General features: G+C 59.5%; 55 protein-coding genes and 2 pseudogenes (1 of these 57 running past the window's edge). 29 read left to right on the forward strand and 28 right to left on the reverse strand.

All coding sequences use genetic code 11. The annotated features are described in order from the left end of the window. Positions 1 to 179: 179 nt before the first annotated feature. Both AC07VU_RS22955 and AC07VU_RS22960 read right to left on the reverse strand, forming a co-directional pair. Entirely contained in the window at positions 180 to 1184 is a 1005-nt protein-coding gene (locus AC07VU_RS22955; protein WP_495030524.1) for a zinc-binding dehydrogenase, read from the reverse strand. Then, on the reverse strand, positions 1174 to 2106 hold the full coding sequence (locus tag AC07VU_RS22960) for a TIGR03571 family LLM class oxidoreductase (RefSeq protein ID WP_495030525.1): 933 nt from the start codon (positions 2104 to 2106) through the stop codon (positions 1174 to 1176). The genes AC07VU_RS22955 and AC07VU_RS22960 overlap by 11 nt, the downstream gene beginning before the upstream one ends. A gap of 243 nt (positions 2107 to 2349) precedes the next feature. Between AC07VU_RS22960 and mrdA the strand changes: the two genes are divergently transcribed. Next, entirely contained in the window at positions 2350 to 4242 is a 1893-nt protein-coding gene (gene mrdA / locus AC07VU_RS22965) for a penicillin-binding protein 2 (protein ID WP_495030526.1), read from the forward strand. Between the two features lies 1 nt (position 4243). On the opposite strand, the gene AC07VU_RS22970 is transcribed toward mrdA, so the two are convergent. Continuing rightward, positions 4244 to 5230 (reverse strand): LysR family transcriptional regulator, encoded by a 987-nt coding sequence (locus tag AC07VU_RS22970; protein WP_009044872.1) that lies wholly within the window; start codon positions 5228 to 5230, stop codon positions 4244 to 4246. A 155-nt stretch (positions 5231 to 5385) separates the two neighbouring features. On the opposite strand from AC07VU_RS22970, the gene AC07VU_RS22975 reads away from it, so the two are divergent. From AC07VU_RS22975 to AC07VU_RS22985, 3 genes are read left to right on the forward strand one after another with little or no spacing between them, the layout of a single operon-like run. Beyond that, on the forward strand, positions 5386 to 6687 hold the full coding sequence (locus AC07VU_RS22975) for an MFS transporter (protein ID WP_457274525.1): 1302 nt from the start codon (positions 5386 to 5388) through the stop codon (positions 6685 to 6687). Next, complete coding sequence (locus AC07VU_RS22980; RefSeq protein ID WP_009044870.1) at positions 6684 to 7439, forward strand: class II aldolase/adducin family protein; 756 nt, start codon at positions 6684 to 6686, stop codon at positions 7437 to 7439. The genes AC07VU_RS22975 and AC07VU_RS22980 overlap by 4 nt, the downstream gene beginning before the upstream one ends. Continuing rightward, on the forward strand, positions 7436 to 8365 hold the full coding sequence (locus AC07VU_RS22985) for a 2-hydroxyacid dehydrogenase (RefSeq protein ID WP_274304206.1): 930 nt from the start codon (positions 7436 to 7438) through the stop codon (positions 8363 to 8365). Before AC07VU_RS22980 ends, AC07VU_RS22985 begins: the two co-directional genes overlap by 4 nt. On the opposite strand, the gene AC07VU_RS22990 is transcribed toward AC07VU_RS22985, so the two are convergent. Then, the gene (locus AC07VU_RS22990) at positions 8359 to 9294 is read right to left on the reverse strand and encodes a LysR family transcriptional regulator (RefSeq protein WP_274304205.1); all 936 of its coding nucleotides are present in this window, start codon (positions 9292 to 9294) and stop codon (positions 8359 to 8361) included. The genes AC07VU_RS22985 and AC07VU_RS22990 overlap by 7 nt on opposite strands. Positions 9295 to 9475: 181 nt before the next feature. Between AC07VU_RS22990 and AC07VU_RS22995 the strand changes: the two genes are divergently transcribed. From AC07VU_RS22995 to AC07VU_RS23015, 5 genes are all read left to right on the forward strand, one after another. Beyond that, positions 9476 to 10780 (forward strand): MFS transporter, encoded by a 1305-nt coding sequence (locus AC07VU_RS22995; protein ID WP_495030527.1) that lies wholly within the window; start codon positions 9476 to 9478, stop codon positions 10778 to 10780. 169 nt (positions 10781 to 10949) lie between these two features. Then, complete coding sequence (locus AC07VU_RS23000; RefSeq protein WP_274304203.1) at positions 10950 to 12179, forward strand: Zn-dependent hydrolase; 1230 nt, start codon at positions 10950 to 10952, stop codon at positions 12177 to 12179. A 10-nt stretch (positions 12180 to 12189) separates the two neighbouring features. Further along, positions 12190 to 13215 (forward strand): histone deacetylase family protein, encoded by a 1026-nt coding sequence (locus AC07VU_RS23005; RefSeq protein ID WP_495030528.1) that lies wholly within the window; start codon positions 12190 to 12192, stop codon positions 13213 to 13215. A gap of 296 nt (positions 13216 to 13511) precedes the next feature. Beyond that, positions 13512 to 14198 (forward strand): cysteine hydrolase family protein, encoded by a 687-nt coding sequence (locus AC07VU_RS23010; RefSeq protein WP_495030529.1) that lies wholly within the window; start codon positions 13512 to 13514, stop codon positions 14196 to 14198. Positions 14199 to 14204: 6 nt separating this feature from the next. Beyond that, on the forward strand, positions 14205 to 15092 hold the full coding sequence (locus tag AC07VU_RS23015) for a LysR family transcriptional regulator (RefSeq protein ID WP_495030530.1): 888 nt from the start codon (positions 14205 to 14207) through the stop codon (positions 15090 to 15092). Between the two features lie 146 nt (positions 15093 to 15238). Here the strand turns inward: AC07VU_RS23015 and AC07VU_RS23020 are convergent, their stop codons facing one another. The 12 genes from AC07VU_RS23020 to AC07VU_RS23075 form a co-directional block, all read right to left on the reverse strand. Next, the gene (locus tag AC07VU_RS23020; protein ID WP_495030531.1) at positions 15239 to 17128 is read right to left on the reverse strand and encodes a hypothetical protein; all 1890 of its coding nucleotides are present in this window, start codon (positions 17126 to 17128) and stop codon (positions 15239 to 15241) included. Positions 17129 to 17247: 119 nt separating this feature from the next. Beyond that, entirely contained in the window at positions 17248 to 17985 is a 738-nt protein-coding gene (locus tag AC07VU_RS23025; protein WP_495030532.1) for a lytic transglycosylase domain-containing protein, read from the reverse strand. Then, positions 17982 to 19034, reverse strand: a complete 1053-nt coding sequence (locus AC07VU_RS23030; protein WP_495030533.1) for an EscU/YscU/HrcU family type III secretion system export apparatus switch protein — start codon at positions 19032 to 19034, stop codon at positions 17982 to 17984. Before AC07VU_RS23030 ends, AC07VU_RS23025 begins: the two co-directional genes overlap by 4 nt. Then, on the reverse strand, positions 19031 to 19819 hold the full coding sequence (sctT, locus tag AC07VU_RS23035) for a type III secretion system export apparatus subunit SctT (protein ID WP_150052445.1): 789 nt from the start codon (positions 19817 to 19819) through the stop codon (positions 19031 to 19033). Before sctT ends, AC07VU_RS23030 begins: the two co-directional genes overlap by 4 nt. 2 nt (positions 19820 to 19821) lie before the next feature. After that, complete coding sequence (sctS, locus tag AC07VU_RS23040) at positions 19822 to 20091, reverse strand: type III secretion system export apparatus subunit SctS (RefSeq protein ID WP_053280204.1); 270 nt, start codon at positions 20089 to 20091, stop codon at positions 19822 to 19824. An 11-nt stretch (positions 20092 to 20102) separates the two neighbouring features. After that, positions 20103 to 20753, reverse strand: coding sequence for a type III secretion system export apparatus subunit SctR (sctR, locus tag AC07VU_RS23045; RefSeq protein ID WP_053280203.1), 651 nt, complete (start codon positions 20751 to 20753; stop codon positions 20103 to 20105). Between the two features lie 84 nt (positions 20754 to 20837). After that, on the reverse strand, positions 20838 to 21797 hold the full coding sequence (gene sctQ / locus AC07VU_RS23050; RefSeq protein WP_495030534.1) for a type III secretion system cytoplasmic ring protein SctQ: 960 nt from the start codon (positions 21795 to 21797) through the stop codon (positions 20838 to 20840). Continuing rightward, the gene (locus AC07VU_RS23055) at positions 21794 to 22258 is read right to left on the reverse strand and encodes a hypothetical protein (RefSeq protein WP_495030535.1); all 465 of its coding nucleotides are present in this window, start codon (positions 22256 to 22258) and stop codon (positions 21794 to 21796) included. The genes sctQ and AC07VU_RS23055 overlap by 4 nt, the downstream gene beginning before the upstream one ends. 2 nt (positions 22259 to 22260) lie before the next feature. Next, positions 22261 to 22644, reverse strand: a complete 384-nt coding sequence (locus AC07VU_RS23060; RefSeq protein WP_102681242.1) for a hypothetical protein — start codon at positions 22642 to 22644, stop codon at positions 22261 to 22263. Then, on the reverse strand, positions 22623 to 23963 hold the full coding sequence (locus AC07VU_RS23065; protein ID WP_495030536.1) for an EscN/YscN/HrcN family type III secretion system ATPase: 1341 nt from the start codon (positions 23961 to 23963) through the stop codon (positions 22623 to 22625). Before AC07VU_RS23065 ends, AC07VU_RS23060 begins: the two co-directional genes overlap by 22 nt. A gap of 1 nt (position 23964) precedes the next feature. Further along, complete coding sequence (locus AC07VU_RS23070; protein ID WP_495030537.1) at positions 23965 to 26013, reverse strand: EscV/YscV/HrcV family type III secretion system export apparatus protein; 2049 nt, start codon at positions 26011 to 26013, stop codon at positions 23965 to 23967. Next, complete coding sequence (locus AC07VU_RS23075) at positions 26010 to 26378, reverse strand: type III secretion chaperone SycN (protein WP_087091824.1); 369 nt, start codon at positions 26376 to 26378, stop codon at positions 26010 to 26012. Before AC07VU_RS23075 ends, AC07VU_RS23070 begins: the two co-directional genes overlap by 4 nt. A gap of 211 nt (positions 26379 to 26589) precedes the next feature. On the opposite strand from AC07VU_RS23075, the gene AC07VU_RS23080 reads away from it, so the two are divergent. Continuing rightward, positions 26590 to 29346, forward strand: coding sequence for a two component system sensor kinase (locus tag AC07VU_RS23080; RefSeq protein WP_150052440.1), 2757 nt, complete (start codon positions 26590 to 26592; stop codon positions 29344 to 29346). Between the two features lie 15 nt (positions 29347 to 29361). Here AC07VU_RS23080 and AC07VU_RS23085 read toward each other — a convergent pair whose 3' ends face one another. Beyond that, the gene (locus AC07VU_RS23085; RefSeq protein WP_087091822.1) at positions 29362 to 30012 is read right to left on the reverse strand and encodes a two component system response regulator; all 651 of its coding nucleotides are present in this window, start codon (positions 30010 to 30012) and stop codon (positions 29362 to 29364) included. 121 nt (positions 30013 to 30133) lie between these two features. On the opposite strand from AC07VU_RS23085, the gene AC07VU_RS23090 reads away from it, so the two are divergent. From AC07VU_RS23090 to AC07VU_RS23115, 6 genes are all read left to right on the forward strand, one after another. Further along, positions 30134 to 30529, forward strand: coding sequence for a hypothetical protein (locus AC07VU_RS23090; protein WP_143481903.1), 396 nt, complete (start codon positions 30134 to 30136; stop codon positions 30527 to 30529). Further along, positions 30526 to 32016: an EscC/YscC/HrcC family type III secretion system outer membrane ring protein gene (locus tag AC07VU_RS23095; protein ID WP_495030538.1), complete on the forward strand. Its 1491-nt coding sequence runs from the start codon at positions 30526 to 30528 to the stop codon at positions 32014 to 32016. The genes AC07VU_RS23090 and AC07VU_RS23095 overlap by 4 nt, the downstream gene beginning before the upstream one ends. 10 nt (positions 32017 to 32026) lie before the next feature. Then, complete coding sequence (gene sctD, locus AC07VU_RS23100) at positions 32027 to 33244, forward strand: type III secretion system inner membrane ring subunit SctD (RefSeq protein ID WP_495030539.1); 1218 nt, start codon at positions 32027 to 32029, stop codon at positions 33242 to 33244. 26 nt (positions 33245 to 33270) lie between these two features. Beyond that, positions 33271 to 33519, forward strand: a complete 249-nt coding sequence (locus AC07VU_RS23105) for an EscE/YscE/SsaE family type III secretion system needle protein co-chaperone (RefSeq protein ID WP_495030540.1) — start codon at positions 33271 to 33273, stop codon at positions 33517 to 33519. 218 nt (positions 33520 to 33737) lie between these two features. Then, entirely contained in the window at positions 33738 to 35870 is a 2133-nt protein-coding gene (locus tag AC07VU_RS23110; RefSeq protein WP_495030541.1) for a TcdA/TcdB catalytic glycosyltransferase domain-containing protein, read from the forward strand. Between the two features lie 88 nt (positions 35871 to 35958). Continuing rightward, the gene (locus tag AC07VU_RS23115) at positions 35959 to 37182 is read left to right on the forward strand and encodes an anthrax toxin-like adenylyl cyclase domain-containing protein (protein WP_495030542.1); all 1224 of its coding nucleotides are present in this window, start codon (positions 35959 to 35961) and stop codon (positions 37180 to 37182) included. A gap of 40 nt (positions 37183 to 37222) precedes the next feature. On the opposite strand, the gene sctW is transcribed toward AC07VU_RS23115, so the two are convergent. From sctW to AC07VU_RS23155, 8 genes are read right to left on the reverse strand one after another with little or no spacing between them, the layout of a single operon-like run. Then, positions 37223 to 38320, reverse strand: coding sequence for a type III secretion system gatekeeper subunit SctW (gene sctW / locus AC07VU_RS23120; protein WP_087091816.1), 1098 nt, complete (start codon positions 38318 to 38320; stop codon positions 37223 to 37225). Further along, on the reverse strand, positions 38208 to 38978 hold the full coding sequence (locus tag AC07VU_RS23125; protein WP_495030543.1) for a hypothetical protein: 771 nt from the start codon (positions 38976 to 38978) through the stop codon (positions 38208 to 38210). The genes sctW and AC07VU_RS23125 overlap by 113 nt, the downstream gene beginning before the upstream one ends. After that, on the reverse strand, positions 38975 to 39565 hold the full coding sequence (locus tag AC07VU_RS23130) for a type III secretion system domain-containing protein (protein WP_495030544.1): 591 nt from the start codon (positions 39563 to 39565) through the stop codon (positions 38975 to 38977). The genes AC07VU_RS23125 and AC07VU_RS23130 overlap by 4 nt, the downstream gene beginning before the upstream one ends. Beyond that, on the reverse strand, positions 39562 to 40293 hold the full coding sequence (sctJ, locus tag AC07VU_RS23135) for a type III secretion system inner membrane ring lipoprotein SctJ (protein ID WP_087091813.1): 732 nt from the start codon (positions 40291 to 40293) through the stop codon (positions 39562 to 39564). Before sctJ ends, AC07VU_RS23130 begins: the two co-directional genes overlap by 4 nt. After that, positions 40290 to 40622 carry a type III secretion system inner rod subunit SctI gene (gene sctI / locus AC07VU_RS23140; protein ID WP_087091812.1) on the reverse strand — a complete coding sequence of 111 codons (333 nt, stop codon included), beginning with the start codon at positions 40620 to 40622 and terminating at the stop codon, positions 40290 to 40292. Before sctI ends, sctJ begins: the two co-directional genes overlap by 4 nt. A gap of 10 nt (positions 40623 to 40632) precedes the next feature. Beyond that, on the reverse strand, positions 40633 to 40941 hold the full coding sequence (locus AC07VU_RS23145; RefSeq protein WP_150052433.1) for an EscG/YscG/SsaH family type III secretion system needle protein co-chaperone: 309 nt from the start codon (positions 40939 to 40941) through the stop codon (positions 40633 to 40635). Continuing rightward, positions 40938 to 41153, reverse strand: coding sequence for a type III secretion system needle filament subunit SctF (sctF, locus tag AC07VU_RS23150; protein WP_053280186.1), 216 nt, complete (start codon positions 41151 to 41153; stop codon positions 40938 to 40940). Before sctF ends, AC07VU_RS23145 begins: the two co-directional genes overlap by 4 nt. 6 nt (positions 41154 to 41159) lie before the next feature. Then, a complete protein-coding gene (locus AC07VU_RS23155) occupies positions 41160 to 41888 on the reverse strand; it encodes a helix-turn-helix transcriptional regulator (protein WP_087091810.1) in 729 nt (242 codons plus the stop codon). Positions 41889 to 42249: 361 nt separating this feature from the next. On the opposite strand from AC07VU_RS23155, the gene AC07VU_RS23160 reads away from it, so the two are divergent. From AC07VU_RS23160 to sseE, 7 genes are all read left to right on the forward strand, one after another. Next, positions 42250 to 43035: a secretion protein EspA gene (locus tag AC07VU_RS23160; protein WP_158246004.1), complete on the forward strand. Its 786-nt coding sequence runs from the start codon at positions 42250 to 42252 to the stop codon at positions 43033 to 43035. Between the two features lie 119 nt (positions 43036 to 43154). Continuing rightward, a complete protein-coding gene (locus tag AC07VU_RS23165) occupies positions 43155 to 43514 on the forward strand; it encodes a hypothetical protein (RefSeq protein WP_087091808.1) in 360 nt (119 codons plus the stop codon). A gap of 19 nt (positions 43515 to 43533) precedes the next feature. Then, positions 43534 to 44085 (forward strand): type III secretion system translocon protein SseB, encoded by a 552-nt coding sequence (gene sseB / locus AC07VU_RS23170; RefSeq protein WP_081001567.1) that lies wholly within the window; start codon positions 43534 to 43536, stop codon positions 44083 to 44085. Positions 44086 to 44213: 128 nt separating this feature from the next. Next, positions 44214 to 44699 (forward strand): SycD/LcrH family type III secretion system chaperone, encoded by a 486-nt coding sequence (locus AC07VU_RS23175; RefSeq protein ID WP_087091807.1) that lies wholly within the window; start codon positions 44214 to 44216, stop codon positions 44697 to 44699. Between the two features lie 185 nt (positions 44700 to 44884). Next, on the forward strand, positions 44885 to 46183 hold the full coding sequence (gene sctE, locus AC07VU_RS23180; protein ID WP_495030545.1) for a type III secretion system translocon subunit SseC family protein: 1299 nt from the start codon (positions 44885 to 44887) through the stop codon (positions 46181 to 46183). Between the two features lie 16 nt (positions 46184 to 46199). After that, entirely contained in the window at positions 46200 to 46787 is a 588-nt protein-coding gene (gene sseD, locus AC07VU_RS23185; RefSeq protein ID WP_087091805.1) for a type III secretion system translocon protein SseD, read from the forward strand. 1 nt (position 46788) lies between these two features. Then, positions 46789 to 47211, forward strand: a complete 423-nt coding sequence (gene sseE, locus AC07VU_RS23190) for a type III secretion system effector protein SseE (RefSeq protein WP_087091804.1) — start codon at positions 46789 to 46791, stop codon at positions 47209 to 47211. Between the two features lie 427 nt (positions 47212 to 47638). Here sseE and AC07VU_RS23195 read toward each other — a convergent pair whose 3' ends face one another. Next, the gene (locus AC07VU_RS23195; RefSeq protein ID WP_495030546.1) at positions 47639 to 49327 is read right to left on the reverse strand and encodes an FAD-binding protein; all 1689 of its coding nucleotides are present in this window, start codon (positions 49325 to 49327) and stop codon (positions 47639 to 47641) included. Between the two features lie 390 nt (positions 49328 to 49717). On the opposite strand from AC07VU_RS23195, the gene AC07VU_RS23200 reads away from it, so the two are divergent. Beyond that, entirely contained in the window at positions 49718 to 50353 is a 636-nt protein-coding gene (locus AC07VU_RS23200; protein ID WP_495030547.1) for a lytic polysaccharide monooxygenase auxiliary activity family 9 protein, read from the forward strand. A 47-nt stretch (positions 50354 to 50400) separates the two neighbouring features. After that, on the forward strand, positions 50401 to 51867 hold the full coding sequence (locus AC07VU_RS23205) for a glycosyl hydrolase family 18 protein (RefSeq protein ID WP_124351885.1): 1467 nt from the start codon (positions 50401 to 50403) through the stop codon (positions 51865 to 51867). 128 nt (positions 51868 to 51995) lie between these two features. Here the strand turns inward: AC07VU_RS23205 and AC07VU_RS23210 are convergent. Together AC07VU_RS23210 and AC07VU_RS23215 are read right to left on the reverse strand one after the other, a co-directional pair. Continuing rightward, a pseudogene (locus AC07VU_RS23210) lies at positions 51996 to 52314 on the reverse strand (IS3 family transposase); the annotation flags it as partial. 171 nt (positions 52315 to 52485) lie between these two features. After that, entirely contained in the window at positions 52486 to 52743 is a 258-nt protein-coding gene (locus tag AC07VU_RS23215; RefSeq protein ID WP_087091798.1) for a hypothetical protein, read from the reverse strand. A gap of 515 nt (positions 52744 to 53258) precedes the next feature. Between AC07VU_RS23215 and AC07VU_RS23220 the strand changes: the two genes are divergently transcribed. From AC07VU_RS23220 to AC07VU_RS23235, 4 genes and pseudogenes are all read left to right on the forward strand, one after another. Beyond that, on the forward strand, positions 53259 to 54356 hold the full coding sequence (locus AC07VU_RS23220; protein ID WP_495030548.1) for a hypothetical protein: 1098 nt from the start codon (positions 53259 to 53261) through the stop codon (positions 54354 to 54356). After that, positions 54353 to 54643 (forward strand): hypothetical protein, encoded by a 291-nt coding sequence (locus AC07VU_RS23225; RefSeq protein WP_495030549.1) that lies wholly within the window; start codon positions 54353 to 54355, stop codon positions 54641 to 54643. The genes AC07VU_RS23220 and AC07VU_RS23225 overlap by 4 nt, the downstream gene beginning before the upstream one ends. Then, on the forward strand, positions 54640 to 55026 hold the full coding sequence (locus tag AC07VU_RS23230) for a hypothetical protein (RefSeq protein ID WP_087091796.1): 387 nt from the start codon (positions 54640 to 54642) through the stop codon (positions 55024 to 55026). Before AC07VU_RS23225 ends, AC07VU_RS23230 begins: the two co-directional genes overlap by 4 nt. Positions 55027 to 55047: 21 nt before the next feature. Then, positions 55048 to 55277: pseudogene (locus AC07VU_RS23235) on the forward strand (hypothetical protein); it runs 158 nt beyond the window's last position.

The following is a 55277-nucleotide window of genomic DNA, read 5'->3' on the forward strand; positions in this document are numbered from 1 at the left end:
GATGGTAGTGTGGGGTTTCCCCATGTGAGAGTAGGTCATCGTCAAGATTAAATTCCGAAACCCCAATTGCGAAAGCAGTTGGGGTTTTGTTTTTGCGCGCGGAAAAACCTTTCCAGTCAACGGAGAGCAGCGCCCCTCGACTCAAGAACTACCTCAAGCCGAAGGCACCTTGGCGGGTGTTAACGTCCCTGGCTGTTGTGCGTTAGCCGGGCTACCCACTTGCCATGCTGCTCGCCATTCTTCAATGCCTGCAGTTTCTCCGGCAACTGGTTGAAGTCGAACTCAATCAGCGGTGCAGGTTGCAGCAGACCCGATACAGCCCCGCTCATCAGTTGCTCGGCGTACTGACGTAGCTGTTGCCAGTCGGCCCGGCTGCCGTAAGCGTGAATACTGTTGAGGGCCACCTCGTGGAGTGAGATCGCGGTGCTGAACGCCGGCAATGGCGCTGCCTCCTGACGATCCTGAATACACACCAGATGCCCGTTGTAACCCAGCAGTGCTGCCAGGCTGCGCGCGTGAGCGCCGCTGACGGTATCGTACAGTGCATGCAGGCGACGTTCCCCCAACTGTGATTGCAGCTCGGTTTGCCAAGTGTCTGCCTGATAGTCGAAGACCCCGACCGCGCCTTGCGCCAGCAACCGCGCATGGTGCTGGGCAGACGCCGTCGCCCACACCCGCAAACCGCGTTGCACCGCCAATTGGACCAGCAACGAACCCACCGCGCCTCCGGCCCCCACCACCAGCACATCACTTGCCCCCACAACGGGGACCTTATCCAGCGCCTGCAAGGCGGTCAGGCCGGGGCAGGGCAGGCTGGCGGCAACTGCGTCATCCAGTGACTCAGGAACCGGCAGCGCCGCATCGGCATCGAGCAGGCAATACTCGGCGAAGCTGCCATCACGGCTCAACGACTGGTGATAAGCCACCCGCGTACCGATCTTCAGCGTCACCGCGGAACCCGCGGCCACCACCACGCCAACGCCATCGACACCAGGCACGCGGCCGGTATGCCAATCGGCATGTCCCCACTCGATGATCTTCCAGTCCACCGGGTTGAGGGCGATCGCGGTATTGGCGATCAGCACTTCATTCGCTCCCGGTTGCGGCAATGTCTTGCGGATCAGTTGAAGGCCTTCCAGGCCGGCTCCTGCGGTCCAGCCCCAGGCGTTGTATTCAGTTGGCATGGTGAAACCTCGGCAGTACGAATTCGGCAATTTCCTCGATGGCCTCGGCCACCGGGCGTTCACTGCGGCGCAGATGCAGGCCGACATGCTGCACGCCTGCCTCACGCAGGGCCTGCAGTTCCTCGATCAGTGCCAGGCGCCCACAGCGGCCACCAAAGCGCAGGCGCTGCATGGGTGCATGCGGGTCAGCGGCAAGGTCCAGGTGGACGAAACTGATATAGGGTTTGTCGCCACCGACCTCACGCCAGAGCGCGATGCGTCGGCGATGTTCGTCCGGGGTGCCCGGGTAGGCGAGCCAGCCGTCCATGTGTTCACCGATCCAGGCCGGCGATTGCTGGCCCAGCCCGGCCACCAGCAGCGGTGCGGCTTCAGGACGCTGTGGCAGCAGATGCGCACCCTCGGGTAAACGATCCTGCCCCTGGCTGTGCAACAGCTCGACAGCATCGCGAAAGAGTTCTGCGCGCTGGGCGTAATCGACACCGAACAGCGGATACTCCATCGGCCGGTCACCACTGGCGACCCCCAGCAGCAATCGACCATCGCTCAACTCGTCGATGCTGTTGGCGGCCTTGAGGGTCAGCCACGGCTGACGCAACGGCAGGACCACCGCGGCGGTTCCGAGCATGATGTTCTGCGTGATGCCAGCCAGATAGCCGAGGTAGGAAAAGGTTTCGAAGACCTGAGCGGCATCGCCGAAATTCGGGTCGTACACCGGTACGTCACGTACCCATAGCGCGCGAAAGCCGGCCTGGTCCGCCAGGCGGGCGAGGGTTGCGTGCTGCTTGAGGTCCGGCACGCCGAAGGGGCGATCTTCGGCCTGGCGCAGGCGTTGGCCATCGCTGGACCAGTCGTTATCGAGCGGCAGTTCCAGGCCGACGGAAAAGTTGTTCCTGCCAAGCAGGCGTTGAAAACGAGGATGCATGAAGGGCTCCAGCGTCTCGCCCGTGGCAAGACGGTCATAGGGATCACAGCGCAGCAGTATCCCCAGGCCCGGCCCACAGAAAAATGCATGAATCGGAACAACAATCTTGAGCGGGCATCACGAATCGGCCGAATTCTTCATGAAAGCGCCGGGACGGTTTTTGGTATGGTGCAGCTCGCTTTTCAAGGGACCGACATTCACCCGCACGGATCAGCGTTCACTATTCCACGAGAAGCTGTAGCAATGCCTGAACCGATACCGATCAAGGACCACGAAAAAGAGACGCGGCTGGTCAACAAAAGACTGTTGGCCTGCGCGCTCCTGGTGGTCGCCATCACCTGCACCCTGATCGGGCGCCTGTACTTCCTGCAGGTGGTCGAATTCGACTATCACTCGACCATCTCCGAAAACAATCGTGTGCACGTGCTGCCCATCACCCCGACTCGCGGCCTGATCTACGACCGCAACGGCGTGCTGCTGGCCGACAACCGCCCCAGCTTCAACCTGACCATCACCCGCGAGCGCACCACCGATCTGAAAGGCGAGCTGGACCAGGTGGTCAGCCTGCTGCACCTGCCCACCGAAGACCGTGCGCTGTTCGACAAGGCGCTGAAGCAGTCACGCCACCCGTTCGTGCCGGTCACCCTGTTCTATGAGCTGACCGAAGAGCAGATCGCCGTGCTGGCGGTCAACGAGTACCGCTTGCCGGGGCTGGAGGTCGAGGCCCAGTTCGTGCGGCACTATCCGATGGGCGCGCACTTCGCCCATTCCATCGGCTATGTCGGGCGCATCAACGAGAAGGAAGCCAAGGTCCTGGACTCGGTGGAGTACCGCGGCACCCAGTCGATCGGCAAGACCGGGATCGAGCGCTTCTACGAGTCCGAACTGCATGGCCATGTCGGCTACGAAGAGGTGGAAACCAACGCCCAGGGCCGGGTCATGCGGGTGCTCAAGCACACCGATCCGATCCCTGGGAAAAACATCGTGCTCAGCCTCGACGTGAAGTTGCAGGAGGCGGCCGAGGCGGCCCTGGGCGACCGTCGCGGATCGGTGGTGGCCCTCGATCCGCAGACCGGCGAAGTACTGGCCATGGTCAGCAAGCCGAGCTTCGACCCGAACCTGTTCGTCACCGGCATCAGCTTCAAGGAGTACAGCGCGTTACGCGACTCCATCGACAGGCCGCTGTTCAACCGGGTGCTGCGCGGCCTGTATGCGCCGGGTTCGACCATCAAGCCGGAGGTGGCGATCGCCGGACTGGACTCCGGGGTGGTCAACGCCTCGACCCGAGTGTTCGATCCGGGTTACTACCAACTGCCGGACGTCGACCACAAATACCGTAACTGGAACCACAGCGGCGATGGCTGGGTGGACCTGGACGCGGCGATCATGCGTTCCAACGACACCTACTTCTATGACCTGGCGCACAAGCTCGGTATCGACCGCCTGCACGATTACCTGGCGATGTTCGGCCTGGGCGAGAAAGTCTCCCTGGACATGTTCGAGGAGGCGTCGGGACTGATGCCGTCCCAGGCCTGGAAGCGCGCCACCCGGCGTCAGCCGTGGTTCCCTGGTGAGACGGTAATTCTCGGCATTGGCCAAGGGTATATGCAGGTCACGCCGCTGCAGCTGGCCCAGGCGACGGCGCTGATCGCCAACAAGGGCGTGTGGAATCGCCCTCATCTGGCCAAGACCGTCGATGGCGTGGCGCCGGTGGACGAACACCCGATGCCGAACATCCGGCTCAAGGACCCGGTCGACTGGGACCTGGTCAGCCATGGCATGCAGATGGTGATGCACGCGCCTCGGGGCACCGCACGCGACGCGGCGGCCGGCGCGCAATACCGCATCGCCGGCAAGAGCGGTACGGCGCAGGTGGTGGCGATCAAGCAGGGTGAGCGTTACGACCGTCTCAAGACCCGCGAGCGCCATCGTGACAATGCCTTGTTCGTCGGCTTCGCGCCGGCCGAGCACCCGCAGATCGTGGTGGCGGTGATGATCGAGAACGGCGAGGCCGGCGGCCGGGTCGCGGGCCCCGTGGTTCGTCAGGTCATGGATGCCTGGCTGCTCGATCAGCAAGGCCACCTGAAGCCGCAGTACGCCAGCCCTGGCAAGGGGCCGGACGTTCCCCACGCCTGAGTCATTTGAACATCAGGCTGTCCGGCACCTGCTCACGAATACTGAGCATGTGCTGGATGCTGTCCAGGAACAGGGTTTCGGCCTGGCTCATCTTCTGTTCCCGGTGCCACAGCAGCTGGATATCGAAATCCACCACGCCCTCGTCCGGCGGCAAACGCCAGAGCAGCCCTTGCTCGACATCCCGCCTGACCAGGTGGATCGGCAGGCAGCCGATACCGAACCCTGCGCAGATCAGGCGATAGATCTCTTCAAAGCTGGTGGAGGAAGCGACGATCTTGCCGGTAAAGCCCTGCTGGTCGCGAAACAGCGTCAGCGGTGACAGGTTGCCCCCCAACTGGTCGCTGGTGAAGCTGACGAAGTTCTCGTTGGCCAGCTGTTGCAGGCTCAGGTCCTGCTGGCCGAACAGCCGGTGGCGCTGGCCGCAGAAGTAGGCATACCGCTCGCGAAACAGCACCCGCTGTTCCAGCCTGGGTTGTGGCAGGCGGCACAGCCCGACCCCCAGGGTCGCGGTCTTTTGCAGCAGCGAACTGATGATGTCCGAGCTGCCCATCACCTCGACTTCCAGCTCGATTTTCGGGTGGGCCTCATGGAAATCGGCGAGGAACTCGTCGTAATGCGGCGCTTGCACACCGCTGACGGTAAGGATGCGGATCTTGCCCACCACGTCGTCGTTGCGGCTCTCCAGCACCGTGCCCAGGCGTGAGATATCGCCGTAGATATCGGTGGCGATGCGCAGCACTTCCTCCCCGGTTTCCGTCAGTTCGAAGCGCCGTCCGCTGCGCGCGATCAACACGCAATCGAGCTGTTCCTCCAGGCGCTTGAGGGCCTGGCTGACCGCCGACTGGGTGATGTGCAGGCGTGCGGCGGCGCGGCTCATGCTGCCTTCCTGGCCGATCACCAGGTAGGTGCGCAGCAGGTTCCAGTCCAGGCGATCGTTGAGGAAACGCCGACCGACCCAGGGGTTGGAGGTGGAGAGCGGTGCGGGCATGGCGGCTCCATGTAGTAGCAGTGCTAATAGCAAAGATAAGAATTTGAAAATTGACTAATCCTGGCATGACGGCGATAAAGCCCACAAGCGCCAGAGAGCGCCGCGTAATCAGCCTTCCGCACCTGCCCAAAACTACAAATACACAGGGTCCTTGCATGCACAGCACTCCTCAGCCGCGCCGAGCCGCGGCGGCGGCCTTTATCGGCACGACCATCGAGTTCTACGATTTCTACATCTACGCCACGGCCGCGGCCCTGGTACTCGGCCAGGTGTTCTTTCCCAGCAGCGATCCGGTGATGAGCACCCTGGCAGCCTTCGGTAGCTTCGCCGTGGGCTTCATCGCCCGGCCTATGGCCGGCATGGTGTTCGGCCACCTCGGCGATCGCCTCGGGCGCAAGAAAATGCTGCTGGTGACCATGGCGCTGATGGGCCTGGCCACCACCGGCATCGGCCTGCTGCCCAGCTACGCCAGCGTCGGCATCTGGGCGCCCATCAGCCTGATCGTGCTGCGCATCATCCAGGGCATTTCCGTGGGCGGCGAGTGGGGCGGGGCGGTGCTGATGGCCAGCGAACATGCCCCGGCCAAACGCAAGACCTTCTACGCCTCCTTCGCCCAGCTCGGCAGCCCGGCCGGCCTGCTGCTGGCGTTGATCGCCTTCCGCCTGGTGACCAGCCTGGACCAGCAGGACTTCCTCGACTGGGGTTGGCGCCTGCCGTTCCTCGCCAGCGGTGTGCTGATGATGTTCGGCCTGATGATCCGCTCTGGCGTGCATGAGTCGCCGGAGTTTGCCAAGGCCCGGGACAACAACGAAACCGCCCAGTACCCGGTCATGGAAGTGCTGCGCAGCTGCTGGAAGCAGATCCTGTTCGCCGCCGCCGCGGTGACCATCGGCTCGGCCGGTTTCTTCTTCACCAACACCTTCATGATCACCTACGTGACCCAGTACCAGGGCATTTCCCGGGCGACTATTCTCGATTGCCTGTTCCTGGTGACGATCATCCAGCTGCTGTCCCAGCCGGTCTCCGCGCTGCTGGCCGAGCGTATCGGCGAAGGGCGTTTCCTCAAGTGGGTGGCGCTGCTGTGCATGGCCACGCCGTACCCGATGTTCCTGTTGGTCGGCACCCAGAACATTGTGCTGATGACCCTTGGCATCGCCCTGGCGGTGGTGATTCTCTCGGCGCTGTACGCGGTGATCGCCGGCTACATGACCCAGGCCTTCCCGGTGCACCTGCGCTATTCGGGGATCTCCATCGCCTACCAACTGGCCTGCGCGGTCGCCGGTGGCAGCACGCCGCTGATCGGCACCCTGCTGGCCAGCCAGTTTTCCGGACAGTGGCTGCCGCTGGCGGTGTTCTTCAGCCTGCTGTCGGCCCTGTCATTGATCGGCGTCTGCGGCCTGGCCCGGCTGCGCGCCAACCCGACTGTCCACCACGTTCCTAAAGAGGTGTATTCGTGAGCAAACCCGAACACATGAGCCCGATTGAATGGCAGGCCCGCTGCGAGCTGGCGGCCCTGTATCGACTGGTCGCGCACTTTCGCATGACCGACCTGATCGACACCCACATCACCCTGCGCATTCCAGGGCCGGAGCATCACTTCCTGATCAACCGCTACGGGGTGATCTTCGACCGCATGCGTGCCAGCGACCTGGTGCGCATCGACCAGGAGGGGCGCATCGTCGACCCGCACTACGCCGGGCACCGGGTCAACGCCGCCGGCTTCGTCATCCATTCGGCGATCCACATGGCGCGCCCGGACCTCAACTGCGTGATCCACACCCACACCGCCGCCGGCATGGCAGTGGCCGCGCAGAAGCAGGGGCTGTTGCCCATCAGCCAGCATGCGCTGAAGTTCTACGGCAAGCTGGCGTACCACACCTATGAAGGCATTGCCCTGTCCCTGGACGAGCGCGAGCGCCTGATCGCCGACCTTGGCCCGCACAAGGCGATGATCCTGCGTAACCACGGCCTGCTGGTGGGCGGTGCCAGCGTCGCCCATGCGTTCCAGGAGATTCATTTTCTCGAACGTGCCTGCCAGGCCCAGGTCCAGGCGCTGGCCGGCGGTTGCGAGCTGAACTACCCATCGCCGCAGGTCTGCGCCCACACCGCCGAACAGTTCGAGCGCGACGACGCCGACCACATCATCGAGCTGGCCTGGGAGGCCGCCTTGACCTTGATCGAGTCCCAGCGCGAGTCCTATCTGTCATGAGCCTCGTGGTGCTGCTGTCCCGCGACAGCCTGTTGCTCAAGCAATTGCAGGCCGCCTTCGCCCGCTGCGCGCCACAGGTCCAGGCGGTGCTGGCCGACGATCCGCGTGCCGCTCAGGCGCAGGTCGCCGCTTGCTGGTTTCCCCCCGCCGGCAGCCTGGGGCGCTTGCCCAGCCTGCAAGTGATTCATTCGGTGGCGGCGGGCATCGACCACCTGGAACACGACCCTTCGTGCCCGGACCTGCCGGTGTGCCGGGTGGTGGACCCGGGCCACCGCCAGGGCATGACCGAGTACCTGCGCTGGGCGGTGATCCACTATCACCGCGGCTTCGACCGGGTGCTGGGGCAGCAGCGCGAGCGGCACTGGGAGCGGCCGCTGCAACGGCCGGCGCGGCAGTTCAAGGTCGGGGTCATGGGCCTGGGTTCCCTGGGCAGCGCCATCGCCCTCGACCTGGCCGCCGCCGGCTACGACGTGCGCGGCTGGGCTCGCAGCGCCAAGTGCCTGGCGGGGGTGCAGACCTTCGTCGGGCCGGGGCAGCTGGAGCCCTTTCTCGACCAAGTGGAACTGCTGATCAACCTGCTGCCCCTGACCGCCGAGACCCGCGGCATTCTCGGGCGCGACAGCTTTGCCCGGCTGGCCCATGGCGCGGCGTTGGTCAATGTCGGGCGCGGCGGTCACCTCAACCTCGACGACTTGCAGCAGGCCCTGGCCAGCGGCCAACTGCGTGGCGCCTTGCTCGATGTGTTCGAACAGGAGCCGCTGCCGGCCGATGATCCGTTGTGGAGCACCCCCGGGGTCACCATTACCCCGCACATGGCCTCGGCGGCCTCCCACGATTGCATTGTCGAGCAGGTGGCGGACAACCTGCGGCGCCTGCAAGCCGGCGAAACGCTGTTGAACGAGGTGGACAGGGCCCAGGGTTACTGAGCGCCCAGGCCGGCCTGCAAGGCCTCGATAAAGACTGTCTCGGCGCGGCTCATGCGCTGTTCGCGGTTCCACAGCAGATGGATGTCGACGTCGGCGATGCCTTCGTCGGGAGGCAGGCGCCACAGCAGCCCGGCTTCAACGTCGGCCGCCACCACATGCTCGGGCAGGCAGCCGATGCCGTAGCCGGCGATCACCAGGCGCCGCACTTCTTCCAGGCTCGGCGACGAGGCGACGATGCGCCCGCTGAAACCCTGCTGGTCGCGAAAGATGGTCAGCGGAGAGAGCATGCCGCCGATCTGGTCGCTGGTGAAGCTGACGAAATTCTCCCGCTGCAAATCCCCCTCGGCCACCTTCTGCTGACCGAACAGCCCATGGTGCTTGCCGCAGAAAAACGCATAGCGCTGGCGCAGGAACAGCCGCTGTTCCAGGCGCGGCTGGGGCCGGCGGTTGAGGCTCAGGCCGAGGGTCGCGGTTTTTTCCTGCAGGGCGCTGACGATGTCCGAGCTGCGCAGCACCTCGATCTCCAGGTCGACCCGCGGATGCTGGCGGTGGAAGTCGGCGAGGAAATCATCGAAACGCTCGGAAAAGATCCGGCTGATCATCAGCAGGCGCACCTTGCCGATCACTTCGTCGGCCGGCTGCTCCAGCACGCCGCTGACCTGGGACATCTGCCCGTAGATTTCGCCGGCCAGGTGGAAGATCTGCTCGCCGACTTCGGTCAGAGCAAAACGTGGCCCGCGCCGGGCGATCAACTGGCGGCCCAATTGTTCCTCCAGGCGCTTGAGGGCTTGGCTCACCGCCGGTTGGGTCAGGTGCAGGCGGGCGGCCGCGCGGCTGATGCTCAACTCCTGGCCGATCACCCGAAAGGTGCGCAGCAGGTTCCAGTCCAGGCGGTCGTTGAGCAGGCGGTCGGGCAGGCGGTTGGACATGGCGCGGGGCTCTGGGGCGAAGGACAGGCTGATAATAAGCAGCGGTAATAATTAGCATAATAAATAGAAAATTGACTAATTATAGCCTCGCGACGATAAATCCCTCCCAGACAGGCGCCGCCAGAGCGCCTCTGCATTCCCGTTCTCTCCTGCCAGAAAAATAATCAAAGGAGCACGATCCATGAAGCCTTCAGCTTCGCCCCAGCCGCGCCGTGCGGCCGCCGCCGCCTTTATCGGCACCATGATCGAGTGGTACGACTTCTACATCTACGCCACCGCCGCGGCGCTGGTGTTCGGCGCCTTGTTTTTCCCCTCCGACGACAAACTGTTCAGCACTATGGCGGCCTTCGGCACCTTCGCCGTGGGCTTCTTCGCCCGGCCATTGGGCGGCATCGTGTTCGGCCATATTGGCGATCGCATCGGGCGCAAGAAATCCCTGGTGATCACCCTGCTGATGATGGGCGTGGTCACGGTGTGCATCGGCCTGCTGCCGACTTATGCACAGATCGGCGCGGCGGCGCCGGTGCTGCTGATCCTGCTGCGCATCGTCCAGGGCATCGCCGTCGGTGGCGAGTGGGGCGGGGCGGTGTTGATGGCCGGCGAGCATGCGCCCAAGGGCCGGCGCACCTTCTTCGCTTCCTTTGCGCAGTTGGGCAGCCCGGCCGGGTTGATCCTGTCGCTGCTGGCCTTCAGCGCGGTCACCCGCCTGCCCGAAGAAGACCTGATGAGCTGGGGCTGGCGCCTGCCGTTCCTCGCCAGCGCGCTGTTGCTGGTGGTGGGCCTGGCGATTCGCCTGGGGGTCAATGAGTCGCCGGAATTCCTCGCCAGCCGCGAGCAGGCGCACAAGAGTCTGCGCAAGGAACAGGCGCCGGTGATGGAAGTGCTGCACAGCGCCTGGCGTCCACTGCTGCTGTGCATCGGCGCCAACACCTTGGGGATTGCCGGGGTGTATTTCACCAACACCTTCATGATCGCCTACAGCACCCAGCAACTGGGGTTGCCGCGTTCGCTGATCCTGGAGTGCCTGTTCGTGGTGGCGATCATCCAGTTCTGCATCCAGCCCCTGGCGGCCTGGACCGCCGAGAGGATCGGCGCCACGCGCTTCCTGTGCCTGGTGTCGTTGCTGGCCATGGCCTCGCCCTACCCGATGTTCGTGCTGGTGAGCAGCGGCCAGGCGCCGCTGATCATCCTCGGCCTCGCCCTGGCGGTGGTGTGCATGGCGTCTTTCTATGCGGTGATCGCCGGCTACGTCAGCGGCATGTTCGAGACCCGCGTGCGCTACACCGCGATCTCCCTGGCCTATCAGATCTGCGGTGCCGTGGCCGGTGGCCTGACGCCGCTGATCGGCACCTGGCTGGCCCATCAATTCGCCGGCCAGTGGTGGCCGATGGCGCTGTTCTACAGCCTGATCGCGACTATCTCGCTGCTCTGCGTGCTGGCCCTGGCCCGTCGCCATGCAGCCGTCCACCGCCTGGAAATGGCTTGAGCCCCGGCTCTGTACGAAAAGTGGCTGCGCTCGGTCATGCTGCGTTAAAAACAGGCTCGGAATGCTCATTTAGGCCCCTAAACTCCGCTTCCTCGCCTGTTTTTGCCTTGCCTGACCTTCGCTCGCCGACTTTTCGTACAGACCCTAATCGAATCCGGAGAACCGAAGCATGTTGAAGATCAACGGTGAACGCCTGTGGGCGAGCCTGATGGCCATGGCCGAAATCGGTGCGACTGCCCGTGGCGGCAGCTGCCGTCTGGCCCTGAGCGAGGAGGACAAGGCCGGGCGCGAGCTGTTTGCAAGCTGGTGCCGTGAGGCCGGTATGAGCCTGAGCGTCGACCCCATCGGCAACCTGTTTGCCCGCCGTCCGGGCAGCGACCCCGACGCCGCCCCGGTGATGATGGGCAGCCACCTCGACACCCAGCCCGAAGGCGGGCGCTTCGATGGCGTGTACGGCGTGCTCGCCGGCCTGGAGGTGGTGCGCTGCCTCAACGATCAGCAAATCCAGACCCGCAAGCCGCTGGAAGTGGCGGTGTGGACCAACGAGGAGGGCGCGCGTTTCACCCCGGCCATGTTCGGCTCGGCGGTGTTCACCGGGATCATGGACCTGGAGAGCGCCCTGGCGGTGCGCGACGCCGACGGCATCAGCGTCGCCGAGGCTCTGCACGCCACCGGCTACGCCGGTACGCGGCCCCTGGGCGGGGCGGTGGATGCCTACTTCGAGGCGCATATCGAACAAGGGCCGATCCTCGAAGACAACGCCAAGAGCATCGGCGTGGTCAGCGGCGGCCAGGCAATCCGCTGGCTCGACGTGCAGGTCGAAGGCCTGGCGGCTCACGCCGGCACCACGCCGATGCCGCTGCGCAAGGATGCGCTCTACGGCGCCGCGCAGATGATCCTGGCGATCGAAACCCTGGCCACGGATTTTGCCCCCGAGGGCCTGACCACCGTTGGCGAGCTGAGCATCGCCAAGTCTTCGCGCAACACCATTCCCGGCTTGTTGCAGTTCACCGTCGATCTGCGGCACCACCGCGACAGCGCCATCGCCGCGATGGAGCAGGAGGTCCGCGCGCGGCTTGGCGCCATCGCCGGACAACGTCAGCTGAAGGTGACCATCAGCCCGCACTGGATCAGCCCGGCCACGCCCTTCGATGCCGACTGCGTGGCGGCCGTGCAGCAGGCGGTGGACGGCCTGGGCTACGCTCAGCAATCGATCGTCAGCGGCGCCGGCCATGACGCGATTCATCTGGCGCGGTTCTGCCCAACGGCCATGGTCTTCATCCCGTGCGTTGGCGGCCTGAGCCACAACGAAGCCGAAGACGTCTTGCCCGAGGACGTGCGCCAGGGTACCGACGTATTGCTCAACGCCGTGCTGGCCCGCGCCGGCCAGGTCGAATAAGGAGAAGGTCATGCGCAGTTTTTTCCACCCCGAACAGCTGTTGCACCATCCGCGCAGCTATTACTCCCGCGGCCAGATGCGCACCCCGCAGGAGGTGCCCGAGCGCGCCCAGCGCCTGGTCCAGGCCGCGCACTCCCTGGGCTTTGAGGTGCTGCAACCGGAGGATGCCGGCCTGGAGCCGCTGCTGGCGGTGCACGGCGCGGCGTACCTGCAATTTCTCAAGGAAGCCCACCAGCGCTGGAAGGAGATTCCCGAGGACTGGGGCGACGAGGTGATGTCGAACATCTTCGTCCGCGAGCCCAACGCCCTGCGCGGCATCCTCGCCCAGGCCGCGCGTTACCTGGCCGATGGCAGTTGCCCGGTGGGCGAACTGACCTGGCGTTCGGCCTACTGGTCGGCGCAAAGCGCGATTGCCGGCGCCCGCGCCTTGCTCGACGGCGAACCGGCGGCCTACGCCCTGTGCCGCCCGCCGGGCCATCACGCCCGGGCCGAAGCCGCCGGCGGTTTCTGCTACCTGAACAACGCGGCGATCGCCGCCCAGGTACTGCGCGAAAAATTCGAGCGGGTCGCGGTGCTGGACACCGACATGCACCACGGCCAGGGCATCCAGGAAATCTTCTACGAACGCGACGACGTGCTGTACGTCTCGGTGCACGGCGACCCGACCAACTTCTACCCGGGCGTCGCCGGCTTTGCCGACGAGCGCGGCAGCGGCGCGGGGCAGGGCTACAACCTCAACCTGCCAATGGCCCACGGCGCCAGCGAAGCCGAATTCCTCGGCCAACTGGAAACCGCCCTGGCGGCGGTGAAAAGCTTCGACGCGCAAGTGCTGGTGCTGTCCCTGGGCTTCGACATCTACGAGCTCGATCCGCAAAGCAAAGTGGCAGTAACCCGCGCAGGTTTCGCCCGCCTCGGCGAACGCATCCGCAGCCTCGGCCTGCCGTGCCTGATCGTGCAGGAAGGCGGCTACCACCTGGAAAGCCTCGAAGACAACGCACGGGCATTCTTTGGCGAAGCTGGGGCCTGGACGCTCTGAGCGCGATGTCTGTCAGATCGCATCGCGGGCAAGCCTCGCTCCTACGCAAGCACAGGCGTCGCCGTCCGTAGGAGCGAGGCTTGCCCGCGATGGAGGTCAACGATAACGCGCGGCTTGCCCTTCATGGGCGGTGCTTCGGCAGACATCCGCTGAGCGGTGAACCACGCATATTGCAGATTGCCGAACACCCCAATTTGTGCGAAAACCGCACAGACCCTGTGCTGCCTGCGCTGTGTTCGAGCTTGAGGTATTTCCCTAGCATTTGCTTATTCACTCGACCGAAGAAGGAAATACCCATGCAACGTTTTACCCGTCGTTTCCTCGCCGCCTGTGCATTTTCCGGCATTGTGGCCAGTACCGCTGCCTTGGCTGAAGGCCATCCGACCATTCGCGCCATGTCGGGCGCCATGCCGGTCAGTGAGTTGCCGGCCGGCAAGTCCGCATTGCTGGTGATCGACTTCCAGAACGAATACTTCACCGGCAAGATGCCGATCCCGGACGGTGCCAGGGCCCTGGCCAATACCCGTGAGCTGATCAAGTTCGCCGACAGCCACAACCTGCCGGTCTATCACGTCCAGCACGTTGCACCGGCCGGTTCGGCAGTGTTCGCCATCGATGGCGAAACCGTGAAGTTCCACCCCGACATGCAGCCGCGGGCCAAGGACAAGGTGCTGCAGAAAAGCACGGTCAGCGTCTTCGCCAGTACCGATCTGGATAAGCGCCTGAAGAGCGCCGGGATCGAGAACCTGATCATCTCCGGCCTCATGACCCATGCCTGTGTCGCCGGTGCCGCCCGTGATGCCGCGCCCCTGGGCTACAAGGTCATAGTCGCCTCCGACGCCTCGGCCACTCGCGACATTACCCGGGTCAACGGCGACACGATCGACAAGGACGCCTTGCACAAGGCCGCGCTGGCCGAGGTCGAGGACACCTTCGGTGACGTGATGACCACGGCCCAGATCCTCAAATTGCCGGTGCGCTAACTCGCTATGAATCAGATGCTCGCCATGCGTGTGTTCCGCTGCATCGTCGAAGCCCAGGGGTTTTCCGCCGCCGCCGAGCGGCTGGACACCACGCACTCCTCGGTGTCGCGACACTTGCAGCAACTGGAGTCCACGCTCGGCGTGCGCCTGATCAATCGCAATACCCGGCGCATGAGCCTCACCGCGGCGGGCGAGCGTTATTACACCGCCTGCGTGGACATCCTGGATCGCGTCGATGCCGCGTCCCAGGCCGTCGCTCTAGAGCAGGAACGCCCCTCCGGGTTGCTGCGCATCAGTACTCCGCTGGTGGTCGGCACCCTGGAGCTGGCCCATTGGCTGCCGGCGTTCCAGCAGCGGTATCCGGACATCCAGGTCGACCTGTCCTGCTCGGACCCTTTTGTCGATCTGGTGGCCGATGGCTTCGATGTGGCCATCCGCATCTGCGGGCCCTTGGCCGACAGCAGCCTGGTCGCGCGCTTGCTCACGGTCTCGCCCATGGTGATGGTCGCTTCATCGGCCTACATCTTCAGGTGCGGCCTGCCACGCAGCGTCGGCGAACTCAGCGAGCATCGGTTGCTGACCTTTGCCTCGGCCACGCAGTGGTCCCTGGTGAGTGAAAGGGCTGAGCCGGTCACCGTGACCGCCGACAGCCATTTTCACACCGACACCATCACCGCGCTGCACGCCTGTGCCCTGGCCGGCGGGGGTATTGCCGCCTTTACCCTGGCCACCGTGCAGGACGACCTGCTGGCCGGCAGGCTGGTGCGGATTCTTCCTGACTACACCCTCGGCGTGCGTCATTACTATGCGCTGTACCCCCATGCCCGGAACCTGCCCGCCAAGGTCAGGGCATTTGTCGATTTCATGGCCGAGTATTACCGGGCCAAGTCGTGACCTTGGCTCTTCGTCCTGCAACGCCTGCCATACACGCGAGCCTGCTCGCGAAGAGGGAGTACCGGTGGCTATCAATGGTTACCGATATACCGTAAACAGGCCCGCTCCTGTGTGGATTGCGCTTGATTGGTATTGGGAGCGATTGATTACTTTTGCTGTGCATCCTTAGTTAATTCATTGTTCAGCCGCAAAATAATACGTTCAATAACACAGGCCGAAACGTTGTAAGACTCAACGCTCGGGTGTGAAGCGATCCACCCATTGTCTTTGAACTTATGCAGCAGATCATCCAGGCTCATTTTCTGCTCTTCGAATTCCACCCAGGTATTCTTTTCCGCTTCGAAGAGCGCCTTGAGGGTCTGGGTACGGCCTTCGTTCCAGTAGACATTCGGGGTGTCCGCTGGCCCCTGCAGCTCCTTCTTGATGATTCTTTCTTCTGGCAAAACCGTATTGCGCCCATCTTTGCTCAGGCCTAGCTCCTTGCTCATCAACATGTCTTCGCCACCTGCAACCATGTAAGGAGGGTAAATGCCATCCTCCCATTGCTTGCGAAACGGTGCCTTGATTGAAACGAACTGTTCCGCTGGTCCGTTAAGATCTGCTGGCGTGGGCGGGAGTGTTTCTCCGAAAGGTGTGGGAGGCGACTGTCGCGCCGGGTAACCAATACCGTAGCCGGCAATCGGCTGATGGCTTGTCTGGTGCAGACCTTCCACTGCAGCTCGCACCCTTGGGTTGGTATGTCTGGTCTGTTCCGTCTTTACAACATCCTGATCGATCATCATGACTCTTTCAGGGCGATACGAAAGCGAATCGGCAAAGGCCAGGGCCGATGCTCGCGCAGCGCCAAACCCTGTCAACTTTCCACCATCCCAACCGACCAGATGCAGATTCGGGTACTGTTCAAGCAGCTCTTTCATCGTCGAGGCATAGGTCGGGTAATCGAGCTTGTGGACAAGGAGATAGACAGGCTCGGCATGCATGCCACGCTCATTCGTCATGTTTTTCGGGTGCCATGCCAGGCCGTAGTCCTTACTGAGGTCTGCACTCAGCTTGCTGGCACTTCCACCACTGATGACCAGTGCCGGAACAGTGCCTTTGTTCAGGTGCGGCTCATGTAACTGCGGGCCCCTGACAAATGAAAACCAACTGCCAGCACTGGGTATTGCGCGGTCCATGGCAAGCTCCCGGCAGGTATCAATGCGCTTATCAAGAACCGCCTGCATACTTTTAATGGCGTCTTCCCGAGTGTTTTTAATGGCGTCTTTATGCGGCAGATCGCCTACTTTGACCGGGGAGTATTTACAAGCCGGCCTGGTCTCGGGATTGATCCAGCGCGGATTGCGCTCCAGATTGATAGGCACGGCATTCACAGGGTTCTTGATGTTTTTTGCAGCAGTGACAGCGCCTGCACCCTCCAGTTTCACAGGCTCCTGGAGTCCCTTTTGCCACAGTGCTCCCAGCACGGTGCGCTGTTCAAGGGCATTGCTAGCCAACTGTTTGCGAAACTCGGCGGCTTGTTTGTCACTGATCGCATCTACAGAGACATCCCCCCTGACGGCCAGCATCGTTTTAAAAAAAGCATCTTCGCCGCAGGCTGCCCAGACCTCTCCGGATTTGCTTGCCAAGTAGTTGTCCTTGCCGTCGTGGCATATCTCAATACTTTGTTTTTGTTGGTCCGCGGATAACATCCCGACATCCACCCAGCATTTCCCCTCCCCAGGGACAAATGCCGTATAGGGCCGGGTATCAGCATCATGTTTCCAGACCAGGGGCACATCGACGGGCCAGTCCTTGTCCTTGACCAGCGTCAAACTCAATAACTCCAAGGTGCTGCCGTTCAGCGAGCAAGGCGCATCTTGGGCAAGTCGATGGGAGGCATCATCGACCTTGCACAGCATTGCCGCTGATGTGTTGTACGCAAATATGCCGGTGTTGGCTGAGTTGCATTTTTTTTCAGCGGTGTTTTCGTTCTCGGAGAGTTCATGGGGACGACTGGCGGCGTGCAGGTTGGGTAGCGAATGACTCGGCGTCAGCATGGGGGGATTTCCTCTTGGGTTAGTTGTTGCTTTCGACTGCTCGTGGAGGCTGGTCATTCAGTTTCACTGTGGTACGAGGCGCTGCTCCCAACTCAATACCAGCCATGTTGTTTACTGCTTTACCCATCCTGGTGTTCCGGCGAAGCCAACAGCAGCGAGCCCAGGGTGTGTAGGAACACCGCGGCACTGCGCAGTGCTGTCGATGGATTTTCCGTTGCGCGGACTTCGGATTGGCGCGCCTGGTCAGGAGCAGCCCCCCCCATGGGGGTTCCCCGGTAGCGGGCCATGACGCGAGTGACATAAGTCTGGGTTTCGGGGTAAGGCGGAATTTCCCGGCCGTACTTTTTTACCGCACCTTCTCCTGCGTTGTAGGCGGCGATGGACAGTTCCAGGTTGTGATCGAAATGATCGAGCAGCCATCTCAGGTAGGCCGCGCCGGCGCGCAGGTTGTCGGGTGCGTTGCTCAGGTCGGTGTAGCCAAATCGTGCGCCTGTGAGGGGCATGACTTGCATCAGGCCGATCGCGCCTTTATTTGAAACAACGTCCTGTTGATACCGGGATTCCACGTGAATCATGGCGTGCAGCAAACGTGGGTCGAGGTGGTACTCCCTGGCCACGCTGTCAATCAGTGGGCCGTAGGGGAGGAGGGGCGGGGATGGCGCTACGCTGATCGCAGAAGGAGGAGGCGAAGAGGGCGGGACAAGGGTGGCCGGCGCAGGAGAAATATCGCTTTGAAGGTCGCCTCGGGTCCAGGTCAGGGGCGCGTCCAACTCGATGTTCTGGGCACAGACCAGGGCAACCGGGCCACAGGCCAGGAGCAGCCCCATGCCGACCACTAACCTTCGCCAGCGGATCATGGTGCTTGCTGCTCGTAGTCCAGCTGCATCGCGATTCGCAGAATATGCGCCACCGGTTCGAACAGCTCGGCGGGAATGTAGCGACCCACGTCGCACTGGGCAGCCAGGGCGCGGGCGGTGGCGATGTTCTCGACCACCGGGATACCCGCCTTTTCGGCAAGGGCGACGATGTTCAATGCCACATGGTCGTGACCGATTTCGATCACCCGTGGCAAGGGGGTTTCGCCGGGCTTGAAGTACAGGCAGACCGCAATGTGGGTGGGGTTGCGCACTACCGCTGTGGATTTGGCGACATTCGCCGCCAGGCTGCCGCTTTGCACTTCCCGGTGCGCTTCCTTGCGTTTTTGCTTCATGTGCGGATCGCCTTCGGCGTTCTTGTACTCCTGCTTGATGTCCTCCAGCGACATCATCAATTGCTGGTTGGTGTTGTAGCGCTGGAAGGCGAAATCGGCGATGCCGACCATCACGTAGAACCCGATCAGCACCGACCACATCCAGTACAGCAACTGTGTGCTGACCTCCAGGCCGCACGCCACGCTGCATAGGGGAAGGAACTGGATGGACGGCGCGTACTGTCGGATCAGGTAGAAAAATATCAGCGACAGGACCCCGACCTTGGCCAGGGATTTGCCGAACTCGAACAGGCTGTGCATGGAAAACATCTGCTTGGCGTTGGCCAGCGGGTTGAGTTTTTCCAGTGAGGGTTTGAGCGCCTCGGGCGCGAGTAACGGTCCGGTCTGGGCAACGATGGCCACCAGGGTGGAGAGGATGAGCATGGCCGCGATGCCTCCTGCCACCCGCACAACGATCGCCGCGAACAGCTCGCCCAGCTGCTTGAGCGCGGAGGCCAGGTCCAGGTTGATGGCGTTGATCGTGGTGTCGAGCAGTGCCGTGAAGCTGTCGAGCAGGTAGTCGCCTTCGAACATGAAATAACCGAGCATCACCGCCAGTTGCACGCCGCTGGTGACCTCCGTGCTTTTGGCGACCTGGCCCTTGGCGCGAGCTTCGCGGATTTTTTTCGCCGTGGGTTGCTCGGTTTTTTCGCTCATCGCAGGTGGTCCATCAAGGTGAGTACCTGCCGCACCCATTGGCTGCTCTGTTCAAGGGGCGCCTTGAACGCGAAGCCCAGGCTCATGATCAGCATCAGCAGGGCGAAGGCGCTTTTGATCGGCATCGACAGAAAAAACACGTTCAGTTGCTGGGCCGAGCGGTTGACCAGGCCAAGGGCCATATCCACCAGAAGAATGGCGACAATCGCCGGCATCGAGAAACGCAGGCACAACTCATAGGCCAGTTGCCACTGACGGGACAGGAACGCCAGAAAACCCGGGCCGAAATGAAAGACTTCGCCAGGGGGCAAGACGCTGTAGGAGTGATAGATCCCCGCGATCAACTGGTTGAAACCGCCGGTCACCAGGAACAACACGCCAAATACCTGGGTAAACAGGATGCCGAACAGTGACGATTGCTGGCCCAGCAGGGGGTTGAGCACGCTGGCCATGGAGGCGCCCCGCAAGGTGTCGATCAGAAATCCGGCCATATCCATGGCCCAGAACGGGATGGCGGCGCAAAAACCCATCATCAGGCCGATGCTCAACTCACCGCAGATCAGCATCAGGTAGCGTCCGGCCGTGGCGTTCTGGCGAGCGCTTTCCAGGGTTGGCCAGGTGTCATGAAGAGGAATCAGCGGCAGGGCAATCATCAGCACCAGGGCATTGCGCACCAGCGTGCCGCCGAGGGTGGCCTGGTTGAACAGCGGCACCATCAGCATCACCCCCAGGGGGCGCAGCATGCACAGACCGATCACGGGTAGCCATTGAGCCAGGGTATCCACGCTCAGGCCCTCATCTGGTTGATCAGCTCGAACGACCGGTTGGCATAGGCCAGCAGGATGTCGCCCATCCAGTTGAAGGTCATCGCCAGGGTAATGGCCACAGCCACCAGTTTGATCAGGAATTGAATGGTCTGGTCCTGCACCTGGGTCAGGGCCTGCACCAGGCTGACCAGCACCCCGACCACGGAGGCGACCACCACCACCGGCAACGACAGCAGCAGGACCAACCACATCATCTGCATGGCCAGTTGAGTAATCAGCGCTTCACTCATCCGCCATGCCCTCAGTTGAACGACAACATCAGTTGGCCCAGCAGCTTTTCCCAACCATTCATCAAGACAAACACCAGCAGCTTGAGGGGCATCGAGATGGTCATCGGCGAGACCATCATCATGCCCATGGCGAGCAGGACGTTGGAGACGATCAGGTCGATCGCGATAAAGGGCAGGTACAGCAGCAGGCCGATCTTGAACGCTTCGATCAACTGGCTGACGGTGAAGGCGGGCATCAGCACCAGCAAGGAGCTGTCGGGGAGGCGATCGTGGTACTTCTGTGGCCAGATGTCGCGGCCGATACTTGAGAAGAAGTGCGCCTGGTCCGGCGCGGTATTGCGTTCAAGAAACACTCGATACGGCGCGAGTATTCCACTGTCGACCTGCCTGATGAAATCGTCGGACTCGCTTTGAATGGGATTGGCCGCCAGGTTGTCCTGAATCTCCAGGCCGATGGGCGCCATGATGAACATCGTCAGGATCAACGCCAGGCCGTACAGGGCAATGTTCGGTGGAATCTGCTGGATGCCCAGGGCGTTGCGCAGGAGCGAGAACACCACCGCCAGTTTCAGGAAGGACGTTCCAAGGATCAGCAGCAACGGCAATATGGAGACCGCGGACAGCAGAAGAATCAGGTGCAGCGGCTGGTCCAGCAGGTTCATCGATTCGCTCCGGGGGCTGTTTTTCCATTATCGAGCGAGGACCGCACAGCGCCCATCCGGCGCATACCTGAGATTTCCGCCGGGTCAGAAAAGCCGGTCGATCCGCACAGCCAGCCTTCCATCGATCTCCAGCAGCAGGCCATGGGCAATGGTTTTGCCGGCGACCTTCAGGGTGACGAAGTCGTCGATACAGGCCGGACCTTGCAGTACCTCTCCCACCTGTAGATGGGCCAGTTGGTGCAGCGGTACTTCAAGCGAGCCGACTTGAACGACAACGGTCACCAGCAGGTCGCTGCCGAGGGGGGAACCGGGGGCGCCGGGCCCTGGGGCGATGTCCATCCAGTCGTTGAAATCGTGCAAGACAGTCTCCAGGGCAAGGGGCGCGGCATCGTGAACCGAGAGGGTGGCCAGCGGGCGAGACAGGAACAGCCCCAGCTGGCCCTCGGTCGTCCGGTAGGCGTGGTGTAACAGCAATCCGTCACCGGGCCGCAAGCGTTCAAGAGTGTCTCGATCGACATGGCTCCAGCCGGCGATCAGGGCCGCGGGGAGCGTGCGATGGTCGCTGTCGTCCTGGGTGTCCATCGGCTGGAACAGTTCACTGAGGCTATCGAGCCATTGCACGGGGGCTTCCAGGACCGAGGCGGCCAGCGACCGGCCCTCATGCTCGAAGCACAGGCACCAGCTGGGGGTTGTCTCGACCGTTGCCGCCTCCAGGTGGCTGGCCGTGGGCCAGGCAACCGTGCTGTCCGCCAGCCCGGCTCCCGCCGAGGCGAGGGTCCAGCTCGCCAGGACCTCGTGCAGTTCAGTCGGGACTGCCGACCAGTCCGGTACGTCGAGCAGCGGGCGGATCCAGCGGCACCAGGCAGGGGCAGCGACCCAGAGACGAACCGGTTGGTTCAAGACCTGGGCGTGCACGATCAGTCCGTCGCCCCCGGCCATGCCGTAGGTGAGGGTCATGCCCCCCTCGAGCAGTTCCAGCCGCCGTCCACGACCGAGTTTGCGCAGCAATCGGCCCTCGGCCTGACTCAGTTTCGGCAATTTCACCAGGGCTCTCCGTTCAGCTGTTGCAGCGTCAGTGCCACCGGACGATTGAAGATCGTCGCCAATTGGTTTTCGAGTGACCCGCGGGTGCCGACGATGCGTTCAAAGCTGTCGCGGTCGGCGACCTTGATGTTCAGGCTCAACAGGCTGGCCTGGGCGCTGGCCTGTATCTCCAGTCCCGCCAGCGGGCCGTTGGTCAGCCGCAGGTCGAGGGTACCGGGATGGCGTCGGCCCAGACCGCGCAACTGGGCGATGGCGGGAGCGAAGGCTTGCGCCAGGGCCGAACGCGGGTGTCGTGGCCACGCAGCCTCGAGGGCCGACGGTGTCGAAGGAATGCTCCTGGGAGTCGCCGGGTTCAACAGTGCGTCGAAGTCTCGTTGCTGTTGGTGGTCCGGGCGCGGGTCGCATGCAATGTGCGATGTGTCGCGCCTCGATGGGCTGGAGAGTGCTTTCAGGCAAGGCATGGTCATTCCAGAAGCCAGTTCAGTTTTTCTTGTTCCACCAGCAGCTTGCGCAGTTGTATCTGCCCCTGCGCCTGTTCACCGCGGATCCGCTGCTGTTCGGCGTGCAACGCTTCCAGCCGTTCGGTCATGGCATGGTCTTGCTGGTGGTATTGGGCGAGTTCGATCTTCAGGTCCCGCAGCGCCCGGTGATCGAGGACTTGTGAAACCTCGCAGCATTCGCGCCACTGGCGCCACAGTTGGCGGCGCTGCTGCAGTAGCTGGGCGATGCTGTCCTGCAGTTGGCTTTCCTGTCGGGCCAGCGCGCTCAGTGCGGCACGCAGGCTTTGTTCGCGCCGCTGCTTGAGTGACAGCAGGCGCCGCAGGGTCAGGCTGTCAGTGTCTGGCATAGGTGCTGGATGGTTTCCTGGAAGCTGTTCTTTTGCGTGGTGGATTGGCACAGCAATCCCCGGATCGCGTCACGACGGGCGAGGGCCTCATCGGCTTCGCTGTCTTGGCCGGCCTGGTATTCACCGACCCTGACCAGCAACTCGATGTCCTTGTAGGCCGCCATCAGGCGCCGCACTTTGCCGGCCATCTGCCGATGCTCGGGATCGACGATCTGGCTCATCACCCGACTGACGCTGGCCCCGATATCGATGGCTGGATAATGGTTGGCTTCGGCGAGCTTGCGTGACAGCACGATATGGCCGTCGAGAATCGAGCGCACCTCGTCGGCCACCGGTTCATTCATGTTGTCGCCCTCGACCAGCACCGTGTAGATCCCCGTGATGCTGCCGATGGCGGCGGGGCCCGCGCGTTCGAGCAAGCGGGGCAGGCGGGCAAAGAAACTGGGCGGATAACCGCCGGCAGCGCACAGTTCTCCGGCGGCCAGGCCAATTTCCCGGGCGGCGCGGGCAAACCGGGTCAATGAGTCCATCATTAGCAGGACATTCTTGCCCTGGTCGCGAAAATACTCGGCAATGGTGGTCGCCGTGTAGGCGGCCTTCAACCGTTCGAGTGCCGGGCGATCGGAGGTCGACACCACCACAATGGTGCGTTCGCGGGCGGCCGGGGACAGCGTATGTTCAAGAAACTCACGGACTTCGCGTCCCCGTTCGCCAATCAGGGCAAGCACGATCACGTCAGCCAGGCTGCCATCGCACACCATCCCCAGCAGTGTGCTTTTACCGCCTCCCGCCGCCGCAAAAATGCCGACCCGCTGGCCGACCCCGCAGGTCAGCAGTGCATCGATCGCACGCACGCCCAGCGGCAGGGGCGTGTCGATGATCGGGCGGGTGAGGGCTTCGGGGGCCTCGCGCTCGACGCCGCGCCAGAGGCAATCGGCCGGGGCAGCGCTGCCGTCCAGCGGGCGCCCCAGGCCATCGACGACGCAGCCAAGCAGGAAGTCCCCCAGGGCGATTTCATGGGGTTTGCCCAGTGCGTGCACATGGCTGCCGGTGGTCACGCCAAGGGGTTCACTGAAGGGCGATAACACCGCGTAATCACCCTCCACGGCGACGATCTCGGCCTCGATCCCGGACGGTTCCAGTCGACACCGTTCGCCGAGCCCGACGCCAGGCAGGGACGCCCGCAACAGGGTCGGGCCGACTTCGGTGATTCGACCGTTGAAGTGCTCGCCGACCTCGGCTGTCGTGGCTCCCGCCCGCTCGAAGCCGGGCCTTTGCTCGAGCAAGTCGCGCAGGGTGGTGAGTTCCGGCGCGCGCATATCAAGCCTGCTCGATCAGGTCGATGTTGCCAATGACACGCAACTCGACTTCATCACCCAGTTCCTGGAATGACAGGACGTGCAGGCCCGAGTATTCACGCTCGACAATCTTGCGTACAAACCGCCGGACATCGATGGCGGTAATCAGCACGGCGCGACGTGGGTCGCCGTCGCCGACGCGTTCGCGGATGCCTTCGATAATGGCTTGGTTCTGGGTGGCTTCCAGCGTCGAGTAAGAGCCGGCGGCTGTCTGCCGGATCGATTCACGCACCAGCCCCTCGATGCCGTCGCCGATCATCCAGCCACTGATCCACGCCTGGTTGCCACGGTAGCGCGTGGCAATGTGGCGACGCAGGGCCACCCGTACGTATTCAGTGAGCATGATCGGGTCTTTCTCCCGCGGTGACCATTCTGTCAAGGCTTCGAGAATACTGCGCAGGTCGCGGATGGAAACGCCTTCACCTACCAGGCGTTGCAATACATCGGCAATGCGCCCGATGGGCATTTGCCGCTGCACTTCCTTGACCAGTTCGGCATGGCTGTTTTCCATGGAGTCCATGAGGAAACGGGTTTCCTGGACGCCGATGAAATCGGCGGCATAACGGTCCATGACCAGGGACAGGCAGTGAGTGATGCGGGCCTGGTCCCGATGCAGCACCACGCCGAGGGCGGCCAGCGTCTCATGCTGCTCGGGGTCGAGCCATTGCAGGGTATGGCCGCCAAAGGGCAATTTGTCGTGGTGTCGTGCTTGCGCCAGGGGCATCGAGTGCGCATCGGCCAGCAGCAACCCCTCCGGCACCTTCAGGGTCAGGACTGGCTCCTGGTACAAAAGAATGCGCAAGGTCCCGGCTTCGAGCGAGGCATCGATCTGCAGGTGGATGTCGGGTAGCGGAATGCCCAGCTGTTCGAATTTCCTCTGCCGAAGCTGCTGGAAAGCCTCGTCGAGCCCCCTTGAACGCCCGAGGTCGCTGGCCATGAGCACCATCAGTGGAATCGCCCCCGGCGTCATCGCTGGCTGGCTGTCGTCGCCGATCAAGCCTGGCGGCGCATCGGCCGAGGTGCCGTTCGAGGCGGCACGGGGTTGACGTTTCCTGATCCACCAGGCGCCGCCGTAGACCGCCCCGGCCAGGCCGACAAAGTAAATGACCGGGAAACCGGGGATCAGGGCGAACACCAGCAACACCCCGGCGGCCAGGCTCAAGGCCTGGGGTTGGCGGGTGATTTGCTCGCTCAGGTCGCTGGCCAGGTTCTTGCGCTGCTCCCCCGGGACACGGGTCACGATAATGCCGGCGGTGATGGAGATCAGCAGCGCCGGAATCTGGCTGATCAGGCCATCGCCGATGGACAGGATGGCGTAGGTGGACATGGCGGTGCCCGCGCTCATGCCATGGATGAACACGCCGACCGCGGTGCCGCCGAGGATGTTGACCAGGATAATGATGATGCCCGCAATCGCGTCGCCCTTGACGAACTTCATCGCCCCATCCATTGCGCCGTACAGCTGGCTTTCCTTCTGGACCAGGCCGCGTTGGCGGCGGGCTTCATTGGCGTCGATGATCCCGGCGCGCATGTCGCCATCGATACTCATCTGCTTGCCTGGCATCGCATCGAGGGAAAAGCGCGCGCCCACTTCGGCGACCCGTTCGGAGCCTTTGGTGATCACGATGAACTGCACGATGGTGATGATCATGAACACAATCAGGCCGACACCGAGGTTGCCCCCGACGGCGAAGTTGCCAAAGGTGTAGACGATTTCACCGGCGTCCGCCTGCAGCAGAATCAAGCGGGTGGTGCTGATGGTCAGCGCCAGGCGGAACAGGGTAGTGATCAGCAAGACGGCCGGGAAGGTCGAGAACTCCAGCGGCTCGCGGATATACAGGGCCATCATCAACAGCACGATGGAAATCGTGAGGTTGATGGCAATCAGCAGGTCCACCAGTCCAGTGGGCAACGGAACGATCATCATGAACACCGCAAGCAGCAGAAGCACCGCCAGCACGATGTCCTGGCGGCCCGCGGCCAGCGAAAGCCAGTGACCGAGGCGGTTCATTGACGATCCCCGGCGTGGCGTTCGAGCAGCCGCCGCATGCATTTCAGGCACTCGATCCATTGTGTGACGTTACTGTCGGGTACCAGTGCGCCACTGAGCATTTGCTGGTCGCCCACGATATAAGCGCGCAGCGCGACCCCCTGGGTGGATGCCGGGTGGCAGTGCCCCAGCAGGGCTTTGAGCGTACTGAAACGCCGACAGGCTTCGACCGGGTGCGCCAGTGAAAGCAGCACCCGGTCCTGGGTGTATTCGATGTATAACCGAAAGGGCGGCAGGGAAAACTCCATCCGCGCCTCGACACGGCCAGGGCAAAGGTCCGACAAACGCAGGAACTCTTCAAGGCTGCGTTGCGTTTGTAGGTCCATCTGCATCCTTATTTTGTACACAATGGGCTAGCGGGCGCTCCGCTCCACGGCCTTATGGAGCGGGTCTGTGGTGGCTACGTCATCCGGTGGCAATGATCCCGAGTAGGCGGGCCTTCGAGCTATCGGGCCTTCACCTGATTTATCAAGCCTGTCTCGTGGCGTATCGTTTTGTGTGCTGTGCGTTGTGCAGCCTGTCGAGACCGTTATCCACATGCATAAACTTTGGCAAGCCTCACTGACCCGTAGTGTCATCGTCACCCTGACCTGCGCCATGAGCGCATTCTGGCTGCTGTCCGAGACCATCAGTTTTTATTACCGCTACAGCAAGGCCGAGGTCGAAGTCAGGGAAGACCTGGCCTGGGAACTGAACAGGGTGGCCGAGGAAGAGAATCGTCGTTATGAGTTGTCCCAGGTCAGGGTCAACACCTTGTTGCGCCTGTGGAGCGAGCTGCTCAGGAATGCGAGCCTGTCGGGTACCCAGAGCAACGAACTGAAACACACGGTGTTCGTCCCCTTCGACGGGGTCGATGTGGACCAGGAACGCATTGCCGTTGCCGGCCAGGTCATTGAGATCTTTGGCAACTCGGACTCGGTCAACCGGACGGAAACCTTTCTGTTGGTGCCGGGGCAGGGCGTGTTTTTCTACCGCCCCGAGGGCCAGACGGCTGCCGACATGCAGGCCAAGATGCACGCGCTGCTGTCGCGTCAGTACCGATCGACCACCAGCGACAACTGCTGGGGCAGCGTGTTCGAGGATGGTCAGGGGCACCTGCGCAGTGCCGTGACCGCGGTTGACGCGCATTCGGGGATCACCGCCGGGCAGTTGTTGCGGATCGACGACCTGAACGCGCGCAAATATGACTTTTCGTACATCCTGCGTGATGCCGGCGGCAGCCTGTTATGGAGCGACAACAGGGAGGAGAGCGCAATGCTTGCCGCCCAGGGCGTGCAACCGGACTGCCAGCGCAAGGCTATGGAAATGGCGGGTTTTATTGTCGACTGTACACGGCTCAAGGGGCCGCCATGGCAGTTGTTCGCCATCGCGCGCGGTGATGTCGCGATGGACCGGGTACTGCCGTTGCTGGGGTCGACAGCGCCCTGGACGCTGCTGGCCCAGTTGTTGTTACTGGTGTTTATCGCGCTGATCCTCCAGCGCCAGCTGGGTCGGCCCCTGAGTCATATCGTCGAGCTCATCCATCGCCAGAAACAGCTCACCGACCTGAGCTATCGCTTGCCGGAAGGGCGCAAGGATGAGCTGGGTCGCATTGCCAGTGCCTATAACACGTTGCTCAAGACCCTCAATGCCTATCACCAGACACTGGAAGACAAGGTCAGGAGGCGAACCCGCGAACTGGATGCGGCCAAGCGTATCGCCGAGCGGGCCAGCCACCGCAAGAGCGAACACCTGACGAGCATCAGCCATGAGATACGCACGCCGCTCAACGGCATTGTCGGCGCGCTCAGCCTGCTCGAGCGCAGTAGCCTGTCCGAGCAACAGCAGGAACTGATCGGCACCGCGCGTCAGTCCTCCGGCTTTTTGTTGAGCATCATCAACAACCTGCTGGACTTCTCTCGAATCGAAGCCGGACAGCTGGAATTGTCCTACGAGCAGACGGCGATCCTGCCAATGCTCGATCAGGTGTTGCTGACGATCAATTTGCGGGCACAGGAAAAACACTTGTCGCTGCGTACCCTGGTGGCGGCCAATGTGCCTCGCTCGATGTCCCTCGACGGCGTGCGGGTGCAACAGATCCTGATCAACCTCTTGGCCAATGCCGTGAAATTCACCGCGCAGGGCGAGGTCTGCGTCCGGCTGGAACGGCGGGCGGAGATGCTGGTCATCGCAGTGCGCGACACCGGTAAAGGCATATCGGAAGAGAATCAGCTCGATATCTTCATGCCTTTCATCCAGGTGCGCGCCCATGACAACGGCAGCGGCCTGGGATTGGCCATTGCGTCGCGGCTGGCGAACCTGATGGGCGGGGAAATCCTGCTCGACAGTCAGGTTGGCGTAGGATCGACCTTCACCCTGTTGCTGCCGATATGCGATCCCAGTGAACCCTCCTTGGCCTTTTCAGCCCGGCTGCCGGCCCCGGCGGCATTGCAGACGCAGTTGGCCATTTGGGGCATCGAAGCCCAGCCGGGAGATTCGCCCTTGCTCGATATGCCTGAGCTGGTCTATCTGCCTGGCCGGTTATGGCAGAAGGTCAGCGCCATTCTGTTCGAGGAGAAGTTACCGGGCGATGAACCGGCCTCGATTGCCCCCTGTGCCTGGGCGCTCAAGGTCCTGGTGGTCGATGACATGCAAGTCAATCGCGATATCGTCGGCAAGATGCTCCAGGAGCTTGGGCACCTGGCCTATTCGGCCTCCTCGGGGGAAGAGGCGTTGCGCTGCGGAAGAACCCATGTCTTCGATTGGGTGCTGATGGATATTCGCATGCCGGACATGGACGGCCTGCAAGTCACCCGGCTCTGGCGCGACATGGCCAGCGGGATGCTGGACCCGGACACCCCCATCATGGCGCTCACGGCGAATGCACTGCCCGACGAGCGCTATCGAGCCCGGGCCGCGGGGATGAATGGCTATCTCGCCAAGCCCGTCAGCCTGGAGCAACTGGCGAGCGGGGTCGAGCAGGTCGTTTCGCTGCAGTTGGCGCGGGGAATCGACCTGGCACCTAACCGCAAGTTGCAGCAACCGCTTTTCAACCTTGCGGACACCTCGCTGCGCGCCAGGTTCTATGAAACGCTCGAGATCGTGCACCGGGATATCGAAGCCGCGTGCCGCAAACAGGATCGCGCAGGCCTGCTGATGCTACTGCATACGCTCAAGGGGTGTGCCGGTCAGGGTGGTCTTGATCGGGTGTACACATGGGCGCAGGACCAGGAGACCCGGGTCAGCCACGGCGAGTGGCTGAGCTGTGAAGAAGTCGGCTACCTGCGCGGGTTGATTTTGCAGAAGACCCATTAGGCCCGTCACGCACCTTCAGTGGATACCCAGGCGGCACGCCCAGTTGACCAGGTCCGCAATGTTATGCGCATCGAGCTTGCGCATGAGGTTCAGGCGGTGGGTTTCGACCGTCTTGATGGTAATTGAGAGTTTTTCGGAGATATCCCGGTTACGGTCGCCTTCGGCGATGAGCTTGAGTATCTGGCGTTCCCGGGTGGTCAGGTTGCCCTGCCCGCCGACATTCGGGGCGCTGGTCACGTGCGCCAGGTTGAGCGCGGGATCGAGGAAGACCTGGCCGGCGATGGCGGTTTGCAAGCCGGCCAACAGTACCTGTTGGGAGCTCTTCTTCAAGATGTAGCCGAGCGCGCCCGCGGCCAATGCATCGCGGGCGCGGTGCTCGGAGGCGTCAGCGGTGACCACCACGATGGTCAGCTCGGGTCGGCGTCGTTTCAGCTGGCGGATGACATCGATGCCATCCATGCCGGGCAGGCCGAGGTCGAGCAGTACCACGTCGGGCTTGAGCTCCTGGCAGGCCGCGTACACGTTCAGGCCGTCGACGATTTCACCGACGACCTCGTAGCCAGGCATCGCCGAAAGCAGAATCTTGATGCCGTAGATGAGCAAATAATGATCTTCGACGATCAGGATCCGTTGTGGGGCAGGCGTAGTTTGCAGATATGACAGCATGATCAAAAACCTGATTTTTTTTAGGGGCTGGGGCGCGAAGGCTATAGGGTTCAGGTCATTACCGGATTTAGATTTTCCCCAAAACTGACAAAATCGTGTAATTCCCTTCATCGACAACGCTATGAATTTTCCATCTTCCCTGGCTGGACTTGAAACCATTCGCGTGCATTCGAGAGTGGGGCAGCGTTGGCACATGACCCTGTCCGGTGTCCGCGGATGGTGCTGGGAATACCCGTTGGGGTTGTGCGTTGCCTTGGCCATCGAACGCACATCCATCGATGACGAATGGCTGGTTCGCACCAGTTTGTGGCTGGCATCGATACCAGAGAGTCTGGACGACAGTCTGTTACTGGACGGTGAGGATATTTTCCTGATTCGCCGCCATGACAGCCAGTGCCCTCCCCGGGAACTGGAGGCGCGCGTGCAACAACAGTTGTCCGTCGCCTGTTGGTTCGCCACCCATGACGCGTCACCCCCCGCACCCACCGAGACTCGTACCGTGGGACGCCTGGCATGAAGTGGCTGAGAGGCTGCCTGGCGGGAGTGGCGGTCTTGGGCGTAACCCTGGGTGCAAGTGGCGCGATTGCGCCCCAGGACGCGCCAGCCTTCTTCTTGAACACCCGTGGCGCCAAGCTGGCCGATGTCTTGCGCGATCTGGGGGCCAACTATCGTGTTCCGGTGATCGTCAGCCCGCAGATTGGCGAGTCCTTTATCGGCCGCCTGGACGGCGGTACGCCCGAACAGACGCTCGAACACCTGGCGCAGCTCTATCAGCTTGCCTGGTACTACGACGGGCAGACGATTCATGTCTACAAGGCGCAGGAGGTGGGCAGCCAATTGCTGACACCGGCGTATCTGCCGGTACAGACCTTGATGACCCAGTTGCAGTCCACCGGCATTCTGGATAAGCGTTACTGCCGGGTGCGCAGTGTCCCAAGCTCCAATGCGCTGGAAGTGCAGGGTGTCCCCGCCTGCATGGAGCGGGTGTCGCGCCTGGCCGAAGGGCTCGATCAGCAGAAATTCAATCGCGAGCGTAACCAGGAGGCCATCGAGCTGTTTGCCTTGAAGTACGCCGCCGCCGCCGACACCCAGTACACCTATCGCAACCAGCAAGTGGTGGTGCCCGGTGTTGTTTCGGTGCTCAAGGACATGGCGCAGGGACGCACCTTGCCGCTCAAGGAAAACCAGGGAGAGCCGTCGGCGGACGATCGCAGCTTGCCGATGTTTTCCGCCGATCCGCGACAGAATGCGGTACTGGTGCGCGATCGCAAGCTCAACCTGTCGCTGTATACCGACCTGATTGCCCGGCTGGATCACAAACCATCGCTGGTCGAGATCTCGGTAGCGATCATCGACGTCAACTCCCAGGACCTCGGCGCCTTGGGGATCGATTGGTCGGGGGGGGCGCGCATCGGTGGCGTAGGGGTCAGCTTGAACACGGGTGAAGGCTTTGATTCCGGCAATTTCTCCACGGTGATCGCCAACACCGGCAACTTCATGATCCGCCTCAATGCCCTGGAGCAAAACGCCAAGGCGCGCATTTTGTCGCGTCCCTCGGTGGTCACGCTGAACAACATGCAGGCCGTACTTGATCGCAACATCACGTTCTACACCAAACTGGTGGCGGAAAATGTCGCCAAGCTGGAGTCCATATCGGCCGGATCGCTGCTGCGCGTGACTCCGCGCGTGATCGGGGAAGGGAGCAGGCAGGAAGTCATGTTGAGCCTGATTATCCAGGATGGGCGGCAAACCGACCCGATCAGCCAGAGAGAGCCTTTGCCCCAGACGTTGAATTCGGAAATTTCCACCCATGCCTTGCTCAAGGCCGGGCAAGCCTTGTTGCTGGGCGGCTTCGTCCAGGATGAGGAAAGCGAAAGCGTGCGCAAGATCCCATTGCTGGGCGACATCCCCTTCATTGGCCGGTTCTTCAGATCGACGCAGAAGATCAACCGCCAAACGGTCCGTCTGTTTCTGATCAAAGCTGATCCCTGGCATCAACCCTGATAGGCCACTGATGGACTGTACCTACAAACTCAAGTGGCTGAACGGGCCGTTAAGTGGCCGTGAGCTGGCATTGCCCGTGGGCGAACTGCGGATCGGCGGCTCGGACTCGGACATTGCCCTGTGCCTTGAGCAAGATGCCCAGGCGACCTTGTCGATCGATGAGGAGGCCATCCGGCTGGCGTGCGCGACGCCTGCCTGGGTCGAAGGGCAACCCTGGGAGCTGGAACAGGCACTGCCGCTGGGCCGGGTGATCGATCTTGCCGGACAGGCTTTTGTACTGGGTCGATCCGGCGATGAGCTGTCCACGCCAGGGGTGCCCGCGCGACTGACGCGGCGTAGCCCGGCGCGCGCGTCCGTGTGGCATTGGGGAGCCCTGGCCGCGGTCTGTGGGCTGGTGTTGGCCGTGGGGCTGCTGGCCTGGCAACCGACACTCAGGGTACCGGTCCTTGACCAGGATGAATGGCTGGCCACGCAATTGAAGGATCCGCAGCTCGCCGGCTTGAGTGTCCAGCGGGGCAACCAGGGTAGCCTCGTCCTCAAGGGCCTGTGTCATTCCTCGCCCAGCGTCGCAGGCTTGCGCGCCAAGCTGCGCGCAAGGGGGCTGCTGGTGTATGACGAGAGCGTTTGCGCCGACAGCTTGCTCGACAGTGTGCGCTCGGTGCTGAGCTTGAACGGTTATCGGGATGTCGAGGTCAAGAGCGGGACGCGACTGGATCGCGTGGTGATTTTCGGCAATATCGTCGCGGACACGACATGGCAGCGCACCAGCGCCCAACTGCGGGCGATTCAGGCGCTGGAGGGGTGGCGGGTGGTCAATGACCAGGCGCTGCTGTTCGATGATTTACTATCCCGGCTGACGGCGCGCCAAGTGTTGGGCGGCTTGAGTGTCAGGGTGTCGGACAAGGCCTTGCGGGTCAGCGGCCAACTGGATGCCCAGCGCATGGCCACGGTGACCGAAGTGCTCGATGCCTTCAATCGCGACGGTGCCCCACGCCTGTCGGCGGTTTTCCAGAGCATTCCGGGAATGGCCTCGGCCGAACGCTACTTACCCTCATCGATTGTCGGCATTGGCGGCAATGTGGATTCCCCCTATGTGCAACTGGCCAATGGCATGCGCTTGCAGCAAGGCAGTGTTTTACCAAGTGGCTACCGCATTTATGCGCTCGATCGCTTGTCGATGGCCTTGCTCAAGGACCAAGAGCTGATATCGCTGCCACTGCCACTCTGAATCAGCAGATTGAAAAAGGAAGTTGAATGGCCCGTATCACCTATCTGGAAGATGCCTTGTTCGCCGATACCCAGGGCACATTGCGCCGGCACTTGCTGGACAGACTTCGACAGGCCGAACACCGGGTGCGCGGACAATTGCGTCAGCCACAACCTGCCGCGCAGTTCCAGGCGCTGGAACAATGCGCCAATGCCTGCGCCAGTGCCGTGCAGGTTATCGAGATATTGTGGGGGCGGTATCACTCACCTATGCAAGACATCAGGGGCGCGCGGTGAAAACCGGTATAAAACCGATAAAGTCGTAAGTTGTCGGGGAGCAATCTGGTGACACTGATACTTGCTGCGAAAGTGCATGAAAACTGAAGACTCTTATTCTCTGATCTGAACCTCGGTAGCCACTCATCGTTGGTCGTTATTGAATAAATTCCAAATTTGGGGCGTTCAACGTCTATTCATGCCTTTTGCGTGCTTAATCTTGTTGCCAAGGAGTTCCTATGCACATCCAGAATGCCTCTGTCTTGTCACAACAGCCGCTGTCGTCTACTTCCGGAGTTGATGGCGTTCAGGCCCCAAAGGCCTTTTCCGAAGTTTATCCAAAGAGTGAATTCAAGACGGTCCCGTCCAATATCCATATGGTTTGGGTTGGCTCCCAACCGGGTGGCGACCAGGAAAAATACCTGAGGCAATGGGCGGAAAAGAATCCGGGCAGTACGGTCATGTTATGGGTGGACTCGCAACAGTTCGATGCTTACGCCACCAACAAGACCGCCCGACAAGAGGCCGAGAAGGTATTTCCGGACTACCAGGCCGAGAAGCCTTTGCGCGGCTTGTTCAGCCAGCTCAAGACCACCCTGGGTAACACCGATGCGTTGCTGAACCTGGGGGCACAAAAACAGGCACTGAGCGAACTGAACAAAGAGCTGTCGGCCAAGGGTAACGAGTCCTGGAAAGAGAAGTTGTTGTCGGGTGCCGCCAAGGTGACTCCGCAGAATGCGGGTCAAGTGCTGGCGGCATTTCAGCAGCACACGCGCGGCAATGACGACAAATTCCTGCAAGCCGAACGTTTGATCCTGGACCAGACCGTCAAGTCCTGGGACCGCTGCGCGAGCAATCCCCAACGCGATACTGCGAAACTGAGCGCGTTGCAGGAAAAATTCAGTGATGTCAAAAACATCGAGATCCGTGACTTGAGCAATCGCAGTGATATCCAGCTCAAGAACAAGGATGCCTATCAACATGAAATCATCGGCCGCAATGGCGCGTACCCGGCCGCATCCGACATTGCCCGCTATGAGATCCTGCACGAGCATGGTGGCGTATACGCAGACATCGATCTGGAATGCATGCAGCCACTCAATGGCGTACTGCAGGCGCATCCGAACCTGATGCTGGTGGGGCTGGCCGAAGGCAAGAACGAAGCCAGTGGCAGCGCGACGCCTTATTTTGCCAATGCGTTGCTGGCCAGCCACCCGGGTAGCCAGATGCTTGCCGACTTCATTGACAAGATCGGTGAGGATTACCAGACGCTGAAGGGCAACGAGTTCCGTGGCGATCGCTATTTCAGCCGCCCGAACAAGAGCACGATCGAAGCGACCGGCCCCAACGGATTACGCGGGCACGTCGATAGCGTGGTGCGCCAGGCTCAGGAACAACCGGATCTGATGCGCAACGATGTGTTGTCGCTTTCAGAGCGGATCTGGGACAAGAGCCAGCAGCAGAACCAGGACTTCTGGTCCTCGATGGAATCGCACTTCAAGTTCCCGGACGATTACGTGAATTTCGAAACCGAAGAGCAACAAAAAAGCGCGACCAAAGCCATGGGGGGCGTCGCACCGTCAACCGCATCCGCACCCCTTGAGGGCACGACTGTAAAAAAGTCTGAAGGCGCGGCCGGGATTGGCGCGCCTATGCGTCCAGGTACGGTGGTAAGCACCGAGAAAGTCGCGGCGCTCATTCTGGAAAAAATCAACGAGAAGCAGCAGCCCGGCAAACCCATGATCATCTTCATCGCCGGTCCTTCTGCATCCGGCAAGTCGGTGTTGACGGGCGCGCTACAGGAGAAAGCATTGCAGTTCGAGTCGGTCAAGACCGACCACTTCCTGAAATCGTTCTCGGAGCTGAGTGCCATTCCCGCCAACCAGGGGTTGCCAGTGGCAGACTGGCCTGTCGTTCACGGGCATGCCGACTCGTTCAATCGCCCACTGACAGAACAGCTTTTAGAGGCCCTCTCAACAGGGCGCGAGTTCAGCTATCCGTTGCCCAGCACCTATCGCGAAGGGGTGATGATTGGTGGGTTTCCACGGGGAGAGCGCGACACCAGCGGCCCCCACAAACAAGTCCAGGTACCGGTGAGCGAAACCTATTTGATTGAAGGCATTTCCACCCCCCATCTGGTCAAGGATGCCACCCATGTTTTGGTGCGCCTGGATTGCGAGTTTGATGAAACCGTCAAACGCCGGGCTGGTCGTGGGCATGATGCATCGATCCCGGCGCAAGTAAGGATCGCCGAGGATAAACGCCAGTATGAGACCTTCCAACAGGCGATGAGCCAACTTGGAGAGAGCGTGACTCCCGATATTCATCTGGACTCGTCCGGCATGACGGCGGGGCATTTCCGCTTGTTTTAATGGGGGCGACGGGGACTTTTTCCTGACCTGAAAAAGTGCCCCTGGCGAATCCTTGCATGGGTATTTCTTCAATTTCGGGAGTAGAGGCATGAACGGTTTGCCGCTCAGTCATATCCAACCCAGTGGTGCCAGCCTTGCATCGCTGAACAAGGCTATAGAAGGCCAAATGGCTCCGGGCTCGGCCAAAAACAGTGCGTCCGACCTATTGCAGGTCATGGAAAAAGTTCAGCATCGGACAGGGATTGTGGCCAGTCACTTAGCACCCTTGCAGAGCGTAGCGAAAGAGCACAACTGCATTATTGGTATCCGTCCAGTTGAAACTGTGGCGACCGGGCTGATTGAGGAGGGCCATCCCACCAAAGACTTCCATATCAAAGGCAAGAGCGCCAACTGGGGGCCCCAGGCCGGAATGATCTGTGTCGATCAGGCTTTCAGCAAGCTCGAAGGCTGCCTGGCGTCGGATCCGGTGCGTATTGATAAATTCAACGGGCAGACTCGCCAATGCATCGAGGAGGGTCACGCCGTTGCCATTCCTCTAGTGATTTCCAGGGAACGCATGGGCACGCTGCTGGCCGCTGATCTCATCACGGACATGCAACCTGCGGATGCCGAGGGCTGCATCAGGTTCAGCGCGAAAGCACCCGGCGGTAGACTGTACAAGTTTGAAGCGGTAACCGGTGCGGTCGAGGGCCTGTACCAGATCAGCCAGCAAGGACAGCCGCTGGAAGTCCTGGCGAAAGCGCCGGGGGGTAAGGCGCTGACGGCCGACTATGACTTGCATCTGATCGGACCTCATATCAGCGATCTGGGGCCGCAAGACAATCTTCCGGTCCCGGATGTCGCGCACGACGTGTTCAAGGCTCGCATCGACGGATACAGCGCCAGGACAGCGGATTCGCGCCCCAGAAACCTGGCGCAGGAGCTGCGCCAGGATTATGCAAGCGCCGGCAGCTTTTACAGCAAGGAAGATCCGGATATCGGCAACGCCACGAGCCGTATCGCCGAGATGATTCCAGTGATCAATACGGCCCTGGTGGGCATGGGCGAGCGGGTGGTTCACCACAACGCGGACTCGGGCAGCCCGGCCAGCGATAGCGCCACCAACTATCCGGCGACGTTTTTCTTGCCGGCCAGACTCGGAGCATTTGATGAAATCTGTGTGATCGAGAACAGTCGGCAAATGGCCGAACTGATCCTGCAAGCGAAGAATAGCGGCTACCACATACCAATGAACCCGTTATGGGAACCCGAGGTGACCAGCGTCAGGCGTGCAGACTTTACACAGGCTCAAGCGCTGCTCGATCGCGCCTGATAAAGGGCCCGGGCCGATCCATGGTCGGTCCGGCCGGTTTTCACAGGCCTTCGTCCGACAGTTTTTCCTGATACTCGGAAAACACCTCGGTAATCATTTTTCGTTGCTCATCATCCTCGAAGCACTCATCCGTCATTAATTTCACCAACTCCCCCATGTGTCGCACATAGGCGTATTGCCCGCGTGCGTCGGGCACCTGGCGTGAGGTCTGTTGTTCGAGCCAGTCCACATGCATCCACGACTGCTGGACGATTTCCAGTAATGTGCCGATGACTCCATCGCCATCCAGGCCGTCGATAGCCAGTGTGCGGGCAACGCGGTGACAATGATCTTCCATGCCGAAAAACAGCATGATGCGTTTCAGGTCGGTGATCACCGAGCCCAATTGGGCATCCATGGCCGGACCTTCAGCCGAGAGTTCGAAAGCCAGGGTCCGGATCAGCGTTTTCAGTTTGCGCTGGCGATCGTGCAGTTGGCGGAACTCTTCGAACCATTGCACCAGGCGCGTACGACGTGAAGTGGCACGCTGGTAGAGCTGCTTGAGGGCGAGAAAGCTGTTTTTGCCGGTGCTGCCGAACTCCAGGCGATTGAAGAGCTTCAATGTCCATTCGTCATCGTCCATCACTGCGCACAGAGCATCTTCCAGACGTTTACGCTGTGCGCCACCCAGGTTTTTCCGCCCGAGCAGCGATCCCAGCAGCAGGGCCATTTCTCCCGCATCGAGCCCTTTGTCACCCATGCACCCTAGAAGATCCGACGCTTCATCAATGGCCAATGTGTGTTTATGCAGGTCTTCCATTTGCGCCGAGGCGGTTGCCGTGACGTGCTTGACCAGTTGCTGGAGCATGGCGCGGCTACGCGGGCGTTCAGACTTGCCATCACTTGTCCCGCGACCTGTGGCCTGCTTATAGGAGCCAAGGGCAAACCCCATGTTTTCCAGGGTTTCGGACAATGCATCGCCTGACACCTCGGTGGGCATGAAATCAAGACCCGTGGCCTGCATATCGAATTCGGTGCGCGCCAGTTCAAGGGCAGATTGCGCTGGGAAGACTTGTGTGGCGCCGGGCAGGGGGCGAGGCGCCGGGTTCTGAATCAGCGGAGTCGGCTTGATGCTGGCGGAGTCGGTCTTGGTAATCATTGGCAGGGGACTCATGCGGGACCTGCCGCAAACGCGACAGGAGCGATTGAAGGTGGGCGTCGAGATCGATGCGCAGGGTGAACAGGTGCGTTTCCAGCAAGGCCTGAGTCGTCGCCAGCGAAGAGCTGCCGAGTACCCGGACCTGAGGGTAGTCGGCAAAGGTGTGTCGGACGTGCTGCTCGCAATCGGCGCAGACCCGGACAGTCAGAGCGCCCTGGGCAAGAAACGTCAGGAGCCGCTGCTGCACACGTCGAACCATCAGCTCGACGCCATCCTGTTCACCGATGAACTCCTCCAGGACCTGGGCAACGAGGGCGCGTAGCCGTGTGTCGAGGTGTTGGGCCAGGGTGGCTTCCAGAGCGGTTTCAGCGACATGCCAGTCCAGGGTTTCCTCGATGAGGCGTTGGCGCAAAGCTTCACGTTCGCTGGCCGCCTCGGCAATACCTTGATCCCGGGCCCGAATGCGCATCTGCTGGGCTTCCTCCTCGGCCTGGGCCAGGCATTCACGGGCCTGCCGTTGCAGTGCTTCGGCTTCTGCGCGGGCATGGGCAAGCACCGAGGTGGCATTGAAATATTGCGCCAGTTCTGCGGCAGGAATGACCACCGCGTGGGGCGTACGGCCATGCAGGGCAATACAGGGAATGTTGAGTGGGTTCATAAAAAACGACCGAGCTTGGTCAGCCACTGGGTCGCGTTTTCCCGGACCGCGAGCAGGGCATCGGCAACCGGCGGCAAGCGCAGGGTGAGCAGATCATTGAGCGGGGCTTGTTCGACATCGCGTAGCCACCAACGAGTGCCGGCGTGCAAGGCCGCCTGGCTCAGAGTGTCAGCGGGCAGGGCCGGCTCGGTGTGGCTCCAGCCTCGGTGCAAGGCCAGCAGATGGTCGCAGTGTCGTTCATCCAGGTAGGGCTCAAGTGCCTGGCGATGGTCCTTGATCAACAGGTGATCGGGACAGTTCAGCGCCACGACCCCGAGGGCGATGACCAGTTGGGGCAAGCGTGGCTCCAGCGCGAGCATGGCGCGCTGCCTGGCGTCGAGGCCGGCGGGCAACGACGTCCAGGTGATGCCGCGGTGTCGCAGGATCAAGCGGTCGATACTCGGACGACAGGCCGGGCGACTGCGGTAGACCGTGCGCCAGGGAGCGAGTCCGAGGTGGGGCCACCAGCCTTCATGCATCCAGGCGCCTGGTTGCCAGCCCCATTGATGCAAGTGTTGTACGCTCTGGTCGATGGCTACCTGGGTCATTGGCTTCTGGACCGCAACCATTTGCCAAGCGTGATCGCGAGGATCAGTACCGCCAATGCTGCCAGCAGGAGCATGAGCGGCAGACGATTGCGCTCCAGCCATGTGAGCGGCGCAGGGTTTGGCCCGGGCTGCTCGGGGAGCGGCTGATAGCGGTAATCGGCGGCCTGCAGGACGATGCTGATGTTCTCGGTCAGCAGGTTGGGCACGCTGTTGAAGATCAGGCTCTTGATCGCGGTTTCGCGATTGAGCAAATTGCGCTCGGGGCTGTATTTGATGAAGACCGAGGCCGAAGGCTTTGCGGTCTCGCGCGGGTTCTGGCTGATCCCTTCGCCAATCGACACATGGGCGCTGATCACGCCATCCATGGCCTGCAGCATTTTTTCCAGCTGCTGTTCTTTCAGATAGAGGATCTTCGCGTGTTCCTGCACCGGTGAAGTCACCAGCTGGCCGGAGGGAAACAGGTCCTCCAGGGTCGCTACCTTTTCACGTGGCAGCCCTTCCTGGCGCAACAGTTCGACGGCATTGATGAACTGCGTCTTATCGACCTTGATCGTGACAAGTCCACCCTTGGCGATTTCCTTGCTGGCATCGATATTGCGCAGTAGCAACAGCGCCAGCATCTGGTTGGCGTCGGCTTCGGACAACTCACTGTACAACTCGACCTTGCAGCCGCTGAGCATCAGCACCAGCACGCCGATGCAGCCCAGGCGCAACCAGTCCCTGGTCATTGCATGCTCACCAGCTTGTTCACCCCTTGGGCAAGGGATCCGGCGGTCTTGGCGATCAGGTCGACTTCGACGATGGCGTGCAACATGTTCGACTGTGCAGAGAGCATTTTCAACGGACTGTCGAGCACGCTTTCACGGGCCGTTGCCACGGCGCTACTCAGGGTACGGGATTGATTCTGCAACTGGCTGAGGGCCGATATCTCCGCAGGGCTGTCCACCTGGCCGAACAACGCCTGGTTGAACGCGGCAATATCGGTCGGCGTGGGGGGCGAGGGCGCGGAATCTTTCGGCACGTGAAGTGCGGCCATGCGCACAGCTTCGATTTCCATGGGAGAGGTCTCAGGCAAGTTGAGGGGGTGGGGTGGGCTGCGCAGGGATGGTTAGCGCGTCCTGGGAGGCGCTTTCGATCAAGCGCCGAAGCGTGTTGGCTTCGTCCGAGGCGTCGCCGGCCAACAACGCCAGCGCTTCATGTCTGCGTGACAGGCCGATCAGTAAGGTCGCTTGCAGAATCCGCAGGTCCGCGGGGTCGCTCACCAGGTGGGGCAGGGCGCTGCGAATGGTTTCGACCTGTTCGACGAAACCGTGATTGACCGCCGCCAGGCCGGTCTCGCAGACAATGCGACACACATCGCGCTCAAGGACCTTCATATTTTTTGAATGATCCCTGAAAGCATGTCCTTGACCGCTTTCATCACCGCACTTTGATACGTGACGAAGGTTGAATATTGCTGAATCGCAAACTGCGCCTGGAGCATCCGCGCCGGGTCGTTCATGTCGGCGGCGGTCAGTTTTGACTGAACCTCATTGCCGGCCTTTTCGACCATTTGCGAGAGCTGGTTATTGACGGTTTCGATGTCCATGATCCGTTATCCCGCATGGCTGATGGCTGGAGTGAGGGTGGCTTGGGCTCGCAGGCGATATTGGGTGGGATTGCACAGATAACGCTTGCGGAAGCTTTCGGTGAAATGCCCGTGATTGGAGAAACCGCATTCAAGGGCGATGTCCAGTACCCGCATCGGGGTGGACAGGAGCAATTCACGGGCGCGGGTCAGTCGATGCTCCAGGAGCCAGCGTTTTGCGGAAAGGCCGTATTTTTCCTGGAACAACAGATTGAACTTGCGTAGCGGCATGTTGAATTCCAGTGCATAGCGAGCAACCGACCACTGATTCAGGGCGTGGGTTTCGATGAACTCATAGAACGGCTCGTCTCCGGTCATGATGTGTTGCAACAGGGCAGAGAAATAGCGCCGGTCCACGCCCAGGCAATAGATATAGGCAAAGCGCAGCAATGTATCGGGGGTTCCCTTGGCCAGCAGTTCAAGCACGCCGATCACGTCATCCTGCGCCTTCACCATGCGGATGGGCGCCCGCCAGAACAGGGTGCCGTGGGTGACACCGAGCAAGTCCACTACATCGGCGTACAGGTGCTTGAAGTCGGCGGGGTAGAAGTCGAAGTACTGGAGGTCGCTGTTGGTACTGCAAGGCGCTGCTTCGCTGCTCGCCACGACGACGGAGTTTGGCGGTATGAGTTGTACTGTGCCGTCGACATGTACCTTGCCGCCGTACTTTCCGAATAGAAGTCGTACTGCCCGCATCGGTCCTCCCGTCCTGGATCACTGTCTGAGTGAGCACCATGGTCACGCGAGTACTGGAAAATATGCATCAGGTGATTACCTGAAAGATAAGACCCGGAGTACGTCAAATTCATCAGGGATTGACTAAATATGTAAGGCGTTGACGCTTCGGTAAAAAAAGGAATGTTTGAAGGGAATTCAGAAGAGTGGAAATGGGTGGGTTGTATTATCAGGCTGTCACTGTGAAAGGAAGTTCAGGATTCATGGCTTTCTATTCGTGGTGATAAACGAAGCCTGGTGATGTATCGGCGAACCATTATTCAGTAGATGGGTCGCCAATGTATTGGCCATGGTCGAGATTAATACCATTGGGAATACGCATATGAATATGGTCGTAACAGCAACCACTCCAAACAGCCCCCTGGAGGGCATGCGTCCAACACCACAGTCCGTTGCCAATCCTCAATCCATGTTCAGTAACGGCTTGATGAGCATGCAGAACATCATGTTGCAACTAACTCAGTCGGGTAACGACCTGTTTGCACAGATGAACAAGAAGTCCGAAATTGCTCGCGATGCGCAAGAGATGGCTAATCAGGTTGAGGCCGTTATGTCCAGGCTGGTAAAGCCAGGGGATAAGTTGGCGCTGCCGGAGAGTACGGTGGCTTATATGCGCGCCAATAATATTCTGGTGGACGGCAAGACCATTGATGAGTTCATGGGAGAGCGCTCAGGGGCGCAGGCAAGCCTTGAGACACTGATGGCCAAGATTGCCGCATCCGGCCCCGAGGGCATGGAAACCCGCTCCTGGCAGGAAGTGATCACCTACATGGACAAGAACGGCATAACCGTTGAAGGCAAGAAGGCGTCCGACTATGTCTGGGGGCTGCCGGAAGTCAATTTCCAGAGCGGTAAAAAGGTCAGCCTGGAGCATATGAACAGCATTCGCCAGGCGCTTGAAGACTCCATGGCTTTCGATAAGGGCGACTTGATGATGGTCAAGTCCTCCCTCGAATCGGTGGCTGGACGGGCAACGGACTTCAACCAGCAAAGCCAGTTGAAGTTGCAACAAGTCATGCAGAACTTCAGCACCTCCAACCAATTGACACAAAGCATGCAAAGCATGTTGGCTGAAATGACCAAGGGCACCGCATCGGCTATTCGTTGACCTCAAGTACGCAATAATCCTGGCAACAAATAATCGGCAAAAAAGTAAAACGTCATCGACTTTTATAAGTATTGGTGTCGGTGGCGGGCTAATCTGGTTTTGTCCTGAGGGAGTGGCGAATGGACCATGTGGAAAAACTCAAAACCATGCTGGTGGAACTGGGGAGAAATAAGTCGGTATTTAGCCGGCAAACCCAGGAGTTGGAAAAGCTGCAGTTGGAAGTTTCCGAGCTTCAACGGCGTGCGGATGTCGATCCAGACGCCAGGAAGAAGCTGAACAAGTTGAATGACTATATGAATCGCGAGGGAAATGATTCCCAGCGTCGACTTGTCGAGAAAATGGCGAAATCCGAAGCAAGCCTGAAAAAGGTTGGAGAGCAACTGCATGCGTTGTCCACTCTTCAACAAGACTCGTCAGAAAAAGAAGTACCCGCGGTAAAAAACAACCTGCTGAAAAAACTCAGTCGAAACTTTGCTTGAATCCTTTGGAGAAAACACGATGGATCCTATTGTAAATAAATTTACTCCGGTCAACTCCCTGGGCTCCGTGCAGCCAACCCCGCAGTCGATCGTGAATTCGCAATCGATGTTCAGCAATGGCCTTCAGACCATGCAAAACATCATGTTGCAGTTGACTCAATCGGGTAATGATCTGTTTGCACAGATGAACAAGAAGTCCGAAATCGCTCGTGATGCACAAGAGAAGGCCAACCTGGTGGAAGGGGTCATGGCCAAGCTGGACAAGCCGGAAAGCAAGGGTGAGCTGCCGCCAAGTGTCATTGACTACATGAAGGCCAACAACATCCTGGTCGATGGCAAGACTATCGACGAGTTCATGGAGGGGAAGGGCGGCAAGCTCGATAAGGGCGACCTGATGATGGTCAAGTCTTCGTTGGAAACCGTGGCGGGACGGGCCACCGACTTCAACCAGCAAAGCCAGTTGAAGCTGCAGCAAGTGATGCAGAACTACAGCACCTCCAACCAACTGACGCAAAGCATGCAAAGCATGCTCGCTGAAATGACCAAGGGTACTGCCTCGGCTATCCGCTGATTGGATAACGCGCTGGCCACCCGGTTTTCCGTCGTGGCCAGCCATGGAGGGTAATTGCCTTGCCGCCCCCTGTAACAGCGACAGGGAGAGGGGGGCAGATAAATTGGTTGTTATTGCAAGGAGTCCTCATGACACAACCTATTTGCAGTGCCGGTCAGGACGACCACGAAGTGCTTCGGCACTTCTTTGCGCGTGGTGGCTCGATTCGCATGTTGGCTGATATCACGCAAGGCGATATCGACAAGCTATATGCCTACGCGACGCAGCTGTTCCACACCGGCGATATGCACGCCGCGCGCAATGTTTACTCCTTGCTGGTGCGCATCGACCACTGGAACTTTGAGTGCTGGTTGGCGCTGGGGCTGTGCAATCAGCGCCTGGGCCTGCATGAAGAGGCGGTCAGCAGTTTCGGCCGGGCCGGGATGATCAATGTGGATGATCCACGTTCCGCCTATTTCGCAGGTATCAGCCATAGCCTTCTGGGGCAGATCGAGTGTGCCCGCAAAGCCTTCAATGCCGCGATCAAATGGTGCAACCAACAACCTGAACATGAGGTCATTCAGCACAGTGCCGCGCAGTTGCTGGCTCATTGTGCGGTGGAGGTATCGGCATGAGCATCACCTTGAATCTGCGCCCGCTGGCGGCGCCGCAAACCGAACAGATACTGGTCCCGGACACCCCGAACATATCCCCGGAGGCGCGAACAGGGGCCCGTGGTTCGCGCGATCCATCGAGTGTATTCGGTGATATCAGCCAGCAGCATTCGCGGGTCAATACGCCGCCGCCACCGAAAGTCCAGGTGTCGCAGCTTGAGGCAATGAAGGCCCTGGATCGGATCTTTGCGAATGTTCCGCTGAAGAACGAAAGCGCTACGCCGATCAGCCTCAAGGATCTCGAAAAGATTCCGATGGACTCGATCATGTTGGCCTCGACACTCCTGTCCAGCGAAATCCTCGGCAGTACCGCCATGGCCAAGTCCAAGGCCCTGGCGATCATGACGGACAAGCAGGAGAGGGTGCGTCAGCAAGAGGTTGCCGACTTCCGCGAGCAGATGGACAAAGCCATCGAACAGCAGGAGAAAGCCAAGAAGGCAGGCATCTTCGGCGTGATCTTCGATTGGGTCATCGCTGCCGTTGAAATTGTCACCGGGGTGGCGAAGATCATCGGTGGGGCACTGACCGGTAACGTCATGACGGCTGCCGGCGGAGCGATGGACTTGATGGCGGGGCTCGCTGGTGTGGTCAAGGCGGCAGCCAACACCATGGCCCTGATCGATCCCGACAATGCCGAGAAGTACAAGGCGATCGCCGATGTCGCCGGCAAGATCCAACTGGGTTTTGAAATTGCCGGGGCCGTGATCGATATCACCAGCGCCGCGCGCAATATGTTGATGACCAAGGTGATTCCGAAAGTCGCCGGCACGGTTCTCAAGGAGGGTGCCGAACAGGCCCTGGTGGCCGGTATCAAGGCTGGGAGCAAAGGCGCAATCGACCAGACCGCGAAGATGGTCGGCAAGGAAGTGGCATCGCAGGTTTCCGCTCAAATTGCCCAGAGCCTGGGCAAGGCTGCGATGGAAGCGACGAAGACGGCGGGCAAGGAAGCGGCGCAGAAGATCGTGCAGCAGCTTGGTGTAAACCGGATGTTGGAGAAGTTTTCCCAGGAGGCCATCGAACAGTTGGTGACCAACGCGGTGAAAAAAGTCGGACACGGCGCGATCGACAAAGGCGTGGAAATGACTGCCAAGGAAGTGACCAAGGCCGTGACCAAAGAGATCAATCGCGAAGTGCTGCAAGTTGCGCTCAAGGCTTCGACCTATACCGCAGTCAACGTCACGCGCAGCGCGGTGGCCGGCGCCAGCCAGATCACCTCTGGAGCACTGGCGGTGGACCGCGCCAGGCTGCAGAAAGAGATCAGCCAACTGATGCTCGATCAGCAATGGCTGCAGTCGCTTTTCACTTTCTATAAAGACGAAAAAGACGCCGCCATGAAGCGGATTGGCGAACTGATCGAAGGACAATCCCAAGTTGTCCAGGACGGCAGCAAGGCCATCGCACAAGCCGGTGCGGTGCAAGTGCAGATTGCCTCGGCAATGGTTTGATACCAGGAGAAGAAAGATGACCACTACAGTGAATACTCAAGCGTTGGCCGCTTCTTTGCCCGTGCAGGATGCAGCGGATACCCGGACCGTCGACATAGGGGACAACGCATTCACCCGCATCAACGAAATCATTATGTTGATGAAGAAAATGAACATCGAGATGCGCGATACCTTGCGCGGATTTCACGATGACATGCAGAAGAATGCTTTCGACAAACAACTCAAGGCGCTGGAAACCAAACAGGACGCGATTGAATCGACTTTCAAGGCGGCGATGACAGGAGCGATCGGGCAAATTGTGTCTGGCGTCGTGAGTTTTGGTGGTTCCTTGACCGGAAGCCAGCTGGCGTCGTCGGCAACCACTGGACTGGGCAAAGCTACCGAGGGACTTGGCGGCGTTGCGGCGGCAGGCGTCAGTCGTGATGCGCAACAAGCTCAATTACTCGGAGAGTTCCAAGCCAACGCCGCGGAAAACTTCGCGAAAAACGTGGCGGCCACCGCCGATCGTGCCGCCGAGGCGTCCCGACAATTACGCGATGCAACCCGTGAACTGGTCGGCCTCTATGAGCGGATGGCCAATGCCGTGCAGATGAGGACGAAGTGAGATGCCTGCTCTCCAATCCATTGATCCGGTCACGCTATTTCTCAAGCTGCAAGGGTTGCAGCCAGAAGTCGCCTATTTTGAAAAAAGCGATTTTGTCGTGGGGTGGCAGGTTCACTTGGGAGATTTCGAACTGGTCTACCGGTTTGAAGACAATACCTTGACGGTGTGCAGCTTCACCGCCATCGAAGGGGCCAAGGGAACGAGCGGAGCGGTTTCCCAGTTCATCTTTTTGATCCACCGGATCGAGCGCTATGTCAAAGAGCTTTATTCGGTGCGAGGACGATTCATCAATAGTATTGCCAACTCGGAAATCAATCAGGTTCGTGAGCGGCTGGCGAATGTATTGATGGCCAAAGGTGCATCCTGGCAAGAGATCGATGGAGAGTCCTGGTTGGTTTATCCACTCGCTTCGAAAATGGCATAGCCGTATTAGCATTGAACAAGAGGAAGGGCACTTGAGTGTGCCCTTCACATTTGCTTGTCCCGATGTTCACCCCCTGGAAATCAACCCAACCGCCTGCTGCTGTCCAAGCAGCTGGGCTACCTGGGCTACGAGATGGTCGAGGCCCAGGACGGCGCCATGGCTTGCGCGCCTGGCGCAAGCAGCGTTTCGATGTGGTGATCACCGACTGCAATATGCCGATCATGAACGGCTATTGTGATCGTGGCGTGTTTGTGAAGAGCTTTTGCCATGGATCTCCCATTATTCAGTGAGACAAACACCTCGCGAATCGACGCTTGCTCTGCCAAGTTGTGTCGGTAGGGAGACGTTCGGTAATTAGCGAGAGAGGATCATGGTGTTCGTCAAGCACGCACCGCGAGGTAGTGCGTGCAGTGACAATAGCTGTTCCTTATTGTCTTTTATTATCTCGTGCTAGCGGAATTGACATCTGGTGCCTGAAAAGATTGTTAGGGTCGACGTGGTTCTTCAAGGAAATCAACTCCTCTACCAAACCCGAATTTCCATAGTAAAGTTCAAGCCAGCTATCACTGGGTACGCCATTTACCAATAGCATGTCCACATCCGGATAGTTGATGTAGCACCCTTCATATCGTCCCTCGACGCCAGGCCGCTTGTTGGGTTGACTCGCGTAGACGTCTTCGTAGATTTTGTTGATCCACGTGAGTTGAACGTTATCTTGAGCAGGGTCGGTCCAATAGGTTTGATACTGAGACTTCAATAAGGATTTGCGCTGCGGTACTGCGGTGTCTCCTTGGCCGGAGCTATTTATTTTTCCACCATAGGAGTCGATCTGGACAAGCGATTGGTTGAATGTCCCATCTTTGGAAGGGATGCTGAGGTTGTTATAAAGCGCATCGCATTCTTCGTCGGTAAAATTCTCCACTTGGTAGGCGGATTTATATTTTCCTCTTTGGTTGTTTCCCGATGTGTTGATCATCTGGGTGATATAGAGCCAGTCCATAAGCAATCCTGGCGAAGCTTTGGTGATAGCACTGCCCGCCATGCTATGGGGCCTTGGCGCGATGTTTGGTAATACGAAGCCGTCGTACAGTTTGCCGTGACCGGGTGCTGAACTATTTATTGCCGAGAGAAAACTGTTGAAGGGTGCATCTCGTTCGTGATCGCCCACCATACCATCGCGGCCGGTGTATTGGATGGCCAGAACGATTTTTGGATTGGAGTCGATGTGATTCAGTTTCAGCAGGGTGAAAAGGCCACCGTTGGCCTTTGACAAGACATTGGAGGTGGCGTCCGAATCGTTTTTGGCGAACCAGTCGTGATATCCACGTAGAAACTTTCTAAAGCTGGTTTTATCGAAATCCGACCACTCCCAAGAGAGTGTTGTCCAATACGCTTTTTGTGGGGCTTCGGGCAGGTCATTGAAGTAGTAGCGAATGATGATGCCAAAGTTTCCGCCGCCAGCCCCGCAGCAGGCCTTGAAAAGTTCTCGATGGGTTTTAAGGTTAGAATTCGGGCTGACATGAACAGGGACCAAGGTTTTGCTGCTATTGGCTGGGTCCGGAATCAAGATGTCCACACCTGTTACCCAGTCGACAGTCAACCCCTGAAGGCGAGACAGTAAACCGTATCCACCGCCGCTAATGTGGCCACCGATCCCTACGGAGTAGCACGAACCGCCAGGCAGTGTCTTGCCGCTCTGTTTATACATCGCCACATAACCATCCCAGTTCTGGCTGCCTGTGAATACGGCGTATTTATAATGTGTGGGGCTGTTACTGTCGTGTTTATAGAGGGGCTGGATGTTGCCGGCAGTATCATGAGAAAAGCCTTTAAGTTCACCCAGATCAACGATGGCCAGGTTTTCGTTGTTCAGCCGGTTCGATACGAAGCCTTCATAGCAATGCGCTCCGCTCCTTGCGGTGATCCGAAAGGCTTGCGACAGTGCTTCATTCGCAGCGTCCAGTACTTCTTCTGGTGTTTTGCATACATAGATTCGTTTGGCTCCCGTTCCGGAACTTGGTGGCCATCGGAGATTGAAACCTTTCTGTAAGGTCGAAAATGTCTTGTTGTCTTCAGTTATTGTAATAAATTGCGAAGTGCTCTTTGTCGTAATCATGGTTGTGTGCTTCCTTGCAAAAAAATATGCGCCATATTCTGCGCAAGTATCCTGAAGTTTCTTTTGCCCAATCGTGGTTTAAGTGTATACCGGCGGGGCGCTATCTCACCTTAGTCGACATTTTTATGCTGTCCATGATGTTCAAGAAGCTAAAGTTATATTTTTGTGGGTATGTATTTCGAAAAGTTATAGGTGCTCACTCGATTGTAATCCAGTTCATCGGTTTAATTTTGATAGAGGTGGCGAAATGGCGGGTGTTGGGAGCGTTTGTCGACTTGTGTTCTTTGACTTTTGGAATCGTATTTATTTTTTATGGTGGACAATCTAAAGCCTTGCGCTAGCCTGAAATTCTCCTCAGGGAGAGACAAATAAATAAAAGGAGTGAGTGTAATGAATAAGCCAGAATCCAAGCCTCAGTTGAAACACGGTCGTGTGGTTTTCCCCCCTAGTCGTTCTGCTATTGCTATAGACGAAGGCCTTATCCTTGGTTGGCATGCTGAAGAAATGGAAGGAGGTAAGAACTTCCCATCATTGACTGCAGGCCCATTCCCAAAGCCTTATGAGACTGACAATGTGAGTCTGGTGCCACCGGCTGATGGTTATATTCTCAGCGGTGGCAAGACGGATGTCCGCGATTGCGTTAACTTCACTAACGAGGAAATGAGCCAAAAGCTGAATCGCCCATTTACCTGGCCTCTGTTGAATGTCGGCCCGGGTCAGATGTTTCATGTCAAGTGGGTATATAGCACGCCTCACCCGACTCGGGGTTATAGCTGGTTTATTACTAAGGATGGTTGGGACCCTAAAAAGCGTATCAGCCGTGCTCAACTTGAGCCAAAGTCCTTCCATGATGACTTTTATACTCAGGTTCCGTTCTACGAGCATGCCGCTGAATTGAAAGCGAAGACTGAGCATGAAGTGAAGTTGCCAACAGGCAAACAAGGTCATCATGTCATTGTCCTGTTGTGGATTGTTGCGGATACTGGCAATGCGTTCTATCAGGCGTTTGATGTGAACTTCAACTAAAGTCGGGCCATGTACGGCTCCTAATCCAGTTCTGAAGGAGTAGAACAATGACTAAGATTGATTTTTCGTTGCTGAAGTCCAAAGTAAATGATTCAGCATCATTGATGCCTAGCATTGCCAATAAAAAAATTCTGATGGGGTTCTGGCATAACTGGCCAGCTGGCCATAGTGATGGCTATCAAGGTGGGCAGTTTGCCAATCTGGATCTAGTGGATGTACCCAAGGACTACAACGTTGTTGCTGTGGCTTTTATGAAAGGCCATGGCATTCCTACCTTTAAGCCCTATAACCTCTCTGACGACGAGTTTCGCCGCCAGGTGGGTGTGCTGAACAGCCAGGGAAGGGCTGTGTTGATCTCGTTGGGTGGTGCCGATGCTCATATCGAGTTGCATATAGGGGATGAGCAGCCACTAGCGAATGAAATCATTCGCTTGGTTGAAGTCTACGGTTTTGATGGACTGGATATCGACCTCGAGCAAAGCGCCATTGATTTCGCTGACAACAAGACGGTACTGCCGGCGGCCTTGAAACTGGTGAAGGATCACTACAAGGGCGAGGGGAAGCACTTCATCATCAGCATGGCGCCCGAGTTTCCCTATCTCAGGGTGGGTGGCAAGTACGTTGGTTACATTCAGGCGCTTGAGGGCTACTACGACTTCATCGCACCTCAATACTACAACCAGGGTGGTGACGGGGTTTCGGTTCCGGAATACACCGGTCCGGGAGGTACTTGGATCAGGCAGAACGACGATGATGCGAAAGAGGATTTCCTCTTCTATCTGACGGATAGCCTGGTGACCGGTACGCGGAGTTACATCGCGATTCCCGCGGACAAGTTTGTCATCGGCTTGCCGGCCAACGTTGATGCCGCGAACAACGGCTATGTGATCAATCCTGCTGCGGTGGTCAATGCGTTCAAGCGTCTTGATGCCGCCGGTCATTCCATCAAAGGACTGATGACCTGGTCGATCAATTGGGACGACGGCCTCAGCAGGGACAATGTTCCCTACAATTGGGAGTTCTACAATCGCTATGCCCCATTGATTCACGGTGAGCCTGGTATTGGTGAGCGGCCAACGGCTCCGGCGAACCTGTCCGCGAGCGACGTGACGGAAACCGGCATGACCTTGAGTTGGGGGGCTTCAGCCGGTCCTCGTCCGATCGAAACCTATACGCTGTACCGAAACGGTTCTCCAATAAATCATACGGCGGCCTTGAGTCTGGAAGACTCAGGCCTGACGCCGAACACTCAGTACAGTTACTTTGTCACGGCAACGGACTCTTCGGGAAAAGAGTCGCTTCCGAGCCAAAGCCTGAGCGTCAGAACCGCTGGAGACATAACGGATCCAGAGTATCCCGAATGGAAATTGAACCATCGGTATTACAAGGAAGATGGCGTGACTTACGAAGGCAATAGGTACTTGTGCCTGCAAGAGCACGTATCAAACTCAGGCTGGACACCACCAGTGGCCTTTACCCTATGGTCAAAGGTCGCAATCAAGCGGCGAGCGTAGAGCGGTATGCGAGGCCCGGCAGAAATGCCGGGCTTTCTGCCTGCGGATAAGTGATCTACCGCGAGTTCTGGACATGATGAGCTTGTGTGGGGCATGTGGTATGAATCGCCCCGGATCTTCTAGACACCTTACACGTTCATTGCATAACGCTTTTCAAACTCTATCGGTGACAACCGATTGTTAAAGCCATGACGGCGTTTCGAGGGATAGAACAACTCGATGTAATCGAACACATCACTACGTGCCTCTTGCCGTGTGGTATAGGTTTTTCGCTTGATCCTTTTCCGTTTCAGAAGCTGGAAAAAACTCTCGGCTACCGCGTTGTCATGGTTGTTTTCCTCGGCGGCTCATACTGGCAACCAGGTTGTTCGCCTTCAGAAAACTACGCCAATCGGAACTGCTGTACTGGTTACCTTGGTCGGGGTGAATCATCATCTCCTGTGTAGGAGCGAGGCTTGCCCGCGATGAACATTAACGATACGCACCACCTCTGAACGCCCCTCATACCAAAGCCCCTGAATCAAAAGATCCAGGGGCTTTTTAATGCCTGCAACAGGCTGTCGCAGAGGATGTCGGGAGGGGCCTCAAGCGCTTAGAGCCGAATCCGCCTGTGCCCCCTTACATTGCCTTGCCTTGGGCAACATCCAGCAAGGCCACGCCATCGCTCAGCAGCAGCGAGGCGATATCGGCGATCTGGAATAAATCACTTTCATCTGCGGTACGCGCGGTCATGCAAGACAGGCTGTTCATCAGTTTGTGAATGGCGCGAACGCGCCGGCCGGCGCAGGCCAGCAAGTCCACCAGCGAGGCACTGGAATCGATCAGCAGGACAGGATGCTCGGTGGCAGTGCTGTGAAGCGGGATATATCCGTTCATTGATGTAGCTCCTTGTGTGTGAGGAGCCATCACCCAAACTTCCTACAGCCTGGGTGGCGGCTGCACGCGGGGTAGGAAACCGGCACACAAGAGACCCGGTCACGCCGAAGCGTGCCCGCGTACAGCCGCCATAACGCATAGGCAGCAAAAAGCGCCCGCACAACTTGGGCGCTTGTACGCTTCTTGATGACGGGTTCCTACACCCGGACGCTGATTTGGCAGCGACCGGCGCAGAGTAATGACGCGCCTTCATGAGCGCAAGCCCCGACTCAATGACTGAACGTAACAGGGCCGCCAGCGAGCAATGCGCCTGCTCAGACCTTGATCCAGCTCTAGCGTCAGACAAGTTCAGGCACGCTTGTAGGACTCTCCTGAAATACACGGTTTTACCCTGTTCAAGTGCTCTATCCGCTTGAGCCGACAGATGACGGCCAGCACCATCCCCCCGCCTTATCAATAGCGCCAACACGCTCAACGGCTTGCTTGGACGCGTCGTTTATCAGGGAGGAGGGGCGATGTGGCTGCGCCTTATTCGTCGGCAAGACCGTGAGCGTGAAGGAGTTGGTTTCAACAGCATCGAGTCGCCATTTTTTGCCCGGTTCGAAGTTCAACAGGCCCTCGGGCGGTACAGCAACAGAATCGACGGGCTGGATGATTTGCTTTATGCCCACGGCAGTTCGCATGGCCATCTATCGAGCGATGATCTGCGCGAAATCCTGGCGAGCGTAGAACGGGGCGATTGGCTGCTGGTCTCGAATGACCCGTTCAGCCCTTTGAGCGGCGACACCTTCGGCAAGTATTCACACATCACCGGAAAGGGCTGGGCGGCGAGTTCCCTGGATCATCGCCTGCAAGAAGACAACAAGCCCGCGTTGCCTGATGCCGAACCTGTCGTAAAACCTCAACCGCAAGAGCCGGGCTTTTACGTCGTGCCTAAAAGCATGAGCCGTGAACAGCTTGAGTCGGTGCTGTTCACTTCTCGCAACCCAGCCGTGATGAGCAAATTTGAGTCGCTGAACCCCGGCCTGAGTGACGTTAAAGCGGGCTCGATGATCGTGCTCAGCGATCCCGGCAACCTGCAATGTACCCGCGAAGAAGGGTTGCTGATGGAGGCCGCGGCCAAGACCAATGACGCACTCAAACCGCTCAGCGAGGAAGAAGCGAACTTTATGGCCAGGCACCGAGACGAAATCGAAAACTTTCTGGCACAGGGTTCGACGGCTATCGGCATCGGTGAAGCGATGTTTGCCAAGAACCTGGAAGACGTCAAAACCACGCTGCGTGATATCGAAGCGTTGCATCAGCGCACGTTCCAGAAAGACGGCCATCTGCGGTCGCCGGAGTTCTTTGTCGAACGTAAAAAACTGCTGGCACAGCTCAATACCCGACTAACCTCCATGACCCGAAAAGGCATTGGCTTCCCTGATCATCCGAACTTGAAAAGTGCCCTGGGGATCTCCAGCCGCAGTCTGGTTCACCGTTGGACCAAGGCCGGGGCTGCGGAGCAGATCCCAGGTTATGCCACGCACATCGAGGGAGTGGCCAAGGCGGCTAAAGTCGTCAAGTATGGCGGCTGGATCGGCCGGCTCTTGGCGGTGGAGCTTCCTACATGAAGGTTCAAGATGTGTGTGCAGTGGGTAACACCGAGGCATGCGAGAAAGTCAGATTCACTGAGACCGGTAACTTTGTCGGTGGGGTCGGAGGAGGCGTCATCGTCGGAGCCTTTTTAACGACGCCTATTGTCGGAACACTGTGCGTCGCACTGGGTGTTCCAACTGCTGGCTTAGCCTCGTTGGCTTGTGGTGTCGTGGTTGTAGGAAGTGCTTCTTTTACGGCTGGTGTCGTTGGTAACTCTGCCGGGGAAGCAATGGCCGAGAAAATTTATGAGGCGGTCAAATGAGCCTGAATACGGCAGACAAAATATTTCTGGTGGTCGGACTCGTCGATTTTGCAGGGATATTTATTGTGCTTGGTATCTGCTTGCACATGGCCTACACCAAGATGGACTTGATGTTGGATCATCTGAAAAACAGTGCTGTGCTCAGCATGCTGACCATGCTCAGGCACGGTGGCCCATGGGGGAAACTGATTCTGGTCGGGAGCATTTCCGGTTTTGTAACCTTCCCCCATTTTTACCTTAAGCGTGGCTGGGTCAGTGCCGAGGACTTGCTGGGTTTTCCTGCGGCGCTTAAGCGCAAGTTGGTCGTGCTGCAGTGGAGTGCGCTAGCGCTGATAGTGGTCATGACGGGCCTTGCGGCGGTGGTCAAGCTGGGTGTTGTTTGAGGTTATTTACGAGAGCCACAAATGAGTACCCCTGAGATTGCTTTCGGGTATCTGGGTGGTGTCGTGATTCTCGGCACACTTGTCTGGATTGGCGTCGCGTTGCACATGGCCTATACGAAAATGGATGAGCTCTTGGACCATCTGAAAAACTGTTCCGCCATCATGGCCCGCGCTCCGTTAAAACACGGCGGTCCCTGGGGGAAGCTGTTGCTGATTGGGGGGATCTCACGGGATCGTGACGTTTCCCGGTT

This window comes from Pseudomonas sp. GW821-FHT02B10 (genome assembly GCF_059421865.1).

What these genes read in the sequence shown, in the direction of transcription:
- AC07VU_RS22990 (WP_274304205.1), bottom strand. Translation starts at nt 9,294, where the DNA reads ATGTCCAACCGCCTGCCCGACCGCCTGCTCAACGACCGCCTGGACTGG.
- AC07VU_RS23005 (WP_495030528.1), top strand. Translation starts at nt 12,190, where the DNA reads ATGCGCAGTTTTTTCCACCCCGAACAGCTGTTGCACCATCCGCGCAGC.
- AC07VU_RS23065 (WP_495030536.1), bottom strand. Translation starts at nt 23,963, where the DNA reads ATGCGCGCGCCGGAACTCACCACCCTGCGCGACTTGCTCGAGCAAAGG.
- AC07VU_RS23155 (WP_087091810.1), bottom strand. Translation starts at nt 41,888, where the DNA reads ATGCGGGCAGTACGACTTCTATTCGGAAAGTACGGCGGCAAGGTACAT.
- AC07VU_RS23230 (WP_087091796.1), top strand. Translation starts at nt 54,640, where the DNA reads ATGAGCCTGAATACGGCAGACAAAATATTTCTGGTGGTCGGACTCGTC.
- AC07VU_RS23225 (WP_495030549.1), top strand. Translation starts at nt 54,353, where the DNA reads ATGAAGGTTCAAGATGTGTGTGCAGTGGGTAACACCGAGGCATGCGAG.
- mrdA (WP_495030526.1), top strand. Translation starts at nt 2,350, where the DNA reads ATGCCTGAACCGATACCGATCAAGGACCACGAAAAAGAGACGCGGCTG.
- AC07VU_RS23110 (WP_495030541.1), top strand. Translation starts at nt 33,738, where the DNA reads ATGCACATCCAGAATGCCTCTGTCTTGTCACAACAGCCGCTGTCGTCT.
- sctS (WP_053280204.1), bottom strand. Translation starts at nt 20,091, where the DNA reads ATGAGTGAAGCGCTGATTACTCAACTGGCCATGCAGATGATGTGGTTG.
- AC07VU_RS23090 (WP_143481903.1), top strand. Translation starts at nt 30,134, where the DNA reads ATGAATTTTCCATCTTCCCTGGCTGGACTTGAAACCATTCGCGTGCAT.
- AC07VU_RS23075 (WP_087091824.1), bottom strand. Translation starts at nt 26,378, where the DNA reads ATGGACCTACAAACGCAACGCAGCCTTGAAGAGTTCCTGCGTTTGTCG.
- AC07VU_RS23220 (WP_495030548.1), top strand. Translation starts at nt 53,259, where the DNA reads ATGTGGCTGCGCCTTATTCGTCGGCAAGACCGTGAGCGTGAAGGAGTT.
- sctJ (WP_087091813.1), bottom strand. Translation starts at nt 40,293, where the DNA reads ATGACCAGGGACTGGTTGCGCCTGGGCTGCATCGGCGTGCTGGTGCTG.
- sctR (WP_053280203.1), bottom strand. Translation starts at nt 20,753, where the DNA reads ATGAACCTGCTGGACCAGCCGCTGCACCTGATTCTTCTGCTGTCCGCG.
- AC07VU_RS23175 (WP_087091807.1), top strand. Translation starts at nt 44,214, where the DNA reads ATGACACAACCTATTTGCAGTGCCGGTCAGGACGACCACGAAGTGCTT.
- sctD (WP_495030539.1), top strand. Translation starts at nt 32,027, where the DNA reads ATGGACTGTACCTACAAACTCAAGTGGCTGAACGGGCCGTTAAGTGGC.
- AC07VU_RS23060 (WP_102681242.1), bottom strand. Translation starts at nt 22,644, where the DNA reads ATGCCAGACACTGACAGCCTGACCCTGCGGCGCCTGCTGTCACTCAAG.
- sseB (WP_081001567.1), top strand. Translation starts at nt 43,534, where the DNA reads ATGGATCCTATTGTAAATAAATTTACTCCGGTCAACTCCCTGGGCTCC.
- AC07VU_RS23095 (WP_495030538.1), top strand. Translation starts at nt 30,526, where the DNA reads ATGAAGTGGCTGAGAGGCTGCCTGGCGGGAGTGGCGGTCTTGGGCGTA.
- AC07VU_RS23125 (WP_495030543.1), bottom strand. Translation starts at nt 38,978, where the DNA reads ATGAACCCACTCAACATTCCCTGTATTGCCCTGCATGGCCGTACGCCC.
- AC07VU_RS23020 (WP_495030531.1), bottom strand. Translation starts at nt 17,128, where the DNA reads ATGCTGACGCCGAGTCATTCGCTACCCAACCTGCACGCCGCCAGTCGT.
- AC07VU_RS23160 (WP_158246004.1), top strand. Translation starts at nt 42,250, where the DNA reads ATGAATATGGTCGTAACAGCAACCACTCCAAACAGCCCCCTGGAGGGC.
- AC07VU_RS22985 (WP_274304206.1), top strand. Translation starts at nt 7,436, where the DNA reads ATGAGCCTCGTGGTGCTGCTGTCCCGCGACAGCCTGTTGCTCAAGCAA.
- AC07VU_RS23145 (WP_150052433.1), bottom strand. Translation starts at nt 40,941, where the DNA reads ATGAAGGTCCTTGAGCGCGATGTGTGTCGCATTGTCTGCGAGACCGGC.
- AC07VU_RS23070 (WP_495030537.1), bottom strand. Translation starts at nt 26,013, where the DNA reads ATGAACCGCCTCGGTCACTGGCTTTCGCTGGCCGCGGGCCGCCAGGAC.
- AC07VU_RS22955 (WP_495030524.1), bottom strand. Translation starts at nt 1,184, where the DNA reads ATGCCAACTGAATACAACGCCTGGGGCTGGACCGCAGGAGCCGGCCTG.
- sseE (WP_087091804.1), top strand. Translation starts at nt 46,789, where the DNA reads ATGCCTGCTCTCCAATCCATTGATCCGGTCACGCTATTTCTCAAGCTG.
- AC07VU_RS23015 (WP_495030530.1), top strand. Translation starts at nt 14,205, where the DNA reads ATGAATCAGATGCTCGCCATGCGTGTGTTCCGCTGCATCGTCGAAGCC.
- AC07VU_RS23055 (WP_495030535.1), bottom strand. Translation starts at nt 22,258, where the DNA reads ATGCCTTGCCTGAAAGCACTCTCCAGCCCATCGAGGCGCGACACATCG.
- AC07VU_RS23010 (WP_495030529.1), top strand. Translation starts at nt 13,512, where the DNA reads ATGCAACGTTTTACCCGTCGTTTCCTCGCCGCCTGTGCATTTTCCGGC.
- AC07VU_RS23025 (WP_495030532.1), bottom strand. Translation starts at nt 17,985, where the DNA reads ATGATCCGCTGGCGAAGGTTAGTGGTCGGCATGGGGCTGCTCCTGGCC.
- AC07VU_RS23115 (WP_495030542.1), top strand. Translation starts at nt 35,959, where the DNA reads ATGAACGGTTTGCCGCTCAGTCATATCCAACCCAGTGGTGCCAGCCTT.
- AC07VU_RS22970 (WP_009044872.1), bottom strand. Translation starts at nt 5,230, where the DNA reads ATGCCCGCACCGCTCTCCACCTCCAACCCCTGGGTCGGTCGGCGTTTC.
- AC07VU_RS23215 (WP_087091798.1), bottom strand. Translation starts at nt 52,743, where the DNA reads ATGAACGGATATATCCCGCTTCACAGCACTGCCACCGAGCATCCTGTC.
- AC07VU_RS22975 (WP_457274525.1), top strand. Translation starts at nt 5,386, where the DNA reads ATGCACAGCACTCCTCAGCCGCGCCGAGCCGCGGCGGCGGCCTTTATC.
- sctW (WP_087091816.1), bottom strand. Translation starts at nt 38,320, where the DNA reads ATGATTACCAAGACCGACTCCGCCAGCATCAAGCCGACTCCGCTGATT.
- AC07VU_RS23030 (WP_495030533.1), bottom strand. Translation starts at nt 19,034, where the DNA reads ATGAGCGAAAAAACCGAGCAACCCACGGCGAAAAAAATCCGCGAAGCT.
- sctI (WP_087091812.1), bottom strand. Translation starts at nt 40,622, where the DNA reads ATGGAAATCGAAGCTGTGCGCATGGCCGCACTTCACGTGCCGAAAGAT.
- AC07VU_RS22995 (WP_495030527.1), top strand. Translation starts at nt 9,476, where the DNA reads ATGAAGCCTTCAGCTTCGCCCCAGCCGCGCCGTGCGGCCGCCGCCGCC.
- AC07VU_RS23000 (WP_274304203.1), top strand. Translation starts at nt 10,950, where the DNA reads ATGTTGAAGATCAACGGTGAACGCCTGTGGGCGAGCCTGATGGCCATG.
- AC07VU_RS22960 (WP_495030525.1), bottom strand. Translation starts at nt 2,106, where the DNA reads ATGCATCCTCGTTTTCAACGCCTGCTTGGCAGGAACAACTTTTCCGTC.
- AC07VU_RS23130 (WP_495030544.1), bottom strand. Translation starts at nt 39,565, where the DNA reads ATGACCCAGGTAGCCATCGACCAGAGCGTACAACACTTGCATCAATGG.
- AC07VU_RS23205 (WP_124351885.1), top strand. Translation starts at nt 50,401, where the DNA reads ATGACTAAGATTGATTTTTCGTTGCTGAAGTCCAAAGTAAATGATTCA.
- AC07VU_RS23200 (WP_495030547.1), top strand. Translation starts at nt 49,718, where the DNA reads ATGAATAAGCCAGAATCCAAGCCTCAGTTGAAACACGGTCGTGTGGTT.
- AC07VU_RS23195 (WP_495030546.1), bottom strand. Translation starts at nt 49,327, where the DNA reads ATGATTACGACAAAGAGCACTTCGCAATTTATTACAATAACTGAAGAC.
- AC07VU_RS23080 (WP_150052440.1), top strand. Translation starts at nt 26,590, where the DNA reads ATGCATAAACTTTGGCAAGCCTCACTGACCCGTAGTGTCATCGTCACC.
- AC07VU_RS23085 (WP_087091822.1), bottom strand. Translation starts at nt 30,012, where the DNA reads ATGCTGTCATATCTGCAAACTACGCCTGCCCCACAACGGATCCTGATC.
- sseD (WP_087091805.1), top strand. Translation starts at nt 46,200, where the DNA reads ATGACCACTACAGTGAATACTCAAGCGTTGGCCGCTTCTTTGCCCGTG.
- AC07VU_RS23165 (WP_087091808.1), top strand. Translation starts at nt 43,155, where the DNA reads ATGGACCATGTGGAAAAACTCAAAACCATGCTGGTGGAACTGGGGAGA.
- AC07VU_RS23105 (WP_495030540.1), top strand. Translation starts at nt 33,271, where the DNA reads ATGGCCCGTATCACCTATCTGGAAGATGCCTTGTTCGCCGATACCCAG.
- sctF (WP_053280186.1), bottom strand. Translation starts at nt 41,153, where the DNA reads ATGGACATCGAAACCGTCAATAACCAGCTCTCGCAAATGGTCGAAAAG.